The 57,671-nt window shown below is 36.4% G+C and carries 47 protein-coding genes, 1 pseudogene and 1 riboswitch; of the genes and pseudogenes, 24 read left to right on the top strand and 24 right to left on the bottom strand.

All coding sequences use genetic code 11. The annotated features are described in order from the left end of the window. Positions 1 to 23: 23 nt before the first annotated feature. The 5 genes from AC4AGG_RS00240 to AC4AGG_RS00220 form a co-directional block, all read right to left on the bottom strand. Positions 24 to 1,031, bottom strand: coding sequence for a vWA domain-containing protein (locus tag AC4AGG_RS00240; protein WP_489769953.1), 1,008 nt, complete (start codon positions 1,029 to 1,031; stop codon positions 24 to 26). 22 nt (positions 1,032 to 1,053) lie between these two features. Next, positions 1,054 to 2,058, bottom strand: coding sequence for a VWA domain-containing protein (locus AC4AGG_RS00235; RefSeq protein WP_489769952.1), 1,005 nt, complete (start codon positions 2,056 to 2,058; stop codon positions 1,054 to 1,056). 1 nt (position 2,059) lies between these two features. Continuing rightward, complete coding sequence (locus tag AC4AGG_RS00230; RefSeq protein WP_489769951.1) at positions 2,060 to 2,989, bottom strand: BatD family protein; 930 nt, start codon at positions 2,987 to 2,989, stop codon at positions 2,060 to 2,062. A 16-nt stretch (positions 2,990 to 3,005) separates the two neighbouring features. Beyond that, positions 3,006 to 3,869: a DUF58 domain-containing protein gene (locus tag AC4AGG_RS00225; RefSeq protein WP_489769950.1), complete on the bottom strand. Its 864-nt coding sequence runs from the start codon at positions 3,867 to 3,869 to the stop codon at positions 3,006 to 3,008. A 161-nt stretch (positions 3,870 to 4,030) separates the two neighbouring features. Beyond that, entirely contained in the window at positions 4,031 to 5,035 is a 1,005-nt protein-coding gene (locus AC4AGG_RS00220) for an AAA family ATPase (RefSeq protein WP_489769949.1), read from the bottom strand. Positions 5,036 to 5,268: 233 nt separating this feature from the next. On the opposite strand from AC4AGG_RS00220, the gene AC4AGG_RS00215 reads away from it, so the two are divergent. From AC4AGG_RS00215 to AC4AGG_RS00190, 6 genes are all read left to right on the top strand, one after another. Then, positions 5,269 to 5,739 carry a DinB family protein gene (locus tag AC4AGG_RS00215; RefSeq protein WP_489769948.1) on the top strand — a complete coding sequence of 157 codons (471 nt, stop codon included), beginning with the start codon at positions 5,269 to 5,271 and terminating at the stop codon, positions 5,737 to 5,739. Positions 5,740 to 5,846: 107 nt separating this feature from the next. Next, positions 5,847 to 6,593, top strand: coding sequence for a 23S rRNA (guanosine(2251)-2'-O)-methyltransferase RlmB (gene rlmB, locus AC4AGG_RS00210; protein WP_489769947.1), 747 nt, complete (start codon positions 5,847 to 5,849; stop codon positions 6,591 to 6,593). Positions 6,594 to 6,683: 90 nt separating this feature from the next. Further along, positions 6,684 to 7,736: a DUF6263 family protein gene (locus tag AC4AGG_RS00205; RefSeq protein WP_489769946.1), complete on the top strand. Its 1,053-nt coding sequence runs from the start codon at positions 6,684 to 6,686 to the stop codon at positions 7,734 to 7,736. Between the two features lie 7 nt (positions 7,737 to 7,743). Further along, positions 7,744 to 7,971, top strand: a complete 228-nt coding sequence (locus AC4AGG_RS00200; RefSeq protein WP_489769945.1) for a hypothetical protein — start codon at positions 7,744 to 7,746, stop codon at positions 7,969 to 7,971. A gap of 32 nt (positions 7,972 to 8,003) precedes the next feature. Then, positions 8,004 to 10,541: a YfhO family protein gene (locus AC4AGG_RS00195; protein WP_489769944.1), complete on the top strand. Its 2,538-nt coding sequence runs from the start codon at positions 8,004 to 8,006 to the stop codon at positions 10,539 to 10,541. A 106-nt stretch (positions 10,542 to 10,647) separates the two neighbouring features. Then, on the top strand, positions 10,648 to 11,943 hold the full coding sequence (locus AC4AGG_RS00190) for a glycosyltransferase family protein (RefSeq protein WP_489769943.1): 1,296 nt from the start codon (positions 10,648 to 10,650) through the stop codon (positions 11,941 to 11,943). On the opposite strand, the gene AC4AGG_RS00185 is transcribed toward AC4AGG_RS00190, so the two are convergent. From AC4AGG_RS00185 to AC4AGG_RS00165, 5 genes are all read right to left on the bottom strand, one after another. Beyond that, positions 11,940 to 12,197, bottom strand: coding sequence for a hypothetical protein (locus tag AC4AGG_RS00185; protein WP_489769942.1), 258 nt, complete (start codon positions 12,195 to 12,197; stop codon positions 11,940 to 11,942). The genes AC4AGG_RS00190 and AC4AGG_RS00185 overlap by 4 nt on opposite strands. Before the next feature lie 56 nt (positions 12,198 to 12,253). Then, positions 12,254 to 12,622, bottom strand: a complete 369-nt coding sequence (locus AC4AGG_RS00180; protein ID WP_489769941.1) for a hypothetical protein — start codon at positions 12,620 to 12,622, stop codon at positions 12,254 to 12,256. A gap of 88 nt (positions 12,623 to 12,710) precedes the next feature. Further along, on the bottom strand, positions 12,711 to 16,283 hold the full coding sequence (gene nifJ / locus AC4AGG_RS00175; RefSeq protein WP_489769940.1) for a pyruvate:ferredoxin (flavodoxin) oxidoreductase: 3,573 nt from the start codon (positions 16,281 to 16,283) through the stop codon (positions 12,711 to 12,713). Between the two features lie 101 nt (positions 16,284 to 16,384). Next, positions 16,385 to 18,022, bottom strand: coding sequence for an NAD(P)-binding protein (locus AC4AGG_RS00170; RefSeq protein WP_489769939.1), 1,638 nt, complete (start codon positions 18,020 to 18,022; stop codon positions 16,385 to 16,387). 546 nt (positions 18,023 to 18,568) lie between these two features. Next, the gene (locus AC4AGG_RS00165) at positions 18,569 to 19,711 is read right to left on the bottom strand and encodes an acyl-CoA dehydrogenase (protein ID WP_489769938.1); all 1,143 of its coding nucleotides are present in this window, start codon (positions 19,709 to 19,711) and stop codon (positions 18,569 to 18,571) included. A 122-nt stretch (positions 19,712 to 19,833) separates the two neighbouring features. Here AC4AGG_RS00165 and AC4AGG_RS00160 point away from each other — a divergent pair, with 122 nt between their 5' ends. Next, positions 19,834 to 21,621, top strand: a complete 1,788-nt coding sequence (locus AC4AGG_RS00160) for an AMP-dependent synthetase/ligase (RefSeq protein ID WP_489769937.1) — start codon at positions 19,834 to 19,836, stop codon at positions 21,619 to 21,621. Between the two features lie 83 nt (positions 21,622 to 21,704). Further along, positions 21,705 to 21,914: riboswitch (cobalamin riboswitch) on the top strand. A gap of 105 nt (positions 21,915 to 22,019) precedes the next feature. Continuing rightward, the gene (locus tag AC4AGG_RS00155) at positions 22,020 to 23,930 is read left to right on the top strand and encodes a TonB-dependent receptor plug domain-containing protein (protein WP_489769936.1); all 1,911 of its coding nucleotides are present in this window, start codon (positions 22,020 to 22,022) and stop codon (positions 23,928 to 23,930) included. Positions 23,931 to 24,006: 76 nt separating this feature from the next. Here AC4AGG_RS00155 and AC4AGG_RS00150 read toward each other — a convergent pair whose 3' ends face one another. From AC4AGG_RS00150 to glgB, 7 genes are all read right to left on the bottom strand, one after another. Further along, positions 24,007 to 24,354, bottom strand: a complete 348-nt coding sequence (locus AC4AGG_RS00150) for a phage holin family protein (protein WP_489769935.1) — start codon at positions 24,352 to 24,354, stop codon at positions 24,007 to 24,009. Between the two features lie 21 nt (positions 24,355 to 24,375). Next, positions 24,376 to 27,180 (bottom strand): 2-oxoglutarate dehydrogenase E1 component, encoded by a 2,805-nt coding sequence (locus AC4AGG_RS00145; RefSeq protein ID WP_489769934.1) that lies wholly within the window; start codon positions 27,178 to 27,180, stop codon positions 24,376 to 24,378. A gap of 98 nt (positions 27,181 to 27,278) precedes the next feature. Further along, the gene (locus tag AC4AGG_RS00140) at positions 27,279 to 28,316 is read right to left on the bottom strand and encodes an SRPBCC family protein (RefSeq protein ID WP_489769933.1); all 1,038 of its coding nucleotides are present in this window, start codon (positions 28,314 to 28,316) and stop codon (positions 27,279 to 27,281) included. Between the two features lie 76 nt (positions 28,317 to 28,392). Further along, positions 28,393 to 28,806, bottom strand: a complete 414-nt coding sequence (locus AC4AGG_RS00135) for a hypothetical protein (protein WP_489769932.1) — start codon at positions 28,804 to 28,806, stop codon at positions 28,393 to 28,395. 93 nt (positions 28,807 to 28,899) lie between these two features. After that, positions 28,900 to 30,168, bottom strand: a complete 1,269-nt coding sequence (locus AC4AGG_RS00130; protein WP_489769931.1) for a glucose-1-phosphate adenylyltransferase — start codon at positions 30,166 to 30,168, stop codon at positions 28,900 to 28,902. Between the two features lie 124 nt (positions 30,169 to 30,292). Next, positions 30,293 to 31,699 carry a glycogen synthase gene (locus tag AC4AGG_RS00125; RefSeq protein WP_489769930.1) on the bottom strand — a complete coding sequence of 469 codons (1,407 nt, stop codon included), beginning with the start codon at positions 31,697 to 31,699 and terminating at the stop codon, positions 30,293 to 30,295. Position 31,700: 1 nt separating this feature from the next. After that, positions 31,701 to 34,022 carry a 1,4-alpha-glucan branching protein GlgB gene (glgB, locus tag AC4AGG_RS00120; protein ID WP_489769929.1) on the bottom strand — a complete coding sequence of 774 codons (2,322 nt, stop codon included), beginning with the start codon at positions 34,020 to 34,022 and terminating at the stop codon, positions 31,701 to 31,703. Between the two features lie 300 nt (positions 34,023 to 34,322). On the opposite strand from glgB, the gene AC4AGG_RS00115 reads away from it, so the two are divergent. The 10 genes from AC4AGG_RS00115 to AC4AGG_RS00070 all read left to right on the top strand — a co-directional run bounded on the left by AC4AGG_RS00115 (position 34,323) and on the right by AC4AGG_RS00070 (position 45,637). Beyond that, the gene (locus AC4AGG_RS00115) at positions 34,323 to 35,420 is read left to right on the top strand and encodes a hypothetical protein (RefSeq protein ID WP_489769928.1); all 1,098 of its coding nucleotides are present in this window, start codon (positions 34,323 to 34,325) and stop codon (positions 35,418 to 35,420) included. A gap of 11 nt (positions 35,421 to 35,431) precedes the next feature. Continuing rightward, positions 35,432 to 37,444, top strand: coding sequence for an FG-GAP-like repeat-containing protein (locus tag AC4AGG_RS00110; RefSeq protein ID WP_489769927.1), 2,013 nt, complete (start codon positions 35,432 to 35,434; stop codon positions 37,442 to 37,444). Between the two features lie 219 nt (positions 37,445 to 37,663). Then, positions 37,664 to 38,794: an alpha/beta hydrolase gene (locus tag AC4AGG_RS00105; protein ID WP_489769926.1), complete on the top strand. Its 1,131-nt coding sequence runs from the start codon at positions 37,664 to 37,666 to the stop codon at positions 38,792 to 38,794. Positions 38,795 to 38,825: 31 nt separating this feature from the next. Continuing rightward, positions 38,826 to 40,244 (top strand): leucyl aminopeptidase family protein, encoded by a 1,419-nt coding sequence (locus AC4AGG_RS00100; RefSeq protein WP_489769925.1) that lies wholly within the window; start codon positions 38,826 to 38,828, stop codon positions 40,242 to 40,244. 144 nt (positions 40,245 to 40,388) lie between these two features. Beyond that, entirely contained in the window at positions 40,389 to 41,597 is a 1,209-nt protein-coding gene (locus AC4AGG_RS00095; RefSeq protein ID WP_489769924.1) for an ATP-grasp domain-containing protein, read from the top strand. Positions 41,598 to 41,660: 63 nt separating this feature from the next. Further along, a complete protein-coding gene (locus AC4AGG_RS00090) occupies positions 41,661 to 42,374 on the top strand; it encodes an alpha/beta hydrolase-fold protein (protein WP_489769923.1) in 714 nt (237 codons plus the stop codon). A 21-nt stretch (positions 42,375 to 42,395) separates the two neighbouring features. Next, positions 42,396 to 42,605, top strand: coding sequence for a hypothetical protein (locus tag AC4AGG_RS00085; protein ID WP_489769922.1), 210 nt, complete (start codon positions 42,396 to 42,398; stop codon positions 42,603 to 42,605). A 23-nt stretch (positions 42,606 to 42,628) separates the two neighbouring features. Continuing rightward, entirely contained in the window at positions 42,629 to 43,585 is a 957-nt protein-coding gene (locus AC4AGG_RS00080) for an ATP-grasp domain-containing protein (protein ID WP_489769921.1), read from the top strand. Positions 43,586 to 43,643: 58 nt separating this feature from the next. Further along, positions 43,644 to 44,762, top strand: coding sequence for a carboxylate-amine ligase (locus AC4AGG_RS00075; RefSeq protein WP_489769920.1), 1,119 nt, complete (start codon positions 43,644 to 43,646; stop codon positions 44,760 to 44,762). A 41-nt stretch (positions 44,763 to 44,803) separates the two neighbouring features. Then, the gene (locus AC4AGG_RS00070; RefSeq protein WP_489769919.1) at positions 44,804 to 45,637 is read left to right on the top strand and encodes a type 1 glutamine amidotransferase; all 834 of its coding nucleotides are present in this window, start codon (positions 44,804 to 44,806) and stop codon (positions 45,635 to 45,637) included. A 14-nt stretch (positions 45,638 to 45,651) separates the two neighbouring features. Here the strand turns inward: AC4AGG_RS00070 and AC4AGG_RS00065 are convergent, their stop codons facing one another. Together AC4AGG_RS00065 and AC4AGG_RS00060 are read right to left on the bottom strand one after the other, a co-directional pair. Next, positions 45,652 to 45,909 carry a hypothetical protein gene (locus AC4AGG_RS00065; RefSeq protein ID WP_489769918.1) on the bottom strand — a complete coding sequence of 86 codons (258 nt, stop codon included), beginning with the start codon at positions 45,907 to 45,909 and terminating at the stop codon, positions 45,652 to 45,654. A gap of 47 nt (positions 45,910 to 45,956) precedes the next feature. Further along, positions 45,957 to 48,413 (bottom strand): hypothetical protein, encoded by a 2,457-nt coding sequence (locus AC4AGG_RS00060; RefSeq protein WP_489769917.1) that lies wholly within the window; start codon positions 48,411 to 48,413, stop codon positions 45,957 to 45,959. 113 nt (positions 48,414 to 48,526) lie between these two features. Between AC4AGG_RS00060 and AC4AGG_RS00055 the strand changes: the two genes are divergently transcribed. Both AC4AGG_RS00055 and AC4AGG_RS00050 read left to right on the top strand, forming a co-directional pair. Further along, on the top strand, positions 48,527 to 48,949 hold the full coding sequence (locus AC4AGG_RS00055; protein WP_489769916.1) for a hypothetical protein: 423 nt from the start codon (positions 48,527 to 48,529) through the stop codon (positions 48,947 to 48,949). A gap of 166 nt (positions 48,950 to 49,115) precedes the next feature. Next, a complete protein-coding gene (locus tag AC4AGG_RS00050) occupies positions 49,116 to 50,300 on the top strand; it encodes a hypothetical protein (protein ID WP_489769915.1) in 1,185 nt (394 codons plus the stop codon). A 7-nt stretch (positions 50,301 to 50,307) separates the two neighbouring features. On the opposite strand, the gene AC4AGG_RS00045 is transcribed toward AC4AGG_RS00050, so the two are convergent. From AC4AGG_RS00045 to hemB, 4 genes and pseudogenes are all read right to left on the bottom strand, one after another. Continuing rightward, positions 50,308 to 50,880 (bottom strand): cob(I)yrinic acid a,c-diamide adenosyltransferase, encoded by a 573-nt coding sequence (locus AC4AGG_RS00045; RefSeq protein WP_489769914.1) that lies wholly within the window; start codon positions 50,878 to 50,880, stop codon positions 50,308 to 50,310. 438 nt (positions 50,881 to 51,318) lie between these two features. Continuing rightward, a pseudogene (lptB, locus tag AC4AGG_RS00040) lies at positions 51,319 to 52,044 on the bottom strand (LPS export ABC transporter ATP-binding protein); the annotation flags it as partial. Between the two features lie 237 nt (positions 52,045 to 52,281). Further along, on the bottom strand, positions 52,282 to 52,590 hold the full coding sequence (locus AC4AGG_RS00035) for a hypothetical protein (RefSeq protein WP_489769913.1): 309 nt from the start codon (positions 52,588 to 52,590) through the stop codon (positions 52,282 to 52,284). Between the two features lie 44 nt (positions 52,591 to 52,634). Beyond that, positions 52,635 to 53,627, bottom strand: a complete 993-nt coding sequence (gene hemB / locus AC4AGG_RS00030; RefSeq protein ID WP_489769912.1) for a porphobilinogen synthase — start codon at positions 53,625 to 53,627, stop codon at positions 52,635 to 52,637. A 130-nt stretch (positions 53,628 to 53,757) separates the two neighbouring features. On the opposite strand from hemB, the gene AC4AGG_RS00025 reads away from it, so the two are divergent. The 4 genes from AC4AGG_RS00025 (at position 53,758) to AC4AGG_RS00010 (ending at position 56,969) form a co-directional block, all read left to right on the top strand. Continuing rightward, on the top strand, positions 53,758 to 54,108 hold the full coding sequence (locus AC4AGG_RS00025; RefSeq protein WP_489769911.1) for a T9SS type A sorting domain-containing protein: 351 nt from the start codon (positions 53,758 to 53,760) through the stop codon (positions 54,106 to 54,108). A 70-nt stretch (positions 54,109 to 54,178) separates the two neighbouring features. After that, complete coding sequence (locus AC4AGG_RS00020) at positions 54,179 to 54,679, top strand: endonuclease V (RefSeq protein ID WP_489769910.1); 501 nt, start codon at positions 54,179 to 54,181, stop codon at positions 54,677 to 54,679. A 66-nt stretch (positions 54,680 to 54,745) separates the two neighbouring features. Further along, on the top strand, positions 54,746 to 55,669 hold the full coding sequence (locus AC4AGG_RS00015; RefSeq protein WP_489769909.1) for an ABC transporter ATP-binding protein: 924 nt from the start codon (positions 54,746 to 54,748) through the stop codon (positions 55,667 to 55,669). Further along, the gene (locus AC4AGG_RS00010; RefSeq protein ID WP_489769908.1) at positions 55,662 to 56,969 is read left to right on the top strand and encodes an ABC transporter permease; all 1,308 of its coding nucleotides are present in this window, start codon (positions 55,662 to 55,664) and stop codon (positions 56,967 to 56,969) included. The genes AC4AGG_RS00015 and AC4AGG_RS00010 overlap by 8 nt, the downstream gene beginning before the upstream one ends. 236 nt (positions 56,970 to 57,205) lie before the next feature. Here AC4AGG_RS00010 and AC4AGG_RS00005 read toward each other — a convergent pair whose 3' ends face one another. Further along, the gene (locus tag AC4AGG_RS00005) at positions 57,206 to 57,652 is read right to left on the bottom strand and encodes a VOC family protein (protein WP_489770005.1); all 447 of its coding nucleotides are present in this window, start codon (positions 57,650 to 57,652) and stop codon (positions 57,206 to 57,208) included. Between the last annotated feature and the right edge of the window lie 19 nt (positions 57,653 to 57,671).

Raw genomic sequence — 57,671 nt, 5'->3', positions numbered from 1 at the left:
AAAACCAACGTTTTTACTAAAATCTACAAATTGAAGTCACGTTTTGGATTGAACAAATAAATCACCAAAAAGAAAAATACAGAAATCGCCAGAGGAATTTGATAATAATGTTGTGCATTTTCTGATTTCACTGTTGAAACAGAAGCTCCGTTCTTCCGACTAAGCGCATCCGCAATCTGTTGTGGAGCACTATTAAGATTATTACCATCAATGTAAGTACCACCAGTATTTTGAGCGATATCAACCAAAGCACGGGCTTCTCTTTTGGAAATCACCGTTTCGCCTTCGCGATCCATTTTGTAACCCATTAATTGACCAAACATATATTCGGGAACAGGAGCTCCCTGCTCAGAACCAACTCCCACAGAAATAACCGAAATACCTTCTGCATTTGCTAGTTTGGTTGCCGCATCTTGATTCCCTTCATTATCTTCTCCATCGCTAATTAGCACCACTCGCCTTCCTCCTTTTTCTACATTACGAAACTTATATGCCGCTTCTTCCATGGCACGTAGAAAATCAGTTCCCTGCACTTTCATCATCTGAGTTTCGATTCCGTCGATATATGTTTTAGCTGCTGTATAATCGGTTGTTAAAGGCATTATTGATGTCGCTTCCCCCGCAAAAATGACAATTCCTACTCTATCATTGGTCATCTTTTCCAAACTACTAATCATCACATTTTTGGCTTCTTGTAATCTGCTCGTTGACACATCTTCCACATTCATTGAGTTAGAAATATCCAACAAAAAAATTACGTTATTCATACGCTGCTGTGCTTTGACTTCTTCTGAGCCATAAAGGAAATCAACAATCGCCAAAATCAGAAAAAAAGAAGCAATGAAATAAAAAATTGGAACCAATCGAGAAAAACTAGATTTCTTTTCGAACAGATTCGCTTGAAATTTCTCATCTGAAAACACATTTTTTCTCCCGCTCTTCCATCTCCTGTAGGAAACAATAATGATTACTAATACTGGTAAAAGTAAAAGCAATAATAAATACCATCCATTTCCAAAAGTCCAATTCATGTATTGGTTATAATCTAAAAATTTAACTTAGAAACTTAAATAACACCCATCTTAACACCGCGTCAATCAACAATGTTGCTAAAGCAATCCAAAGAAAGAATCTAAAATACTCGTCGTAATTATATAATTTGGAAGACTTAACATTGGATTTTTCCAATTGGTTAATTCCATCATAAACTCGTTGTAAACTTTCGTTAGAAGTCGCTCTAAAGTATCTTCCTCCTGTGGTCTCTGCAATATCTTTAAGGGTAGGTTCGTCAATTTTGACTTCCACCTGATTGAAAACCAAATCACCAAAAATATCAGTCTGCGTTGGCATCAATGCATAGCCGTTGGTTCCCAATCCTATCGAATAAACTTTGATGTGATTATTTTTTGCGATTTCTGCCGCTAATTGTGGAGACATTGCATTCTCAATCGTATTAACTCCATCAGTCATCAAGATAATAATCTTACTTTTTGCTTTGCTATCCTTCAAGTGATTAACAGCAACCGATAGACCTTCTCCAATAGCAGTCCCAGGTTGTAACTCAACAGGGTTAAGATTGGATAATTCGTCCAAAACAACTTGATGGTCCGACGTCACCGGGACCTTCGTAAAAGCCTCACCAGAATAGGTTACTAATCCAATACGGTCGTTAGTCCTTTGACTAACAAATTTTTTCGCAATTCCACGTAAAGCCGACAAACGGTCAGGCTCCAAATCCTTCGCCAACATACTCAAAGAAACATCCACCGACAACATAATATCTATTCCTTTGGTATCATCTCGGTTCTCTGCAATGGTAAATGTTCGTGGTCGTGCCAAAGCAATAATGAGGGAAGAAAGGATAACGTACTTGGAAATTTTCAGAAGAAACATGACAAAAAGAATGTTGCGATCTTCCGTCATCCCAGAAATTGTGGGTACTGCAATTCCTATTCTCTTTTTCTTCCTAATATCAATGATAATTAAAGGAATAAAAAGCTGAAATAACAATAAAAACCACGGACTATACCATTCGAAACTCAAAAAATCTATCCTCATACTACACTCCCGTTCTTAAGCTTTCTATCTCCAAATCTTTGGATGCCCGTTTTACAAAATCTCGAATATCTATAAAGTCTTTTTGCATGACGTCTTGAGATGGGAAAATTTTCGCAAATTTCACATTATCACCTCTCAAAAATACTTCTTCAATAATTTTTTCGTTCTGTGGAGAAATAGAATTGGTTTTCTTCATCACAGAAATCAAATCATCCGTCAAAAGTACATCGGCAGGAATGCGATATTGTTGCGTGATAAAATTTCTAGTAATATCGATTAACTCTACATAGAAAGATCGATAATTACCCGATTCCATATACTTTTTCTTTTCCAAAGCATCTAACGCTTTCAGGGTTAGGTTGGTCATTTTAACAGGACTGCTGTTTTTCCTTCTTGCATATTTGCTAAACACAATCACCAAAAAGATAATAGCAATTAATGCTAAAAATGCCAATACATACCATTTGTACAATTCCCAATAATCAATCAAATGAAGTTGAGACTTTTTGTTACCCATGATATCAGAAATCTCCTCTCCTTTTTGAGCGTTATTAACCACTTCCAATTCATAAGGAATGGTGAATAAAATTTCTCCACCTACATTAAATTCAAAAGACGGAATGGTAAATTTCCCCTCTTCAAAAACCGCAAAATTGATTTTCCTTTCGTAATCGTTTTTATCAAGACTAATGCTGTCACTTGATTCTTCAAAATGAAAAGGGAGCAATTCATTTTTAGGAGCAGCAGTTACCATCTTTCCAGACAAATTAGTAATCCTTACTGTATATGTATTGACCTCTCCAAGAGCTACCGTCTTCTTCTCTAACCTTGAGAAAATTGTTTGCGCATTGATGATTACAAAACCTAGTACAAACAAGAGCAAAACACTTCTTTGCAAAAGGTTCCAAAATAAAAATCCTGATTTCTTCATGCTCACTTCTCGCATTTTACTTTTTCTTGAAATATCGATACAAAAATTTCGAATAATCCTCTCCTGCCTTGATATCTAATAAATCTGCAGAGGCATTTTCGAAATCGTCTTTCAGTTTTTTTACTTTTAATTTTTGATTTTCAGCAAAATTATATCTCCACCTTTTGGACGAGGTATTAACCCAAATTTGCTTTCCTGTTTCTACATCTCGAAACAAGGTATATCCGATGTCTGGTATTTCGTTATCCTTTTCGTCAGTGATTCTAAGACCAAGAAACTGGTGCTTTTTGGCGACAACTTTTAGGTTTTTTTGGTCATATTCGTCTTCAAAATCAGAAAACATAAAAACCAAAGATTTTCTCTTGAAAATCCCCATCATATATTGCATCGCCACATCAATATTGGATTTAGCGGGAACATATTCTGCTGACAAAATACTACTCACTATCGCTAAAATATGCTTTCTTCCTTTCGCTGGTGGAATTACCTTATAAACCTTGTCTGCAAATAGAATCAATCCTACTTTATCGTTATTACCTGCCGCTGAAAAACCCAAACTTGCTGCAATTTCTGCAACATATTCTCGCTTTAGCTGAAGGTGGGTTCCATAATCCATAGAGGCAGAAATATCAACCAAAAGCATCATCACCAACTCACGCTCCTCCTCCATAATCTTCACGTAGGGTTCGCGGAAACGAGCGGTTTTGTTCCAATCTATTCTTCTGATTTCATCACCAAATTGATAAGGCCTAACTTCAGAAAAAGTCATCCCTTGCCCTTTGAATGCACTATGATATTGCCCCATCAAAGTAGCCTCCGAATTCTTTCTAGAACGGATCTCTATTTGTTTTACTTTTTTGACAATATCTTTGACTTGCACCTTAAATAATAATTGATAGTTGATAAATGATGATTGATGAGTAATTATTTACTTTTGATTAAAACGAAATTTTGAACTCCGCTGAATCTTTTTGAAGCCTTCAGTTTCTTTTCAAACTTTCAAATTATTCGAACCTTTTGAACCTTCAAACAATCGAATCTTTACGGAGCTTGAACTCGACCCAAAATACGCTCAACAATTTGTTCTGAAGTCACTTCTTCCGCTTCCGCTTCAAAGCTTAATCCAATACGATGTCTCAATACATCTTTTGCAATCTCTTTAACATCTTCAGGAATAACAAATGCTCTGTTCTTCAAGAACGCCATTGCTCTCGCTGCAATCGCTAGATTAATCGAAGCACGAGGCGAAGCTCCGAAATTGATATAATTTTTGAGTTCGGACAGACCATATTTAGAAGGATATCTCGTAGCAAACACCATATCCAAGATGTACTTTTCTACTTTTTCATCAAGGTAAATTTGGTTAATCAAATTTTTTCCAGCCACCACATTACTCAGATTGATGATAGGTTTGATTTCAGGGATATGAGATGTAGAAACCATTCTCATCACTTTTCTTTCGTCTTCGAACTCTGGATAATCAATTTTACACTTCAGCATAAATCGATCACTCTGAGCTTCCGGCAAAAGGTATGTCCCTTCTTGGTCAATAGGGTTCTGTGTTGCTAAAACCAAAAATGGCTTAGGCAATTCCATGGTCTCATCACCAATGGTCACTTGCTTTTCTTGCATGGCTTCTAACAGCGCCGACTGAACTTTGGATGGCGCTCTGTTAATTTCATCAGCCAAAACAAAATTGGCAAAAATAGGACCTCTCTTAATAGAAAAATCGTTGTCTTTGATATTATAAATCTGAGTCCCAATCACATCCGCAGGTAATAAATCTGGAGTAAATTGGATACGAGAATACTTCCCATCAACCGCATCCGCCAAAGTCTTAATTGCTAAAGTTTTTGCTAATCCAGGAACCCCTTCCAACAAGACGTGGCCATTACCCAGAAGACCAATTAACAAACGGTCTACCATATACTCTTGTCCGATAATGACTTTGTTGATTTCTTGTTTTAGAAGAGAAAAAAAGTAATTCTGTTCTCTTACCCTTTCATTTAGTTGTTTAATATCCTCTGCTTGATGTAATTCTGACATATTCTTTTATAATAAAAAACGAGATGTAAAATTGCGATAAATACCCGCATCAATCAACATAATTAATGCCAATATTGAGTTAAAATGTGTTAAAAATGCAAATATACTCCGTTTTTGATATTGCAACAACAACCTAAAGACAAAAACAAAATACTTTTCTAACCTTTCTCTTGCGTTTCTCTTGTTGTGATTCTCACTTAATTACCCTATTTTTGAACCTTAAAATATTGGCGATGAATTTTCATTTTACAGCCCACAAACAAGTAAGAAAAAATCTACTCACCCTATTGGAAGAAGTGCCTCTTAATGAGCTTCTTTTGATTCCTGATGGATTCAATAATAATATGTATTGGAACATTGCACACACCGTTGCTACGCAACAACTTTTGTGCTATTATCTCAGTGGAAATCCCTTCCGAATAGATAAGTATTGGATAGACACCTACAAAAAAGGGACCTTACCAAAACTTGATGTTTCGGCAACTGAGGTAGAAGATTTAGGATTTTTATTGATGGAGACTTCCAAAATTCTGATGAAAGATTTTGACGCCAATTTCTTTTCGGATTATACCTCTTATACTACAAGTTTTGGATTAGACCTCAAGAATATTCAAGATGCTATCATCTTCAATAATATGCACGAAAGCTTGCATTATGGTTATGCAATGGCACAGAAAAGAGCTATTCTCGGCGAGAAATTTTAATTAAAAATTAAAAAAAACTTCACTTTTCCAATTTCGCTCATTATTCTAAAGATTTCAATAGTGACCAATATTACGAAAGTGATGAATCATACAACTTAATCAACAAAATGACAGACAAAAAAGACGATTTTATATTCGGGTTAAGACCCGTGATCGAAGCTATAGAAGCAGGAAAAACCATAGATAAAGTATTTGTTCAAAATGCTTTACAAGGTCCTATCTATGCCGAACTCAAAACTATTTTGGCGCAAAACAAAATAAGACCTAATTATGTTCCTATTGAAAAACTGAATCGTTTTACCAGAAAAAATCACCAAGGTGTGGTGGCCTTCATCTCCGATGTGCCTTTTGAAAAAATAGAAGACGTTTTACCTCAAATATTCGAAGAAGGAAGAACTCCATTTCTTTTAATTTTAGATAGATTAACCGATGTTCGAAATTTTGGAGCTATCTGTAGAACAGCAGAATGCGTAGGTGTAGATGCAGTCATTATTCCAGAAAAAGGAGCTGCTCCTATGAATTCTGACGCGATCAAAACCTCCGCTGGAGCTATGTATAACATCAAAATCTGTAAAGAAAAAAATCTCGCTCATACCGTAGATTTTCTTCAACAAAGTGGAATCAAAGTATTTGCAGCTACAGAAAAAGCACAGAATCTTATCTATGATGTTGACTTCAAAGAGCCTTGCGCCATTGTGATGGGGAACGAAGAAACTGGGATTTCAAAAGAAGTGCTTCATCACTCTGACGAAAAAATAAAGTTACCCATTGTTGGAAAAACCCAAAGTCTTAATGTCTCTGTTGCTTGCGGAGCTATATTATACGAAGGCTTAAGACAAAGGCTTCAACCATAGTCAAAGAAAGAAAAAAAACATAAAAAAAGTTAAAAATTGAAACAATTGGGGATTACAAAATACCCATTGTTAGAATAAAATTAAATTTAAATGAAAAAAATCACAGCGATAACACTATTAAGCTTGACTTTAGTGGCTTGTAAACAAGATAAAAAAACCATCACAAAAATTGACCCAGTAACAGGAGATACCATCAAAATTGAAGCTAGTTCAGCTGAAGATTCTTTAAAAATCGTCAAAGAAATGGCCGCCAAAGCCGCCATCAAAGATTCGGCTGGAGTTTACACTCAAACTTTGAAACTCGAAAAAGGAAAAACTTATCCCTTCACCACAGTTCAGAAGGAAAGTAACACTGCCGCTATTTCGACAGGAAAAAAGCAAAGCATGAGCAGGGAATCAAGTGACGTTGTAACTTTCACTGTTAATGATTTCAAAGACGGAGTATATGATATGGCTGTCAATTTTATTTCGAAAAAAACAACATATACTGCCGAAGGAAAGACTGTTGTTATCGATACTCAGAAGCCTAGTCCAACTGTAAAAGAAGAAAAAGAACAATGGGCGATGGATAAGGCGCTTAATGGAAATAAGTTGAATATGAAAATGAAGGAAAATGGCGAAATCATTTCTATAACAGGATTTGATGCTATCTACACCAAATTTTCTAACACAGTCAATAGCTTAACAAAAGATCCTCAAGCGAGAAAATTCTTTACAGAGCAGACCAAAGCAAGCTTTAACGAAGCTGTTCTCAAAGACCAATTCACAAAAAATTTCTTTATTCTCCCAAAAGGTGGAGCAAAATTAGGTCAAACTTGGACGGTAACCGAAAAAGCATCTGAAGATGGCTCAGTAAAAATCAATACTAATTACACTTTAAAGAAAGTTGAAAATGGTGTTGCCGAAATTGCCATCAGTGGAGGAATCCCAAGAAAATCAGACAAACAGTCTCAAGGTGAGGTAACAAGAAGTATGAGTTCTGAGCTTACCCAAAATGGGACTATGAGATTTGATATTAATTCCGGATGGATTCTTGACCAAAAAATTAACGTTAAGACAGAACAAAAAGAAACTTTAAGCGATGGCAAACAAAGCCAATCGATGACTAATACTACCGTAACTTCCATTGTTGTAAACCCTTAATACAATCATGAAATTCTTATTTTTTTTACTGATTGCCACCATAGTTGTATTCTTCTCTTGGAACATCTTGAAGAGGATATTCTTTAATCAGTTTTATAAAAATTTTCCAAACCCTAATCAAAACAATCCCTCTCAGAAAAAAACCGAGAAAAATCGAGATAAGAAATTAAATTGGGATGCAGAGACCGTTGATTACGAAGAAGTGAAAGACGATAATAAAGGAAAAAACGCTTAATCGCAAAGGAGCCAAAAACAAAAAGTAGACCTATGACCAAAAACAAAAACCTCATATATATTGTTGGTAGCTTAATCTTGTTCATCATCATCGGATATCTATATGCCAGTCCTGTAATTACTGGAAAACAGTTATTCCAGCATGATATTGTTCAGTACAAAGGAGGAGCAAAAGAACTTTTGGACTATCGAGACCATAACGATAAAGAAACCTATTGGAGTGACTCGATGTTTGGAGGGATGCCGACTTATCAAATGGGGTCGCAGTTTCGAGGTGATATCATCAAAAAAATTGATGATATTATTATGTTTTTGCCCAAACCTGTTAACTATCTTTTTGTCCTTTTTGCAGGATTCTTCCTTTTGGGAATGGTCGTTGTCAAAAACTGGAAATACGCTTTGTTAGGAGCAACGTTCTTTGGCCTTTCGACTTATTTTTATATTATTATTGCAGCAGGTCATAACGGAAAAGTCCATACCATTGCCTATTTTGCCCCACTTCTTGCTGGGATTTTGATGGTCTATATCCAACGAAAATACATTCTCGGCTTCATCACTACTGCCTTATTTATGGGATTACAAATGGCGGCTAACCACCCTCAGATGACCTATTACTTGTTAATTGCCCTTGGGTTCCTTTTCCTTTCGGAATTATTAAGAGCGGTGACCAAGAAAACAGATATGAAGCATTTCCTTATTTCTACAGGAATCATCGGTTTTGCCTTTATCTTAGGTGTGGGAATGAACTCTCAAAGGATTATGGCTAACGCCGAATATGTTAAAGAAACAGTTCGTGGAAAGCAAATTTTAACCAACGAAGGCCAAAAAGGAGGTGACAACGGAATGGATAAAGAGAGTCTTTTGGCGTGGAGTTATGGAAAGATGGAAACGCTTAATCTCTTCATTCCAAGATTAATGGGAGGTGGTAGCAACGAACCAGAAGCTGAAGAAATGACTTCCACAGTACAATCGATGATACAGGAAAATGTAAATTCTCAAGAAGAAATGGACAGAATTTCGAGAGGATTCGGGAGCTTAACTTATTGGGGCGACCAACCCGGAACTTCCGGTCCTGCTTATCAAGGTGCTGTTGTCGTATTTTTGGCGATTTTAGGATTCTTCCTTGCTCGCAAAAAATATCGTTATTGGATTGTAGGTGCAACCATTCTGACTGTTGGACTTGCGTGGGGAAGTAACTTTATGCCGCTTTCTGATTTATTCATTGATTTCGTTCCTTTTTACAATAAATTCCGTGCACCAAGTTCAATTTTGGTCGTTGTCGAATTACTATTTCCTTTAATAGCCATTTTAGGATTATATAGACTTTTCCATCAAGACGAAGACCTTTCCGAAGAGAAAAAACAAAAAACTTTTCTGATTGTTTCAAGCGTTGTTTTAGGAATTACCATCATTTTATTTGCAGGAGCAAAATCGATTTTAGGTTTTGCAACCGAAAACGAAAAGGAGTATTTACCTGACTATATTTTAAGCTACTTTGTTGATGTGCGTTACGAAATGTTCAAAACAGACGCCATCAAAGCCATACTATATATCGCTATTGTTTCGGCAGCTATTTTCTTCGCTCTGAAAAAGAAACTCAATCAAAACATCGCCTTGGTTATCATCGGTTTGGTAAGTTTCTTCGACCTATGGAGTGTTAACAAAAGATACCTCAATGACGATAACTTTGTAGACAAAGTTTTTGCAGAACAACCTTTCCAAACGGAGGTTTCGGATTTGATGATTGAAAAAGCAGGAGAAAATCCCAGTCTTCAACAATTGTTGGTCAATGCTAATGTCAATAAGACTTTAGAAACGATTGCTGAAAAAGATAAAGGTCACTATCGTATTTACAATCAGGTTTTGGGAACATTTGGAGAAACCAATACATCTTATTTCAAATCTTCGATTGGAGGATATCACGCAGTGAAACTACGTCGCTACGATGACCTTATCAATACTTACTTCAGTAAAATGGATAGCGTGAAAATTCCAAAAATTTTGAATTTGTTAAATACAAAATACATGATTTTTGGAGATACCGAAAAACCGCAAGCAATTCCAAATCCTTACACCAATGGTAATGCTTGGTTTGTATCCGAAGTTATGTATGCCAAAAATCCAAACGACGAAATTGCTAAAATCGGAGAAATCGACTCCAAAAGAATCGCGGTTATTGGTGAATCCGACAAGTCTTACTTCCAAAACAAAAAAATGGAAAAAGACAGTACCGCTACTATTGAGTTAAAAAATTATGAAGCCAACGAATTAGAATATAAAACCCAGTCAAAAACACCTCAATTGGCGGTCTTTTCGGAAATCTACTATCCGTATGGTTGGAAAGTTTTGGTTGACGAACAAGAAGTCCCTTACATCAAAGCAGATTACTTGTTAAGAGCAGTACACGTTCCAGCTGGAAATCATAGGGTAAGAATGGTCTTTGATCCAGAAGTGATTCACACCGGGAAAATAATTTCGATGATTGCTTTCGGATTATTTATTTTGCTGTCAGCTGGTGGAATATGGTGGATTTTCAAAAAGGAAAAGAAAGGAGAAATAGCGAAAGCATAAACACACACAACCCTTTCATAGTTTTGAACTCCGAAAAGGATTGCATACAATATTTCTATTTTACTCAATATAGCAATTACTGTTTGTCATGACCAATAAAGAATAAATGGACAGCCAACCAAAAAAAATCCTCATCATCACTTACTATTGGCCTCCAGCTGGAGGACCAGGCGTACAGCGTTGGTTGAAGTTTGTCAAATATTTACCAGAATTTGGTTGGAAACCAACGATTTTCATACCCGAAAATCCAAGCTATCCTTTGGTTGATGCTACGTTAGAAAAAGAAGTTCCAGAAGATCTGGATATTATAAAAACCAAAATTTGGGAACCCTATCAGATTGCCGAACAACTCAGTAAGAAGAACAAAAAATTCAAAGGAGGACAGTTTGATGTTGGAAAAAATCAGTCATTAACCTCTAAAATTTCGATTTGGATTCGAGGTAATTTCTTTATTCCAGATGCAAGAGTTTTTTGGGTAAAACCATCTATTGAGTTTTTAAAAAAATATATCCAAGAGCATCACTTTGATGCGATTGTCACAACGGGGCCTCCACATTCCTTACACCTAATTGGTTTGGGAATCAAAGAAAAATTTCCAAAAATCAAATGGATTGCGGACTTCCGAGACCCTTGGACAGAAATCTCGTACTACAAACATCTGATGCTCACCAAAAGTTCGGACAAAAAGCACCGAGAATTGGAGTCAAAAGTTTTTAGAAATGCTGATATCACTTTAGCAACAAGTTATACAGATGCAGAAAATTTTGCTAAAAAAGGAGCAAATGCAGTCTGTATTACCAATGGTTTTGATGCTTCGGCTACGCTCAGCATGACGAATCCAATCAAATCAAAATTCACTTTAAGTTACGTGGGTGTTTTGGAGCAGCTAAGAAATCCAGAAAATCTGTGGAAAACATTAGCGGAAATCATTGAAGAGAATCCCGAATTCAAAAATGATTTCGAACTGAAATGGGTTGGAAAAGTGGACGAGAAAATTTTGGAGAACATCGAGAATTCTGCACTTAAGAATTCAGTTAACAATCTTGGTTATCTGGCGCATCAAGAAGCTTTTCAAGAAATGGAAAATTCTGACATGCTTCTTATCACCAATTTTCCTCAAGAAAGTTCCAAAGGCATTATCCCTGGAAAAATATTCGAATATCTGGCGACTGGGAAAACCATTCTTTCTTTTGGACCAAAGGATGCTGATGTCGAAAAAATCCTTAACAAAACTCAAGCTGGAAAGCATTTTTCATACGATGATAAGTCGACTATAAAAGCGTTTATTTTAGAACAATATCAACTTTGGAAAGAGGGAAAACAAGCTGGAAATTCAGGAAATATCCAAGAATTTTCCAGACGAAATTTAACCCAAAAACTTGCTGAAGTTTTAGAATCTTAGCCCCCTTTTAACTTCGGGATTAATCCGTTTTGCATTAATACAAAACCGGCTACCGCAACAATCATTAGAAAAACGAAAAAGTAAAAAAGAGACTTTTTTCCTTTGAAATAATAACTGGCGCACAATCCAATAATTCCAAGAAGTAGAATCCCAAACTTCAAAGCGACATTATCATACACAAAAACCGAAATCACAATTAAAATCAGTGATATCAAGTGAATAAGCTGACCTCTTTTTTCAAAAAATTCTTTCATGGTCTAAATATATAGAAAAAGCGATAAAAAAGCCGTCAAAATTTGACGGCAACTCATTATTTCATGCTGACCACTTTATCAACCACATATACGCTATTCCCTCTCCAAGGAATAGTACCGTGATATTCTTTATAGTGTAGGTCAAAATATTTTCCACTATTTTGCTCCAACTGCTTGAAAACAGCTTCATCTACAATTGAAAATTCGAACTCATAGCTCTGTAAAGCGCCCGTCTTATTGCTTCCACCAAAACCTTGCTGGATTAACTTTCCTTCATACGTCTTGAAAACATTGCCTTTATATACCACATAATTAAGGTAACCAGACTTCACCCCATCACCAAAAACAAAGAAATATTTATAAAAAACAAATAGACCTAAAACTAGGACAATAAACACCGTAAGAAAAATCCAAAACTTTTTCATGATTATATTTTTGTGCTAATTTAATTAATTCTTCCAAAACTATTTTTAAAAAAAAGAAAAAACTCCCGAATGATTCGGGAGTTTTATATTAATACGTCGGTTGGAAGTTCTCAGCTCCCAGTGAAGCCATGTCTTCGTACGTTTTCCAACGAAGGTCAACAATCTCCTGAGCCAACTTCATCAGTTGTTCTGCGTCATCTGGCTGAGTTTGTTTTAACACGCGGTATCTCAATTCGTTGTAAGCATATTCTTCAAACGGAATCCTTGGACGAATTGAGTCTAACACGAATGGATTTTCGTTTTTCTTTCTTAAAACTGGATTAAATCTTATCAACGGCCAATATCCACTTGAAACTGCCATTTTTTGTTGAGTCAAACCTTTTTCCATGTCAATTCCGTGAGCAATACAATGACTATAAGCCAAAATCAAAGATGGTCCGTCATAAGCTTCTGCTTCACGCAAAGCTAAAAGCGTTTGCTGAGGATTAGCTCCCATTGCAATGGTTGCCACATAAACATTACCATAAGAAATCGCTTGCATTGCTAAATCCTTTTTACCAACTCGTTTTCCTGCAGTTGCAAACTTGGCTGACGCCGCAGTTGGTGTCGCTTTAGAACTTTGTCCACCCGTGTTACTATAAACTTCGGTATCTAAAACCAAAACATTGATATTTCGTCCTGTTGAAAGTGCGTGGTCAAGACCACCACTACCAATATCATAAGCCCAACCATCACCACCAATCAACCAAACCGCTCTGTGAACCAAATGGTCAGCTAAAGAATACAAATGTTTTGCATCTGGATTTTCAGAGTTTTGAAGTCTGCTTTTCAAGATTTCAACTCTTTCGCGTTGTTTATTGATTTGACTTTCTAATTTTTGAGGGGCATTAATAATTTCATTGATGAAATCTTCTCCTAATTCTGGTTTTAATTTTTCAGCGTATTGATGTGCCATTTGCAATTGCTTATCAGCTGAAAGTCTCATCCCTAAACCAAATTCCGCATTGTCCTCGAATAACGAATTACTCCAAGCTGGACCTTTTCCTTTCGAGTTAGAACTCCAAGGTGTGGTTGGTAAATTTCCTCCAAAAATAGAAGAACAACCTGTTGCATTAGCCACCATCAATCTATCTCCGAAAAGCTGAGTCAACACTTTAATGTAAGGCGTTTCTCCACATCCTGAACAAGCTCCCGAAAACTCAAACATTGGCTCTAAGAACTGTACACCGTGAACGGTGGAATAATTCACCATATTTTTTTCGTGAATTGGCAACTGTTCAAAATAAGAAACAACCGCTCTTTGCTTTTTGAGGTCTGGATTTTTAGGCAAAATATTAATCGCTCTTAATTCAGAGTTTTCTTGGTCGATGACAGGACAAGATTCGTAGCATAATTTACAACCGGTGCAATCTTCCTCATAAACTTGAAGCGTGAATTTAGTTTCAGGGAAACCTCTCGCATTAATTGGTGCCGATTGGAAACCTTCAGGAACTTCTTGCAATAAATCTTTATGATAAAATTTAGAACGAATAACAGAGTGAGGACACACGAAACTACAGTTTCCACACTGGATGCAGATATCCGAATTCCAAGTAGCAACATTGTCAGAAATATTACGCTTTTCCCATTTTGTGGTTCCATTTGGATACGTTCCATCCGCAGGAATTGCACTTACAGGTAAGTCATCACCTTTACCAACCATCATTTTGTATGTGATGTTTTTCACAAAATCTGGGGCATTTTCATCAATGGTTTGTTCCTCTCCTTTTTCAGCGGTAACCGTATTCGGGATTTCGACTTCAAATAAATTCGCTAAAGTCTGGTCAACAGCCAAGAAGTTTTTATCAACTACAGCTTGACCTTTTTTGATATACGTTTTTTCAATCGCTTTTTTGATTTGCTTAATCGCTTCTTCCTCTGGTAAAACGCCAGAAAGTTCGAAGAAACAAGTCTGCATAATGGTATTAATTCTACCACGCATTCCGGTTTTTACCGCTACATCATTAGCATCGATTACAAAAAGTCGGATTTTTTTCTCAATAATTTGTTGCTGAACTCGGTAAGGCAAATGATTCCAAACCACATCTTTTGGATAGTGTGAATTCAATAAAAATTTAGCGCCATCTTTCGCAAAGCTCAACATATCTTCATTTTCTAAAAATTTGAAGAAATGACAAGCAATAAAATCAGCTTTTGAAATTAAATATGGAGCTTCAATCGGTTCGTGACCGAAACGTAAGTGAGAAACCGTTTTCGCACCCGATTTTTTAGAGTCGTAAACGAAATAACCTTGCGCCGAAAGGTCGGTATTTTCGCCAATAATTTTAATTGAATTTTTATTAGCACCAACAGTTCCATCCGCACCCAATCCAAAGAAAAGAGCCTGAGTCCAACCGCTGTCATCTAATTTGAAATCATAATCGACATCAATACTCGTAAAACTCACATCATCCACGATACCAACCGTGAAATGATTTTTAGGTTTTTCAGCTTTTAAATTATCATAAACCGCTTTCACCATTGCTGGTGTAAACTCTTTAGAAGACAATCCATAACGGCCACCAATTACTTTTGGCATTTGCTCAATACTTCCGTTGGTTAACGCTTCAGTCAAGCAAACCAAAATATCTTGATACAAAGGTTCTCCGTTACTTCCAGGTTCTTTAGTTCGGTCTAAAACCGCAATCTTCTTCACCGATTTTGGAAGAACAGAAATAAAATCTTCACTTGGGAAAGGTCTGAACAATGAAATTTTTAAAACCCCCGTCTTTTCTCCATTTTGATTTAAATATTCAGAAGTTGGGATAACCGTTTCAACACCAGAACCCATAATCACGATGATATTCTCCGCTTCTGGATGTCCAAAATAAGTGACAGGCGCATAAGTTCTTCCCGAAACTTCAGAGAATTTCTTCATTTCTTCCTTTAAAATAGTAGGAATTTTAGCATAGAACGGATTGGAAGTTTCTCTACCTTGGAAATAAACGTCAGGATTCTGCGCGGTACCTCTAACAAAAGGATTGTCTGGATTAAGACTTCTATTTCGGTGTGCAATTACCAATTCATCGTCAATCATCGCTCGGATTTGGTCATCACTCAGTAAATGAATTTTGTTCACTTCGTGAGATGTTCTAAATCCATCAAAGAAATGGATAAAAGGGATTCTTGCTCTTAACGTCGTTCCCTGTGCAATTAATGCCATATCATGCGCTTCCTGAACACTTGCAGAAGAGAGCATCGCAAAACCTGTAGTTCTTGCCGCCATTACATCTTGATGGTCACCAAAAATAGACAACGCTTGCGCTGCCAAAGAACGCGCTGCCACATGAAAAACGGCACTCGTTAATTCGCCTGCAATTTTGTACATATTAGGAAGCATCAACATCAATCCTTGAGACGCCGTGAAAGTCGTAGTCAACGCTCCCACTTGAAGCGAACCGTGAACAGTACCTGCAGCACCACCCTCACTTTGCATTTCGATGATTTCAGGGACATTTCCCCAAATATTTTTCACTTGTTTTGAAGCCCATTCATCTGCTAATTCAGCCATTGTAGAAGAAGGCGTAATTGGATAAATGGCGCAGACTTCGTTGACTCTGTACGCAATATACGCCGCAGCTTCGTTACCGTCGATTGTAGAAATTATTTTATTTTGATTCATTTTTTAATTAATTGAGAGTTGAAAATTTCTTTAATTGAAAGTTGAGAGTTGAAAATTGAAAGTGAAAAATTAATTCTCAACTCTCAATTCTCCATTTTCAATTATTTTTCGGAAACCATATCTAAAGCGTGACACGGACATTGCTCTGCGCAAACGGCACAACCCGTACACAAGTCATAGTTAATGGTATAACCTTCGCCCTTTCCATTTTTAGAAATCGCTCCTTCAGGACATGCTCCAAAGCAACCATCGCATTCGAAACAATTTCCACAAGAAAGGCATCTTTGCGCTTCGTACATCGCTTCTTCAGTCGTGTAACCTCCAACAATCTCTTCGAAAGTTTCAACTGCTTTTTCAATTTCTAAATGTTGTTGTTGTCTCGCAGCCGCATTAGTTTTGAACCAAATCTGTAACTGGTCCACTTTAACCACAGGATTGTTAGCTTGCTTTTCGTAAGTAGAATTTTTCAACCAAGCATCAATATTTCTGGCTGCTTTTTTACCATGACCAGTCGCAATCGTTACAGTTCTCTCACTTGGAACCATATCTCCTCCTGCAAAAATTCCAGGATAACCAGTCATCATTGCTCCATTGACATCCACTGTAGAACCATCTTCTTTGAAGGTAATCCCTTCAATATTTTTTAAGAAATCGGTATCCGCTTCCTGACCTAAAGCCAAAATCAACGAGTCCGCTTCCAAAGTTTCATATTCACCAGTTGGAACAGCTTTCCCATCTACTACTTTCATTTTTTCAACAGTAATAGAAGACGTTTCCATATTTTTAATAGAACTCAACCAGTGAATTTTCACGCCTTCACTTAAAGCTTCATCCGCTTCAAATTCGTGCGCAGGCATATGTTCTCTGTCTCTTCTATAAATAATCATCGCTTCATCTGCACCTAATCTTTTAGCAGTTCTTGCCGCATCCATCGCGGTATTTCCACCACCATAAATCGCAACTCTTCTACCTAAAAGTGGCTTGTTTTCACTGTTTTCATCAGCATCTTTAAGGAATGAAACCGCATCTAAAATTTTGCTAGCTTCTTGAGCAGGAATATTGACTTTCTTCGCAATATGAGCTCCAATCGCTACAAAAACAGCATCGAAACCACCATCCGCTTTTTCTTTAAGAATGTCAGTGACTTTATAGTTTAAATTAATTTTAACCCCGAAATTTTCGATTTTTTTAATCTCAGCTTGAAGAATTTCGCGTGGCATTCTGTATGCAGGAATACCGAAATTCATCATTCCACCAGCAACAGGACCAGCTTCGAAAACCGTCACTTCATGACCTAATCTTCTGAGATGATAAGCGGCCGAAAGTCCAGAAGGTCCTGCTCCAACAATCATAATTTTTTTCCCAGTAGAAAAAGTGACCGGTGAAAATTGCCAATTATTTTTTAAAGCTTCGTCTCCCAAAAATCGTTCGACGGCATGAATACTCACCGAACTATCCAAATCTTTCCTATTACAGGAGCTTTCACATGGATGATAACAAACCCTACCATGAATTGCTGGTAACGGATTTTGTTCAGTTAATTTTTTCCAAGCATCTTCTATTTTGCCATCTTGGGCAAGAGCCAACCACTCCTGAATATTCTCGCCTGCAGGACAAGCTTGATTACAAGGTGGAAAAAAATGAACGTATTCTGGCTTACTTTTCCTTACAGAACCAGTCCCTTTACTGTGTTCTTCTAAATTGGCTAATTGTGTTAAATCTGTGTTCGTAAAACTCATTTAAATTTTATTTTAAAGGAACACAACCTCGACAAAACCACTAAACATAAATGTTTCACGTGATTTTATCTCTTTTGTGTAATTTTTCACACGAATTTACCTAATTAGCAAATCTTAGTCTAAAATCAGAATAAGACCTTTATCATAATCAGACTATTTTGAATGAGTTTAAATAGGGAGATGATGGGTGATGGGTGATGGATGATGGAAGAATGTAAAATTGAATCTTCTCATTTTAGGAAAATAAAAAAGCCAGAATACTTATTGTAATTCTGGCTTTTATAATTTCGATTTCTCAAAATAAGCTTGAGCAAAAATTTAACTAACAAATAAATTCCTCTATTTGAAAATCTAATCGCAAAGCTCACAAAGATTTTGTAATCCATTCTAAGCTTTTATGTTCGCAAAGTCGTTGCACTCAACAAAAGGAATACAAATTTGGCTATACAAAGCACCTTTTCGTACAAAAGATATTCAATACAAATCGGTATAAAACCCCTTCGAACCTTGCGTTTTTTACTTCAACTTACTTTAAAAAAGTAAATTCTATTTTTTTGCGATACTCCTCGAAATCACAATTTTTTGGATTTCAGAAGTTCCCTCATAGATTTGAGTGATTTTAGCATCGCGCATCATACGTTCTACATGATATTCTCTAACATAACCGTAACCACCGTGGATTTGAACTGCTTCAATAGTAGTATCCATAGCCACTTGAGATGCATATAGTTTTGCCATCGCCCCACTTTCCGAGATATCTTTTCCTTCATCCTTTTCAACAGCGGCTTTATAGCATAACATTCTCGCTGCAGTAATTTGTGTGGCCATGTCTGCTAATTTGAAAGCAATTGCCTGATGATTGATAATTTCCGTACCAAAAGCTTTTCTTTCTTTAGCATATTTCAAAGCTAATTCATAAGCTCCACTTGCAATTCCTAAAGCTTGAGAAGCAATACCAATTCTACCACCATTCAAAACACCCATTGCAAAGTTGAATCCAAATCCATCTTCTCCAATTCGGTTTTCTTTTGGAACTTTAACATCAGTAAATAGCAAAGAATGCGTATCACTTCCTCTGATTCCTAATTTGTCTTCTTTTGGGCCGATTTCAAAACCTTCCCAACCTTTCTCTACGATAAAAGCACTGATTCCTTTATGCCTTTTCTCTGGGTTAGTTTGAGCTATCACCAAATAAGTAGATGCATTTCCACCATTGGTAATCCAGTTTTTGGTTCCATTCAAGAGATAATAATCTCCCATATCAACAGCAGTAGTCTTCTGAGAAGTTGCATCAGAACCCGCTTCTGGCTCAGATAATGCAAAAGCACCAATCACCTCTCCACTTGCTAATGGAACAAGATATTTTTGTTTTTGCTCTTCAGTACAGAATTTTTCCATTCCTGCACATACCAAAGAGTTATTTACAGACATCACTACCGCAGCAGATGCGTCAACTTTTGCAATTTCCTCCATCGCCAAAACGTAAGAGATGCTGTCCATACCTGCACCACCGTATTTTGGGTCCACCATCATACCGAGAAATCCCATTTCTCCCATCTTCTTTACTTGTTCTGCAGGAAACTTCTGATGAGTATCTCTCTCAATCACTCCTGGTAAAAGTTCAGTCTGCGCAAAATCTCGCGCAGCTTGTTGAATCATAATCTGCTCTTCTGTAAGATTAAAGTCCATATAATTTATTTGATTTTAATAGGTTCGTAAATTTACAATATTTGATATAATTAGAAAAATGATTTTGCATATCACATTTAAATTAATATTTTTACCATTATTAATAATAATTTGATATTATAATGTCGATAAAAAGAATATTTGATTTTGCACATCAAGCCCATAAAAATTTCCCCAAAGACGACATGTTTGTCACAAAATATTTTGGCAAATGGAAAAAAACGTCTACACTGGAGTTTATTAACATGGGAAACAAAGTTTCTCGAGGGTTACTGAAATTAGGCATCAAACCTGGTGACAAAATTGCCCTTATTACGACTGCAACCAGGACTGAGTGGGCGGTCATCGACTTGGGAATTTCTCAAATCGGTGCAGTTTCTGTCCCAGTCTATCCGACCATTTCGCCAGAAGATTATCTTTATATTTTCAACAATGCCGAAGTTAAATTCTGTTTTCTTTCGGATGTGGATCTTTTAGAAAAAGTTCTACAAATTAAAGATAGCGTCCCTTCATTACAAGGAATCTTCTCTTTTGACGAAATTGACGGATGCGCGAACTGGAACGAAGTAATGGACTTAGGCGAAGATGATGCTACCCAAAACGAGGTCGAAGATATTTCCAAAACGATCAATCAAGAAGATTTAGCAACGATCATTTACACCTCTGGAACGACAGGAAAACCCAAAGGAGTAATGCTTTCTCATCACAATATTGTATCGAATGTATTAGCTTCTAATCCGCGAATTCCAAGAAAAAAAGGGTTGGATTACAAAGATACCAGAGTATTGAGCTTCCTTCCGATTTGTCACATTTTTGAACGTCTGCTTTTCTATCTCTTCTCTCACAATGGATTTTCTATCTATTTTGCAGAAAGCATCGAAAAGATGGGTGATAACATCAGAGAAATCAAACCTAACTACATGAGCGTTGTTCCGCGATTGTTAGAGAAAGTATATGACAAGATCTACGACAAAGGAACTGATGCAGGTGGTCTCAAAAGTAAAATTTTCCTTTGGGCATTGTCAGTTAATGAAACTAAAAAAAAAATCAGCAAACCTTCGGGACTTAAGGAAATTATTGCCGACAAGTTGGTTTTCAAAAAGTGGAGAGAAGGACTTGGTGGGGAGATTGTAACTTTGGTTTGTGGCTCTGCTGCGCTATCGACGAGATTAAATCTTTTGTTTCAAAATGCTGGAATTCCAATTTTGGAGGGATACGGTCTTACGGAAACATCACCAGTAATTTCGGTGAACTCTTTTGAAAAAATAAAAGTAGGAAGTGTTGGACAACCTTTGAAGAATTTAGATGTTAAAATTCAAGCCGACGGCGAAATTTCTGTAAAAGGACCTTCCGTCTTTATCGGTTATTATGGCAATGAGGAATTAACCAAAGAAGCTTTTACGGCAGATGGTTACTTCAAAACAGGAGATATTGGACATCTTGATGACGAAAATTTCCTTTTCATTACCGATAGAAAGAAAGAAATGTTCAAAACTTCGGGTGGAAAGTATGTTGCACCCCAAGTCATCGAAAATTTGGCTAAAGCTTCTAAGTTTATCGAACAAATTATGGTGGTTGGTGATGGTGAAAAGATGCCTTGCGCTTTTGTACAACCTGATTTCCATTTTGCTCAAATGTGGGCCGAAAGACATCACATTAACATTGGTAAAACCCATGAGGAAATTGCAAGTAGCAAGGAATTAAAAGACAGAATCGAAAAAGAAATAGACAAACTTAATGCTACTTTGGGAAGCTGGGAACAAGTGAAAAGAATTGAACTAACTCCAGAAGTTTGGAGCGTTGAAGACGGACTTCTTACTCCAACAATGAAACTCAAAAGAAAAGCGATTAAAGAGCGATTCATCAATTTGTACAACAAAATGTATGGTCATACCCCTGAAAATTCTTAATTAAAGATTTTCAGTGTTCAACTAAAACCTTCAAAGTTCTTTTCTTTGAAGGTTTCTTTTTTTTAAATAAATAGATAATAGAAAAGATATCTAACCAAGTTTAAGTATCTTTACCGCCGAATTCGGAAAAGGGAATCGTGTGCAAATCACGGACTGTCCCCGCAACTGTAAATCACTTTGTCATGCTGAGCTTGTAGAAGCATCTCAAATAATTTTCTGCAAAAAGCCACTGAAAAACTTCGGGAAGGCGCAGAAAATGTGAAAGTCAGGAGACCTTACTGAGTTCCTAAAAATCAAACGCTTTCGGAGGAAAAGTGAAGTTTGGAAACGTGTAATTTCTTACTCGTCTCTGGAATCGCACCATTTTTCCGATAAGTAAACTTTAACAAAAAGAATTTATGAACAAAAAAATCATTTTTGTTGGAGCAATGCTTGTCGTCACTACAACCGCATTCTCTCAACATCAGGAGAAATCCATTGAAGAAGTAAGCATTTCTTCAAAAATCAAACATCCAGCGTATCAGTCTGGAAAAAACGTCACCCTTCTTACAAGTAAAGAATTAGAAGACTACAAAGGTCAATCACTTACCGATGTGCTCAACCGTGTTGCGGGATTTCAAATTACTGGTAACCTCAACAACAATCCAGAACCCAAGTCCATGAAAATACGAGGTGGTAAAAATGCCAACGTCCTCGTTCTCATTGATGGAATCCCGCTCAAAGACGTCACCGGAAACGACTACAATCTATCGGATTTGCGATTGCTATCATTAGAAAATGTAGAATCCATCGAGGTTCTTAATGGAGCTTCATCGGTGCTTTACGGAAGCAATGCAACAGTTTCCGTCATCAATATCACAACGAAAAAGAATAGCTCAAAGAAAATTGAAGGTCTAGTTGGTTTGAGAGGTGGCTCTTTTGACACCTATGCCCAAAATGCAGGAATCAGAGGAAAACTCAACCACTTTTCTTATCAAGTGAATGGCTTCAACGAAAAGTCAGAAGGATTATCTTCCGCTGAAGGCGTAGACTTCGAAAAAGATGGTTGGGAAAAACAGAATATTTCTGCTGGAATTGGCTTTAATAAAGGAAAATTTGATGCTAATATCAGTTCTACTTACAATCATCATTTCTATCACTATGACAATGGTGCATTCTCAGACGGAACTTATCGTAACTACGACCAATTATGGACACTTTCCGGAAATGCAAATTTCACCACAAAAAATGGTAAAACCACCTTTAACTCTCGCTATTCCGCAAATGAGCGAAGGACGCAAGATGCTTGGAACAATGCTTATGCTGATTTCTACAATTACAAAGGAGAGGATACATTTTTAGAATTGTATCATTATCAGAAAATTAATGATTTTCTAAATGTTATTGGTGGAATTCAATATGAAAACCAAGCGATGAGCTATGCCGAAAAACCTTGGTCAGGAAATGATTTAGAGGAAGTTTTCAGTAAAAAAGATACCCATTACAACAACTTTGATGGTTTCCTAAAAGCGAATTTGAAATACAGTATCTTTAACCTTCAATTGGGAACCAGATTTACGGACCATTCTAAATTTGGAAATCATTGGGTATATTCTGTAAACCCATTTTTATTGAAGGAAACCGACCAACATTACTACAAAATTGGCTATTCCTACGGAACTGCCTTCATTGCTCCTACTTTGTATCAAAATTTTGGTCAAACGCCTTGGGTTCTTCCTAATTTCGATTTGAAGCCTGAGACCAACGAATCTCACGAAATCGACCTTAACTTTGGTGAAAAGAATCAAAAATGGAATTTCAATGCAAACCTATTTCAGAGAACGGAGGAAAATGTCTTCACGTATCAGACTGTCGATTTCATCAATTATTATGGTCAATTCCTGAATGTCGAAAGTAACAAAGTAAAGGGTTTTGAAATTGGTGCGGATTACCAAATTATTCCTGCCATCCAATTGGGTGGAAACTTCAGCTTTGTTGAAAAAGAAAAGCCAGAAACCATGCTTCGTCAACCAAAGCAACGAATCAATTCTTTCATCAAAATCAAACCACTTCGATTTACAGATATTTTGATTTCGCATCAATGGAATTCTAAAACACAAGATTCCTATTACGATATGACGACCTATTCGGTGGCATCTGTAACCAATGATGCTTACAACCTTGTGAATCTTCATGTTAATCAAAAAATAACATCAAGACTTTCGGCTTACGGATTTGTTGCAAATATTTTCAACGAAAAATATGTGGATGTCATAGGATTCACTACAAAACCGAGAAACTTCACTTTGGGTATTGATTACAAATTTTAAAAAATCCTTCATCGAAAACCAACAAAAAACCCTTGAATGATTTCAAGGGTTTTTATTGAATATTTAATTTCTGTTTTTAATCTTCACTATCATTGAAAATTCCGTTCAACAATGAGGTGATGACCGATAAAGCAACACCAAAAATCATGGCATTCCAAAATCCATCTACTTCCACTCCATCCACAAAATAATCTGCTGATAAAATCACAAGAGCATTAATAACTAATAGAAACAATCCCAAAGTCAAAATAGTAATTGGAAATCCAAAAAACTTCAAAAGAGGTTTCAGAATTGCATTTAAGATTCCCAGAACAATTGCAAAAATAATCGAAGTCCCGAAAGAATCAATTCTAACACCAGAAAGAATATGAGTCAATCCGTAAGCAACTGCAGCCGTAATTAATAACCTAATAATTAATTTCATTACACCAGATTTTCAATATAATTAAGCTGTAACCGGTCTGCTTTCTGGGCCGTCATTAGTCCCAAAAACTCGATTAATCACTGCATTCTGATTTTTCTCAAACATCTTGTGACTTCCTGGCGCAGGTGTACCACTTGGAACTGGAGAAATTACCTGAATGTTAGTATCACGGAAATTTCTAAGGATATAACTCCAAGCACCCATATTTTCTGGTTCTTCCTGAGCCCAAATAAGGTCTTGGTGATTACTATATTTATTAAAAATTTCGTCTAATTTACTTTGTTGGAGCGGATACAATTGCTCTATTCTAACTAAAGCAACAGTCTCGTCATTGATGGATTCTTTTTTAGCCAACAATTCATAATAAAGCTTCCCTGAACAGAATACCAATTTTTTCACCTTTTGAGGATCTGCTGTTGCATCATCAATAATAGGCTGGAAACTACCGTTAGCAAAATCTTCCAAAGGCGAAACTACTTTTGGATGACGAAGCAACGATTTTGGCGACATAACTATCAATGGTTTTCTAAAATCCCACTTCATCTGACGACGAAGCAAGTGGAAGAAATTGGCAGGTGTTGTGATATTGGCAACGATAATATTCTCGTTAGCACAAAGGGTTAATAATCTTTCCAAACGTGCAGAAGAGTGTTCTGCTCCTTGTCCTTCGGAACCGTGTGGAAGAAGCATCACCAATCCATTTTGGATTTTCCATTTTTCTTCGGCAGCTACCAAATATTGGTCAATAATAATCTGAGCTCCATTCACGAAGTCTCCAAACTGAGCTTCCCAAATAGTCAAAGTCTCCGGAGATGCCATTGCATATCCGTAATCGAAACCAAGAACACCGTATTCTGAAAGGTGTGAGTTATAGACATCGAAACGGCTATTAGACACTCCTCTCAAAGGAATATACTCTTCTTCTGAATCCTCCGTCTTCAACACCGCGTGACGATGAGAGAAAGTTCCTCTTTCTACGTCTTCTCCAGAAATTCTTACATTATAACCTTCTGTCAATAGTGTAGCATAAGCCAACCATTCTCCAAGTGCCCAATCCAAACGATCTTCCTCAATCATTTGTAAACGACTCTCGAAAAGTCTTGTAATTTTCTTAATAAAATTTTTATCCGTAGGAAGGGTTGACATAGCGATTGCTAAATCCTTCAACTTCGATTTATCAAATTTTGTATTGACTGGCTTCTGAAGATCTCCTTTCAAAGAATTTTTGAATCTCTCCCAAATCTCCTTCATGAAAAGATCCAAAGTATTCTTTTCAATCCCTTTAGATTCATCAAAATCTTTGTCTAACAAAGCTTTGAAATCCTTTTCCATTTTTTCTAAAACCTCATCAGAAACCACCCCTTCTTTAATCAATTTCTCTTTATAAATTTCTCTTGGATTAGGGTGTTTTGCAATTAATTTATACAAATTAGGTTGTGTAAAACGTGGCTCGTCACCTTCGTTATGTCCATATTTTCTGTAACCTAACAAGTCGATGTACACATCTTTACCAAAACGAGCTCGGAAGTCTGCCGCAAATCTAATTGCATGTACTACTGCCTCTACATCATCATCATTAACATGCATCACTGGTGAAGAGGTTACTTTTGCAATATCTGTACAATAGACAGACGATCTTGCATCCAAATAGTTCGTTGTAAAAGAAACCTGATTGTTAACAACAATATGTACAGTACCTCCTGTTCTGTAACCTTCTAAAGTCATCATCTGAGCTACTTCATAGACAATTCCCTGTCCTGCAATAGCACCGTCTCCATGGATAACAATTGGTAATACTTTCCCGAAATCTCCTTTGAATTTGTCATCAACTTTTGCACGGCTAATTCCTTCAACTAACGCTGCAACAGTTTCCAAGTGAGATGGATTAGGTGTCAAGTTGATAGAAACCTCCTCTCCTGAAGCGGTAGTAATCTTTTTGGATGAACCAAGGTGATACTTAACATCTCCAGAAAACACATCTTCTTCGAATTCTTTTCCTTCAAATTCTGAGAAAATTTGCTTATATGATTTTCCAAAAATATTAGAAAGCACACTTAATCTCCCTCTGTGAGCCATTCCTAAAACCACTTCGTCTACTCCTAGTTGAGAAGAACGAGTAATTAATTGGTCAAGCGCTGGAATAAGGGACTCCCCTCCTTCTAAAGAAAATCTCTTTTGTCCAACAAATTTGGTATGTAGGTAATTTTCAAACGCAACGGCTTGATTTAATTTTAATAAAATTTCAGTTTTTTCTGCTGCAGAAAGCTGAGGATGATTCTCGTTTTGATGCAACCAATTTTTAATCCAATTGATTTCTTCAACGCTATTCATGTGCATATATTCTACACCGATAGAGTCACAATATACGGTCTGCAAGTGCGTAACAATATCTTGCAAAGTAGCAGCTGAAGAAAAACCAACTTCTGTTGCCGAATTGAATTTCTTACTCAAATCACTTTGAGAAAGTCCAAAATTCTCAATTGCTAAAGTCGGAGAATATTGACGACGCTCTCTTACCGGATTGGTTCTTGTAAAAAGATGTCCTCTTCTACGATATTCATCAATAAGATTAAGTACCTTGAATTCCTTCTGAATATCTTCCGAAACTTGACCATTTGCAACAGCTTCTGCCATCTTTTGAACAGGAGCTGCAACCATCACTCCGTTAGAAGCTGGTTCGTCAGCGTAATGCTCCAAAGCAAAATCAAACCCCTGAAAGAAGCTCTTCCAAGAAGGCTCAATAGAGTCTGGATATTTAAGATATTGTTGGTATAAATCTTCTATAAATTGTGAATGCGCAGCATTAAGAAATGAAAATCGATCCATTGTAGGCAACGTTTACTAATTAAAAATTTAAAACCACAAAGTTACTAAAAATTTAAGATGTAAACGACGAATTCTCAACCAAAAAAGCAAGTTTTTTATTAGAAAACCGGAACAGAAATTTTCATAAGAACATCTTTGCCGTCTTCCGGTCTTTCAAGAAATATCTGATGTACTTCGCCTGTTCTCTTTTTCTCGCTCTTCGCCTTTTGCATAAGCATTTGGATGTTTCTTATTCGGCTACCGAAATCTCCCTTGTAATAGACAGAGTACATTTGAGATGCGTTAAGAGTCCGGAAGCTAAAGTTGTTATCAGTCACCGATTGACGTTTGGAAACTGGAATTCCCAAATAATAAGAAATCTCTCTGTCCTTGAAGCTACCAGCATTAGAAATCATAACAGGAAAACCAATTTCATCGCTTTCCTTACCGAGATCGGTAGTTACAAAATTGATGACTTTACTGTAATTCATCTCCACATTTTTGAAGAGAGCATTTTTCTGATTATTGGTAGTAATAGAAGTTCCCAAAAGAATCTGTCCTTCCTCCTGCTCCACTATGATACTATCGAACTTAATATCTTTCAAGAAATCATCTTTCTCGACTTTATTGGCTAATTTTTGCTGAAGTCTTTTGACACTTTTATCAAGATTATTGAGAAACACATCTTCTGTCCAAACGTTTTTAATCCTCTCTAAAACGGGCATTTTTGGAGTCTTGACTGACCAAATTGTTTTGGTCTGAGTACCAGAAATTGGCAAAAATTTCACATCAATTGTCGTTGGATACTTTTGATTTCCCTCGTACATTTGATATTTCAACGTTTTGAAAGGGTTTTCGTATCGAATGTACATCTCACCAGATTTACTTTTCTTTTTCCCCTTGAAATCCATAGAACTTCCCATTCCTTCATAAGGTTCGTAAAAAGTAAAGACCATATTTTCGTCATCGGAAAAATAGACATTCCAGTTGGTAAGATTTTGAAAATTATTAAACTGAGGAAAAACCTTTTCCAATGGATAGTTAATGGTCTTCTCCACTTTGAAAGTCTTGTTCTCCTCCATAAAAAACCTCATGGAAAGAGCATATAACCCGAAAAGAACCGCCACTACAACGGCAAAAATCTTCAACCAACGCATTCGGCAAAATTAGGATAAAAAAAAAGAGTGCGAAAATATAACGCACTCTTTTAAAATATTTTTAAGAATCAATCAACTAGTGACTTCCATGATCACCGTGATCGTCATTAGTCTTACAAAGTCCTACAATTGTGTGAAAAGTATCATGTAATGCAAACAAATCATCTTTTAACTCAACGTCCGTAGCATTTGCTTTTACTTTTTTATCTAATTTTTTAGAATCTTTACACAATTTGTTAAGTGTCTTTTTCAACTCTTTTGGATTAGGAACATCAGAAGGAATTGTTGACTTTCTCCAAACTTCAGCAGCTGCTACCAATTCTCCACTTCTCGCTTTGATTGGCTGAAAGTTACCTTCTTCTGCAGGGTGAAAAGTCTGAGACATCACCTTATGATAAGCATCTTTCTCCTTCCAATTCATTTGAGCAGACATCACACTCGAAATCGACACAAAGATTGCACAAAGCAAAATTTTCTTTAACATTTTCATTTTTCTATAGTTTTAAAATTTTCTTCAAATATAAATATTTGATTCAAAATATCCCAAAAATCACCTTATGCTTGTCTTTTCGAAAGGATGATATTAACCAATGTGAGTTCCTGGATGGATGACAGCTCCTTTCTTAACGACAACAATTCCATCTTGTACAGAGTGCGTGTCATAGTCTCCATCTGCCAGATGTTTTCCACCAATAATACGAACATTATCACCAATGTAACAGTTCTTATCAATAATCGCTCGATCGATATGGCAATATTTACCAATTCCTAAATTAGGACTGTGCGTCCTATCATTTTCAATAATTTCAGCAGTGTCTTGATAATAATCCGCTCCCATTATATAAGAGTTGATGATAGTACTACTTCTATCGATTCTTGTTCGGTTTCCTATAATTGAATTTTCAATTTTATCTGCCATGATGATACATCCGTCAGCAAAAACCGCTTTATTAACATAAGATCCCATCACTTTGGAAGGAGGTAACATTCTTGCTCTTGTGTAAACTGGTGATTTGCTAAACAAATTGAATTTTGGAAAATCTTGACAAAGATCTAAATTAGCTTCGTAGAAACTTTCAATTGTACCTATATCTGTCCAATAACCGTCATATTGAAAACTTAAAGTCTTATACTTACCAATTCCGTTAGGAATAAAGTCCTTTCCAAAGTCATCACCCGCATCTTCTTCGAACATTTTTTTCAACACTTTTTTGTTGAAAACATAGATTCCCATAGAAGCTAAATATTCTTTGCCTTGACTTCTGCTTTTTTCAGAAACTTCGGATTTCCAATCGTGCAACAAGTCAGTCGATGGTTTTTCGATAAAAGAAGTGATATTACCATCTTCTTCGGCCTTCAAAATACCAAAACCTGTAGCATCCTTTGCATTAACAGGAATCGTTGCAATAGTTACGTCTCCCTGATTAGCTTCGTGGAAATCAATCATCTCTCTGAAATCCATCTGATACAATTGATCTCCAGATAAAATCAAAACATAATCATAATCATACTTGTCCATGTGTTTCATGGACTGTCTTACTGCATCTGCAGTTCCTTGATACCATTGATCGTTTTCAACGTTTTGCTCTGCTGCCAAAATATCAACAAATCCCTTACTAAAGATATCAAAATGGTAAGAGTTCTTGATATGAGAGTTAAGCGAGGCTGAGTTGAATTGTGTTAAAACCAAAATTCGGTTAAATCCAGAATTCAAACAATTAGAAATTGGAATATCAACCAAACGGTACTTTCCTGCAATAGGAACAGCAGGCTTCGAACGTGAGTAAGTTAATGGAAACAAACGTGTGCCTCGACCTCCTCCTAAAACAACGGAAATAACATTGTGCTTCATACTAGATAGTTTTTCTATAATTTTTTTTGATTGAATTTGACAAATAAAATCACCTCATTTGACAACGAATTTTACGCATGTACCAATGATAACAACGAAAAAACATCATCAAGCAGGACTCATCTTAAAGTCTGTATAAATTTACATAATTTTCTGCAGATTTCTCCCAAGAAAAATCAAATTTCATGTTATTTTTTACCAAATCATGCATGATTTTTTCCTGACGATAGATGCTTAAGGCTCTGTGCATTGCATGAACAGCATCATCTGCTGTTGCGTTGGCAAAATTAAGACCCGCTCCTCCAGTCGAAATATCGGACACTGTATCTTTAAGCCCCCCAATATATCTTACCACAGGCACTGTCCCGTATCTCATCGCATACATCTGATTAAGTCCACAAGGCTCTACTCGTGATGGCATCAGCAAAAAGTCCGAAGAGGCATAAATCCTGTGCGACAAAGCTTCTTTGTAACCTAAGTCCAATGCAAAATTTACATAATGATAGTCCAAATCCTTTAATTGATCTTCGATATCCCTTTGACCAGAACCCAAAATCATAATATTAATTCGTCCCTCGGTCTGCTGGATGGATTTCCAAACAATCTCAGGTAACAAGTCCGCCCCTTTTTCTCCAGCAAATCTTCCGATAAATGAAAATAGCGGCAAATCAGGATTAAGTCCATATTCCTTGCAAAGCAATTCTTTATTGGCTTTTTTGGCTTTAATGGCATCATCTATTCCAAAATTAATCTCCACATAAGGGTCCGTTTCTGGATTCCAAACTTCGGTATCAATGCCATTAACAATTCCATGAGCTTTTCTATGTTCTTGCTGAACCAGACTCTCTAAACCTCTTAGCGAATGATACAATTCGTCCATATACCCCTTCGAAACAGCATTGAAGGCGTGACAACACTTCAACATCGTCGCCAATGGATTAATATATCCTGCCCAATCTAGAAGTCCCCACTTCCAACCGTCAAACCATGGAAAATACTTCGCCATTTCCCAATTCATCTGTCCTTGATACTCTCCGTTATGGATAGTCCCAATCGTTTTTACTCCTTTTAGAAATCTAAAATCGGGACAGTTCTCAATCATGAACGGAACCAAACCAGTATGATAATCATGGCAATGCAATACATCGGGTCTAATCTCCATTGCTGACAACCAATGTAAAACTCCATGTTGAAAAGCTAAAAACTGTTGACTCTCATCCCAATAACCGTAAGGGTTATCCCTATCCAAAAGCCCTGGTATCCTCACCAAAAAAAGATCAAAACCTAAAGTTCTGCCAACTTCTTTCATTACCTGAACTTGGTACATACTGTGATTTTGATGGATAAAACCATCAAAAACTACTTCGAAATCTTGTTCCCAAACAAAGGGTTTATTATACCACGGCATCACCACCTTTGCATCGATGCCCTCAATTTTGTTTAAATACTTTGGTAATGCTCCTACAACGTCTGCAAGTCCTCCGACTTTAGCAACAGGATAACACTCCATGCTAAGATGATAGATCGTCATACTATTTCTTATTAGTGATTTTTTTCGCTTCTTCAAGTACTTTCTTAGTACGAGAAGTTCTCGATTTGGATTCTATTTTTTCTTCTGATTCAGTAGCCTCTTTAATTGTTGAAGATTTGGTTCTTGACGCTCTTCTATTAAGAATCGCTGAATCATCTTTTTCTTTAATTTTTCTTGAAGACATTTTGGCTTCAGTTCCTGCTTTTGAAACCGTACTTGCTGAAACAATACTTTCCGAAACGTCTGATTTCTTAGGTTTAGAAACTTTTTTCTTCGCAGAGGTCACTGTTATTTTCGGTTGATTTCCTTCTCTTTTAACAGTACGTTTTTCTAAAACCTTTTGTGCAGTTATTTTTTCTTCCTTTTCAGGAGTGGTAACAGTCTTTGCAGAAATTTTCTTTACAGACTTATTTTTTTTTACCTTTTTCCGCTTCAACACTAGCCCAGAAAGTGCAGGTAATTTGAGGATTATCGCATTAGGACGGAACATCCATTCATCATCTTCCTCATCTACAATTTCAGCAACAACACCGCTTCCACCATAGATTTCATCATCAGAATTAAGGATTACCTCCCAATTAGTCCCTTCATCAACACCAATTTTGTAATCAAATACTCTCGGAGTCAAATTAAGTACTGTCATAGTCACTTCCTCCTCATCAATGCTCTTTCTCAAAAAGACGTAGATAGAATTATCATTATCATTAGCTTCAACCCACTCAAAACCATAAGGACTGAATTGGTTTTCGTACAACGATTTTTCGGTTTTATAAAGAGTATTAAGTTCTTGCACAAATCTTTGCAAACCTTTGTGAACAGGATATTCTAAAAGATGCCAATCTAGTGATGCGGCGAAATTCCATTCGTTGGTTTGTCCAAATTCATTACCCATAAATAGCAACTTCGCTCCTGGATGCATGTACATATAAGTATAAAGCGCCCGAAGATTTGCAAATTTTTGCCATTCGTCACCCATCATTTTATAAATCATACTTGCTTTTCCATGTACCACCTCATCATGCGAAAGTGGCATCATATAATTTTCATTATACATATACATCGACGCAAATGTCAACTTGTGATGATGGTATTTTCTATGAATTGGGTCTTCTTTAAAGTACTTCAAAGTATCATGCATCCAACCCATCATCCATTTCATCCCAAATCCAATACCTCCATCATGGACAGGTCTTGTCAACATCGGAAAATCTGAACTTTCCTCTGCAATCGTCATGGTGTCAGGATATTCTTTGTAAACGGTAATATTGAATTCTTGTAAAAAATCTTTAGCTTCGAGGTTAACATTTCCTCCAAATATGTTAGGCTCCCATTGTCCTTCATCTCTTGCATAATCAAGATACAACATAGATGTCACTGCATCTACTCGGAGTCCGTCTGCATGATATCGGTCTAGCCAAAACAATGCATTAGAAATCAAAAATGATTTCACTTCTGGTCTTCCATAATTAAATAAGTGTGAATTCCATTGTGGATGAAATCCCTTTCTTGGGTCTTCGTGTTCATATAGATAAGTCCCATCAAAGTAATGCAATCCGTTAGCATCTCCTGGAAAATGCGAAGGAACCCAGTCAAGAATTACTCCAATATCATTTTTGTGCAATTCGTCGATCAGAAACATTAAATCTTGTGGACTCCCAAACCTTGAATTAGCTGCAAAAAAACCAGTTACCTGATAACCCCAGCTTGGTTCGTAAGGATGCTCCATAACAGGCATAAATTCTACGTGAGTAAAATTCATTTCCTTAAGATAAGGTATCAGTCTTTCCGCAATCTCTCTATAATTAAAAAACCTTGTTGGATCATCAATTCCGCGCATCCAAGAGCCGAGATGCATTTCGTAAACTGATATTGGCGCATCTAGAGTATTCTTCTTATAACGGTTTTTCATCCAATCTCCATCTGTCCAATCATACCAATTGGTAGAAACTAATGAAGCAGCTTGCACATTTTGCTCCCAGCTTAATGCATAAGGGTCACTTTTTTCCAACAAAACCCCCTTGTTGCTTCTAATGGCGTATTTATATAACGTTCCCCAAGAAAGACCGGGTATAAAGCCTTCCCAAATCCCAGAACTATCCCAACGTGGATACAGTTTATGAGTTTCGGAATGCCAATTATTAAAGTTTCCAATTACAGAAACTTCTTTTGCATGCGGTGCCCATACAGCGAAATAAACACCTTGATTACCGTCATGCTCAACGGAGTGAGAACCCATCTTTTCATAAAGTCGAAAATGTCTTCCTTCTTTAAATAAATAGATGTCATGTTCTGTGAATAGAGAAAAGGACTGAACGGAGTTCATATCATTTGAAGTTTTATTCGTTATTAATTTTAGAAAAAGAAGAATGCTTCCTTTTCATTCCTTACTATAAGGTAATATTAAGTTTCTTTCAAATCTATTAAAAATAAATGACTCAGCGAAAATGTTTGTCATGAAAGATTTCATGAATTGAGAACAAAAAAAGTACATCTCTTTGATGTTAAACCCCAAAATACAATCAACCTCCAACTACTAAAATCACTCAATAATTTCAAATAATTCTTCATATTTATCAAAAAAGCAGAAAATTATTATATTTGTTGAATTCAATCCATCAATTATATGAAAAAAATCTATTTTATTAACCTATTTCTTCTTTTGTTTGCTTTTTCTTGTCACAACGATGAAACAGTATCACCTATAGAAGCCCCCGAGATTTCCACTGTGAACTTTGATATTAGTCAAGTTCCCTATGCAAAACTATCGACCTACTCATTCTTCAAAGGAGATCTAAAAGATCAAAATCCTTCCTACAAGGTAATTCCATATGAACCTGCAAGCACCCTATTTACCGATTACGCATTAAAAAAACGCTTTATTTGGATGCCATCCGGGACAACCGCTACTTATGACGGAGATGATAAAACCTTGAACTTTCCTGTGGGAACCGTTTTGATTAAAAATTTCTACTACGAAACAATGCAACCCAACAATACAACCAAAATTATCGAAACTCGACTGATGATTAGGAAGTCAACTGGTTGGATTTTCGCAGAATACCTTTGGAATAATGAGCAAACTGAAGCATTCCTGGTTTCAGGAGCTGATTTCGCAAGTGGAAGTTCACAAAATATCACTTTTAAAAAACCAGATAACTCGATTGTCAATACCGATTACCGAATTCCTTCTGAAAACGAATGCTTTGCCTGTCACAAATTGGATAATCAACCGATACCTATTGCTACGAAACCTCAAAACATGAACGTGAATTTCGCATACAAGGAAGGAATGAAAAACCAGCTACAAAAACTAGTCAATGAAGGGTACCTCGCAAGCTATCCATCCAATATTGTATCTACTGTTAATTATAAAGACGCAACAAAACCTCTTGACCTTCGATTAAGATCTTATCTTGATATTAATTGCGCTCATTGCCACCAAGACAATGCAAGATGTGATTATCGAGCTATCCGATTAAGTTTTAATAAAACTGCTGATTTGCAAAACCTTGGAGTATGCATTAGTGCAGATGAGCCGGTTGATCCAAGCATTGAAAAAATTATAAAAGCTGGAGATTATAGCAAATCCGTTATGAACTACAGATTAGCCTCTGACGACGAAAGCATCAGAATGCCTTTGTTGGGCCGAACTATTGTTCATGATGAAGGACTATTGCTTTTACAACAGTACATTAATTCACTGACACCTCCATGCAACTAATATTTAACAAAATGAAAAGAAAACTATCCTTGATATTAGCGTTATTCTGCTTCGGATACGCAATTGCTCAAAATACTTGTTCGTCAGCAACAAGCATTGGCCTAGGTACACATACTGTTCCTGGAATTGCAGGAAGCATATTAAGTGGAACCTCTTGTGGTGTAGCATCAGGACCTAACGCAATTTGGTATAAACATACCGCTACAGCCAACGGAATGATTACTGTTTCAACCGTCATTCCTGGTCAAAATGTTAATACGCAAGTAAGAGTCTACAATGGCTATTGTTACAGTAATTATTGTATTGCAGCCAATGACGATTATAATGGTAGCACGTCTTCGCAAGTAAGTTTCATGGCCTATACCGATTCAACATACTACATTGCATTTGATAATTTGTATTCAAGTTCTGGATTTAATTTTACCATAAGCCAACAACTAAGAACAACTAATCTCACTTTCACTTCTCAAGCAGCACCAGTAACAGGAAGTCTCAACAATTGTATCGTGGATATGAATGGTGATTACCTAGATGATTACGTTTCTGTTATTAACAATACACAGCTATCAATTAGCTATCAACAGACCAATGGAACCTTTAACACGGTAGCTTACACACATCCTACAACGACAGTAACTCCAACTTGGAGTATCGCTGCTGGCGACTATGATAATAACGGCTACAATGATTTGATGTATGGTTCAGGAAGCGGAATTGCATTTTTGAAAGCCAATCCTCTCGGTACCGGATATCTTGCAGACAGAAAAAACGAATCTTTCTTGACCCAAAGAAACAACTTTGTAGACATTAATAAAGATGGTAAACTAGACGCATTTGCTTGCGACGACAACGCACCCAACAGATACTATATCAATGACGGAACTAATCTCAATCATAACCAAGGAGGAATGGGAGATTTCCCTTCAGGAGGAAATTACGGTTCCAATTTTATCGATTTTGACAATGATGGCGATATGGACTTGTATATTGCAAAATGTAGTGGCGGTGGTTCTGGACCTGGAGGAAACATAGACGAATTACATCGCAATAATGGAAACGGAACATTCACCAATATAAGCGCTAGCGCCAACATGGCCAATGCAACACAGACTTGGTCTGCAGCTTGGGGAGACTTCAATAACGACGGATGGATGGATGCTTTAGTTGGGATTAATTCCACCTCTAACGGACTAAGCAAAGTCATGAAAAATAATGGAAACGGAACATTTACTGATTTATCTATTGGTTCCGGATACGATGTCGCAACCAACTTAAGTCGCGAATATGTTACTTATGACTTCGACAACGATGGCTATTTGGATATTTTAGGAGCAGGAAATACCATCATGTTTGGAAATGGAAATTTCCAATTCTATCCTAATCCTAGCTCTTACGCTCTTAATTATTATGACCGTCCCATTGGCGATATGAACAACGATGGTTTTCTAGATATCCAAAGCGGAAATCAAATTTTGTTAAACAATGGCAACTCCAACAAATGGTTAAAAGTTACTCTGCAAGGTAACCAGAGTAACAGAAATGGAATTGGAGCGAGAGTCGAAATCTACGGAAGCTGGGGAAAACAAATCAGAGATGTACAAAGTGGTGTTGGTTTCCAAAATATGAATACCTTAAACACCCACTTTGGAATTGGGACCGCAACAACCATTACCAGCGTAGTTATCAAATGGCCTTCTGGAGCAGTTGATACCATTAATAATGTAACACCTAATACCAGGCTGCATGTTGTTGAAGGCTCTACATTAGCGGTTGACGAGATATCAAATAATTCCAAGTCATTAATCGTCTATCCTAATCCGACAGACGGAATCCTATATTTAGAATCCGACAAAGATTTTGAACCTACCACTGCAACCGTTTTGGATACAAGTGGAAGAATTGTTCTGAAGGAAAATGTAGAAAGAAATTCCATCGATATTTCAAACCTAAAATCAGGAAATTACATCCTCACTTTACGAGATAAAAATGGAAATTCGGTATCTAAAAAAGTAATTAAAAAGTAAGAAATACGAAATAAAATTCATTGATTCCTGCAAAAATACTTTTGCAGGAATTTTCTTTTTAAACTTCCTATTAAATTAGGAGTACTACTAGAATTAGCAGAACTTGGTTGTGAAAATCATTAGATTACAAAAGGCATTACAACAATTCACTTCACTACTGCACTTCTTCCAAAAATAATTTCTATTTTTAAACCTTTAAAAAAATTTGAGCGAGAAAGAATGAGATTCAATGTAAAGACCGACGATAGGGATGACCGACCAATATATATCACTGGAAATTTCAACAAATGGAATTCAAAAGATATTGATTTTCAACTAAAAAAAGGAGAAGAAGACCTCTTTTACATCGATATTGATGATGCCATTTTACCTGAAAAACTAGAATATAAATTCACTAAAGGTGGTTGGGAAAATGTAGAATTAGATAAATTTGGAAATATCTCACCTAACCGAAAAGCAGATAAATCGAAAGAAGTTAACGATATTGTAGAAAAATGGAGATTTAACTGGGGACCATTCAAGCAAGAGTTTTTCCCAATTGTAGAAGTCGTTTCAGAAGAATTTTATATTCCCCAACTTGACCGTTACCGAAAAGTATGGGCTCTTCTCCCCTTCGATTACCATGAAACAGATAAATCTTACCCTGTTCTTTATCTACAAGACGCTCAAAATCTCTTCAATGAAGGAAGCGAGTATGGAAACTGGGAGATTGATAAAAAGCTTTCTATTTTAGCAGAATATGGAAGAGGTGACCTTATCGTTATTGCCGTAGACCATGGAAATGATGATAGAATCAAAGAATTTATCTTCGATAACGACAATGTCTCTAATGGCTCAGAAGGGAAAAGATATATCCGTTTCATCACCGATACTTTAAAACCATACATCGACCAAAACTATAGAACTAAAAAAGACCGAGAACACACAGGAATCGGAGGAAGTTCTTTGGGCGGACTCATCAGTATTTACAGTGGATTTTTGTATCCTGAAGTTTATTCAAAATTGATGATTTTCTCTCCTTCTCTTTGGGTCGAACCTAATAACAATTTCCCAATGGTGCGTTTTAGAAGTCCTTACAAAACGCAAGTTTATCTTTACGGAGGTGAGCAAGAAGGCTCCAAAATGGTAAAAAGAATTAAAACATTCGAGCAAAGTTTGCACCAGTGGGAACTTCAAAATTTATTTGATTTCGAAATCAAAATATCCATCAATGATGAGGGAACTCACAGCGAATTCTTCTGGTCACAGGAATTTCCGCGAGCAATAGAATGGCTATTCTACGATAACATAGAAAACCCCGCAGAAGTAGCACCACATCAAAAAATGGAAAATTACGAAGCCAACGACTAATAACTTTATACAATCAAAAACATTAAAAAAAATGATTAAAATTCTCAATAAAGCTCAAAAAACTTATACTCAGCATATTTCCTTATTCACCGAAGAATTATGGACCAAAGAGAAAAAGAAATTCCCAAAAAGCATGGATTCTTTCTTCTCTGGAAAACGCGATCAGTTCTTTGTTGTCAACGAAGACAAAACAGTTCATTATTTGATTGGACTGGGGACTGAGAATTTTAAAGATTTTGAAATCCAAAAAACCGCAAATCAGTTCTCCCAAAATTACAAAAAACAGTTGCAATCAACCCCGACAAAAATTGATGCTGACTTCCTCAATGAGGTTCAATTTGAGAATTTGACCAAAGGTTTATTTTTGGGAACCTACAGTTACTTGAAGTCGAAGGAACACCCTTTTTGGAACGAAAAATTCGAAATTCATTTTGTGAATTTAGCCCCAAAAAACCTTGATAAAATTGCAGAAAAAACAGCAGCACTTTGCAGCGGTCAGTTTTCTTGCATGGATTGGCTCAACAAACCTGCTAACTTCAAAACAGCCGAAATATTCAGTGAGTACCTTAAGAATTTAGCCAAAGAAAAAAAACTAAAATATACCAGCTTTAACCGGAAAAAATGCGAAGAACTAGGACTTGGAGCTTACCTTTCCGTTAATCAAGGAAGTGCTAAAGATGCCGCTTTCACTATTCTCGAATACAAATCTTCAGAAAAAACCGCAAAAACCATTGGACTTGTTGGGAAAGCGGTATTATTCGACACTGGTGGAATCTCCATCAAAGACTCGCAGAATATGCACTATATGAAGTCCGATATGGGTGGCGCTACAGCCGTTTTAGGAGCCTTGATTACTGCCGCTGATACAAAGCTTCCTGTCAACATTATTGCCATCCTACCCATTACTGACAATGCTGTGTCAGAAACTGCGTATCTACCAAGTGACGTTATTACCGCTTATAATGGAAAAACCATAGAAGTTCTCAACACCGATGCAGAAGGAAGAATGACACTTGCAGACGGACTTTCTTATTTAGCAAAAAATTTCAAAACCGACGCCCTCATTGACCTTGCAACCCTTACAGGAAGCGCTGTAAGAATGTTTGGAGATACTTGTGGTGCGTTATTCTCTAATAATGACACGTTAAAAAACCAACTCATCCTATCAGGAGACAACACCAATCAAAGACTTTGGAACCTTCCATTGTGGGACATTTGGACCAATGACTTCCAATCCGACGTTGCGGACTTCAAAAATATTTCCATGAAACCTATTGGAGACTGCATTGTCGCAGCCAAATTCCTAGAGCAATTTATCGAGAATCATCCCAACTGGGCACACCTTGATATCGCTGGAGTAGCCTTTGGAAATGTCAATTATGCCAAGGAAAAAGCTGCAACGGGGTATGGTGTGCAATTATTGATGCATTTTCTCGAAAATTTTCGCTAAAAAATTAGGCAATTAAAAAAATTCGCTGTATTATTGAATTTAGAATTCCATTATTGGAAACATTCTTAAAAAAACATTGTTGATTTTTTAACAAAAATTTCAATTCTTTTTTGAAAATTCAACAATATCTAAAAAAACAAAACTATGGCGAAAAAGACGATTGTCTGTATCTCTTGTTATTATAAAGGGTACGACTTCATGGACGAGATGCATCGTCTCGGTAACAAAGTAATCCTCATTACTTCTGAAAACATCAAAGAAAAAAACTGGCCGTGGCATGCCATCGACGAGGTTTTTTACATGCAGGAAGTTTCTCCTTCTGTCTGGAATCTAGACCATCTTATCCAGGGTTTCTCATTCTTAATGAAAACCCGAAAAGTGGACGTAGTCGTTGCACTTGATGACTATGATGTAGAGAAAGCAGCATTGGTACGAGAAACTTTCAGAATTCCTGGAATGGGACAGACCACGCATCGGTATTTCCGTGATAAGCTGGCAATGCGACAACAGGCAAAAACAACAGGAATTAGCGTCCCAGAGTTCACTGCTATATTTAATGATGACGAAATAAGAGATTTCACGCAAAAAGTCCCAGGTCCGTGGGTACTGAAACCTCGTTCTGAAGCTTCTGCAAGCGGTATCAAAAAAATCCAATCAGAAGCCGAACTTTGGCCAGTGATCGAAGGTCTTGGCTCGGAAAGGCATCTTTTTTTATTAGAAAGCTTCAAGCCAGGAGATGTTTTCCACGTTGACAGTTTGGTGTACAATAAGGAAATTGTCTTCACTTGTTGCTCGAAATATTTGGCTCCACCAATGAAAGTTTCTCACGAAGGAGGAGTCTTCCGCTCGAAAACACTTGATAGAAAGTCACAACAATTTGCAGACCTTCATAAAATCAACACGCAGGTTTTAGGAAACTTTGGAATGGTTCATGGAGCAACACATAGCGAATATATCAGAGGCGAAGATGGCAAATATTATTTCCTAGAAACATCCTCAAGAGTTGGTGGGGCGCACATCCCTGACTTGGTTGAAGCAGCAACTGGAATCAATATCTGGAAAGAATGGGCAAGGCTGGAAACCGCGTTGATGGCTGACCAAAAATACACGGTTGCTGAACCTACAGAATTCTATGCGGGATTAATCATTGCTTTAGCCAAAGAGCTTCACCCTGACACTACTGAATTTGAGTGTGCAGAAATTGACAAATTTCTTCCAATTGAAAATCATATCGGGATTGTTTACAAATCTGCAGAAGAGCAGAAGATCCAACAACGATTGGATGAAGCAGCACTCATTATTACAGAAAAAATTCTGAACATCTTACCTCCTAAAGACAAACCAACGTCTTAACGAAGGTTTTACTTTTTTAGAAAAATAACTTTAATCAAAAATTATATAACAAAAACTCTACATATGCCAAGAATAGAACACACGGATTATTATTCTCACATTTTGGGATTCAGTTTGAAAGTAGAAGTTACCGGACACTATGGCTACCCAGTAATCATGTTCCCAACTTCACAAGGACAATACACCCAGAATCATGATTTTAAACTCAATGACAGCGTAAATTGGTTTGTTGAACAAGGAAAAATCAAACTTTATAATATTCAGACCATTGATGCTATCAGCTTCTATGATAAAGGAATCCATCCAGCGGACAGAATCCGAAATTATGAATTATGGGTTCAGTTTCTGCGCCAAGAATTTATTCCATACATCCAGAGATTACATCAAACCCACCGAGTAGCGGTAGCTGGAGCCAGTTTTGGAGGCTATCATGCTGCCAATATTGCATTCCGTTTTCCTGATTTGGTATCTCATTTATTTTGTCTTTCCGGTGCTTTTTCTATAAGAAATTTCATGGATGGATATTCGGATGACTTGGTATATTTCAACTGCCCTCGCGAATTTGTCAAAAACGATGAAGCTTGGAAATACAAACATATGCATATCGTACTTTCGACCTCTGACCAAGATATCTGTCTAGCACAGACCAAAGAAATGGCAGGAATTCTTGCATCAAAAGGAATCAATCATTGGTACGACGAGCAAAAGTGGATTTCTCACGATTGGCCTTTGTGGAACATGGTGTTCCCTATGTTCATAGGTAGATTTTTTGGATAAAATTTTTAAACCAAATAATAAATGGGATTATACAAGCAACCCACAAAAACTGCAGTAATCATCTTTATTAGTCTTTGGCTACTTGCAAGTACCATTTTGATTTGGGCAGCATCTTCTGGATTTACAAAAAGTCCATTTCAAGGAATGAACATCTTGTATTTCCTTTTAATCATAGGGTCATCGGGAAGTGTTATTAGACTAGTAAAAAATTATAGAAAACAAAAAGAATAAATAAACTAAAAAATAAAAAAATTATGGCAAAGAAAGTAGGAATCTTATTCGGAATGGAAGACACATTCCCATGGGCTTTTATAGACAAGGTTAATGAGTTAGGAAAAGGCGAAATTGTTGCTGAACCTGTACAAATTGACAAATTAGAACAAGGTGCAGACTACGGTTATGCAGTTATTATAGACAGAATTTCTCAAGACGTACCATTCTACCGAGCGTATCTTAAAAACGCAGCTCTTAATGGAACTTACGTTATCAATAACCCGTTTTGGTGGAGTGCAGATGAGAAATTTTTCAACAATGCTTTGATGAGCAAATTAGGTATTCCTTTACCAAACACCGTGCTTTTACCTTCAGCTGATAGACCAGCAAACACTCAGGAAACATCATTCAGAAACTTGAAATTCCCTCACGATTGGGATTATATTTTTGACTATGTTGGTTTCCCTGCTTACATGAAACCACATGATGGTGGAGGTTGGAGAAACGTTTACCGAGTAGAAAGTCCAGAAGACCTTTGGGAAAAATTGGGTGAAACTGGAGAATTGGTAATGATGGTTCAGGAAGAAATTGTATTCGAAGATTATTATCGTGTGTATTGTTTAGGTAAGAAGTACGTACATATCATGCCTTACGAACCGAGAAACCCGCATCATCTTCGTTATGCTACAACTCACAAAACAGAAGGCGAAGCGAGAGAAAAATTATTAAAAACGATCCACGACTACACCATCAAAATGAATGAAGCACTTGGATATGATTTCAATACAGTAGAATTTGCAGTAAGAGACGGTATTCCATACGCCATCGACTTCTGTAATCCAGCTCCAGATGCAGACAGAAACTCTGTTGGTGAAGAAAATTTTGCTTGGATTGTAGAACACGCAGCCAAATTTGCAGTAGAAAAAGCAAAAGAATACGAGCCAGGAAAAGCGAATATCTCTTGGGGAACATTCGTTAAGGACTCGGTAAAAAAGTAATTCGGAGGCCAATGGATTATTGGCTCAAAAACACAAACTAATTTAAAACTATTTCACTATGGAACCACATAAGTTTACCATAGGTGTTGAAGAGGAATACCAAATCATTAATAAAGATACCAGAGACTTAGTTTCTCACGTTTCCAAAATTATTGAAGGAGGAAAAGCCCATCTAAGCGAACACTTAAAACACGAAATGCACGAATCCATGATTGAGATGGAGACGGGGATTTGCGATAATATCAAAGAAGCAAAAGCGGAATTAACCAAACTCCGCTCCCACCTCATCAGTATAGCACACGAGCAAGACCTTCGTGTTGCAGGGGGAGGAACGCATCCTTTTTCCAATTGGGAAACCAATACTATAACTCAAGGAGAAAGATATATCAAAATTGTGGATGACATGGGGGATGTTGCAAGAGGAAATTTAATTTTCGGCTTGCACGTACACATCGGAATTCCTAATCGTGAAGAAGGAGTAAGAATCCAAAACGTAATGCGTTACTTTCTTCCTCACATCTACGCGCTTTCGACCAATTCACCTTTTTGGATTGGAAGAAACACTGGTTTCAAATCCTATAGACAGGAAGTTTTTGTTAAATTCCCAAGAACTGGGATACCAAGCTACTTTAGTAGTTTAGCAGAATTCGATAGCTATGTCGACCTCATGGTAAAAACCGGAACTATCGATAATGCTAAGAAAATATGGTGGGATTTACGAGTTCACCCATTCTATCCAACGATAGAATTTAGGATTTGTGACATGCCATTACGTTTGGATGAGACGGTTTGTCTAGCTGCTATTATGCAAAGTTTGGTAGCAAAAATCTACAAACTACACCAGCAAAACCTAAGCTTCCGAAGTTACAGAAGATTGCTCCTTAACGAAAACAAGTGGAGAGCTTCGAAAGATGGAATCCACGCGCATCTAATTGACTTTGGAAAAGAAGAAAGTGTGCCTTACAAAGATTTGCTTGGCGAATTATTAGGCTTTATCGACGATGTAGTTGATGAACTCGATTGTCGAGAAGAGGTCGAATACGCTTGGAAAATCATGGAAAGAGGAACAGGTGCGGACAGACAATTGAAGGTATTTGAAGAAACTGGAGACCTTAACAGTGTTGTGGATTATATGATTGCTGAAACCGAGTACGGAATCACCCATCACAACGATTAATTGTTTTTTATTAATTTTGCACAGAAAATAATAGAAAGTATATGAAGAAGATTCGTTTGGCCTTATTGGATATGAACAATAACCATGTCAATCAAGGATTCAAGAACATCAAAGAAATATCACAAATGTTCAAGGAGAATTCCGATGAAGAAGTGGTGATTTCTACCTTTGATGTGAGATACAAAAACGAAATACCCAATATTGAAGATTTTGATATTTTCATTTCTTCGGGTGGCCCTGGAAATCCGCACAGAGAAGGATACGCTTGGGAAAAATTGTATGCTGATTTTTTGGATAATATTTTTGATTACAACCAAGTTCATGCAACCAAAAAGTTCTTGTTTTTGATATGTCATTCGTTTCAGATGGCTTCTATCCATTTTGGTTTGGGGAATATCTGTAAAAGAAAATCCTATTCCTTTGGGGTAATGCCCATTCATAAAACCGATGAAGGTGAAGAAGATTACCTATTAAAGAATCTTCCAGAACCTTTCTATGCTGTTGACTCAAGAGCTTACCAGTTTATTGAGCCTAATTATGCTAGACTTGAAGAATTAGGAATGAAGATTGTCGCTTTAGAAAAAGAAAGACCTCATATCCATTTGGAAAGAGCAGTGATGGCGGTACGTTTTTCTGACGAAATATTCGGAACTCAATTCCATCCAGAAGCTAATCCAGAAGGGATGTTGAAGAATCTTGAGGATGAAAAAAATCGCGAAGCAATGATTGAAAACTTCGGTCTCGAAAAATACTTGGAAACCATAGACAGATTGGATGATCCTGACAAAATTGTATTGACTCAGAAAGAAATCCTTCCAAGATTTCTCGACTATGCAACCGAAAAAATTTTAAAAAAAAGTTTCGTTGAAGCCTAACTAGAAATAAAAAATCAGAATCCTCGGATTCTGATTTTTTTTAACATTGCAATCTTTTCAGCAAATTCCTTGGTGAAAACCTTGCGATCCTCTTCCAATTTCTCCAAAGTCTTTGGTAGAATATAATTAAACATTACTTTTTTCTCGGAATCTAGAAACAAAATCTCTTTCTCCTCTCCGTCAATCATTTGAGAAAAAATTTCCCACATCGATGCATCGCTCATTTTCAGCATTTCAAAAAACTTCTGAGCATCAATTTCTATACTTTTCATAATTCTTGATTTATCGCTTTTACTATTTTCAAAATTTAAAACTTCTTTTAGAACTCCAATGCAATATACTTGAGCTGTACTGCAAAGTTTTCTCCAAATCGACCCGTTCTATAATGCCCAATCCTATAAAAGAAACCTAAATCAAATCTAGTAGACAGGAAGTTATTATTTTCGAATCCAATCTCTTGATAAAGGCGATTCAACCTTTCGAAGTCGAAGGCATGATATTGCGTATTCTTCATATTTCCGATTGCAGCTCTATATACGAAGTCGAAGCTGGAAACATTCTTCCCAAGACTTTTGAAATACCAAGGAATTCTATGTCCTAGATACATCCCAACAAACCGGTCATTATAGTATTTCCCTGCTTCCATTGTCGCAAATCCAAGAAAAGAAGTAAAGTTAAAGTTAAAGTCTTTTTCTACGCTGGAGAGTCCATTCATCGTATAATGATGCCAAATTGGGGTATCTCCAATAGTAAGACCTCCGTAAGTACGGAAAGCAGTATTCCCATACTTCCACTTGAAGCGATGCACAAATAAAAAATCTAATCTTGCATAATCCAAATCTCCATCCAACGCCCTTATTCCTTGTTCATAATTAAAATACAATTCCGGAACCTGATTATCAAAAGTATATTTCCCAGAAGGCGTCATCACGTTTTGAGATTTTGGACTGTACTTCAAAGAAAGCAATGTAGAGATATTTGTAAAACGATTTCCAAGATTTTTGAAATCATATCCAAATTTTGCTCCTTCTCTTTCTCTTCTCACGTCCAACTTCAGAGACAAGCTGTTCGCAATGTCCGTTTCATAGCCAACCTTGAATCCTTCGTAGTGAATAAAATTACCATTATTGAGATCGATACCTGTGTTAGCAATCGTCATTTTAAAATTCCAAAGATTTTGGCTAAAATTACCAGCTGCTCTCACCTTATCAAAATATTCTACACGTATTACAGAGTGCTTTTCGAGGGTCGTTCTGACGTCCAAACCGACACCATACTTCCACCTTCCGTCCTTGAAGCCGTAGGCAAAATATAAATCTGGAGAAAGGTATTTATTAAATCTTTCATTAAGCTTAAGACCCGCTCCTAATCTTACATTTTCATATTTATTAAGAATCAGAATTTTCCCCAAATCAATATCTAGAATACCAAACCTCAACTTTCCTCTTACCAAAGCCGTTAATGCATTAACTCTTTGATCTAACTTATATTTCTGCCCAAGACTGTCGATATTGGTGTAAGTATTCTTCTCTCGATCTGTCAAAGGTTCGGTTCTGTATTTCTCCAAAAGAGAACCATCCGAGTTATCAATGGAAAGAGAATATCCTTTAAAATCTTTCGGGTCTTCAGGAATAGGTGTTTTGAAATCAAAATATTCCGAGGTAAAGAAGGCGTAATTTCCAAAAGTCTTCTTCTTTTTCTTTTCCTTTACAGAAACTTTTGAAGCATCCTTCTTGCCTTTTTCTTCATTTTCACTAAACTCCATAATCCCCATCTTCATCCTAATTTTCTCCTTCTGCAAAAACCACTTATCTTCGAATGGAATCCAAACACTGACAATACTACCTTCACTCTCGATTTTACTACGACTTTCCAGCTTCTTGATGGCATAAGATTGCATATCTACATAAATGTACCCATTGAATTTGTTTTGATTAAGTCTCCTTTTCTTATCAATCTCCCGAAAACGGATGACAAAATTTTGCCTTCCATCAATTTCAATAGTATCAGTTAGAAAATAGCGATATAGAGTTCTGTTCTCCTCTTTCACTTCATTCGGGATACGATTTCTATTGGTTCGGAAAGCTAAAAGTTCGTACACTGGATTCTGAAAACCCGAAACACGATTATCCAAAACATTGATTTTTTCACCGTATTTTTTGGAATATTTAAACTCCGACGCCCTTTCCCACAAGAAAAACTTACTGCTCTCCATCAACTTCATAAAGCCGACTCCTAGCAAAGAATCTTTCTCTTCCTTTTTACTTTGCTTAACATTGCTTTGAACGTTTTTTAACGAATCAATTCGATTATTGATAAAGGCGCTGTACTGGTCAATAGAATCATTATCTAGATCCAGAGTAATCTTATCATATGACTTACAAGAGTAAGATTCAAAACTTTGAGGCGAGTTGCGCTCGAAATTTTCGTTCACTTTTCGTAAGATTTCAAGAGCACGTGGATCGCTTTTATCTTCAATAATAATCTGATTGATGCGCTTCACATTGGTTTCTGCCTTCACAAGAAATATCTCCATCTCATCTTGCAGCAAAACCGTCTGCTCATAATATCCCAGTTTAGAAATATCAAGGTTTGTACATTTGGTTTTGAAATCCAGTTGACCCTGAGAATTGGTTTTCCCAATAACCTTATCACGACATTTTATAATTACCCCTGAAACTGGAGTATGACTCCCCTCCTCATAAACGCTCAACTTATTCTGCGCGAAATAATTAACGCACAAAAATAGTAGAAAAGCGAAGGTGATTTGCTTCATGGTCATTACAAAACTTCATCAAAAATACGATTGTAAATCTAGTTTCGGAAATTATTTGGCATAATTTTTACATACCAGAGAAATATCTAAAAAATTAAACTCTCGCCGTAAAAATGAAAAATCTAATTTCCAAATCTCTAATTATTGCAGGTCTACTTTTCCTTGGAGGTAATGCTTTTGCTCAAGACAATGCTACTGAATTGAAGGAAAAAATAGAAGTCTTAAAACTCAACACTGACCTCCTCAACAAAAGAGTTGAATTAATCAAGGAGAAAGAAAAAAATGAGAAGCTTGCAAAAGAAGCTGATAAAAACAATGTGAAATCTGATAGAAGTACGGACGACTTTAGTTCTTCTCACCCAGAAAAAACAATGAAGGATGCAAAAGAAACTTCAAAAATCTTGAAAAAGACAGAGCAAGCCAACAAAGAATATTACAAAAGCAGCGACAGATTAATGGATATCGAAGCTGACATCAAAAAAATTGAAGCTAAATTGGATCGGCTTAAATATGTACTAGAATTCAAGAAAGACTAAATTCTCACTTATATATTACACAAAAACATATTTTGATATAAAAATTTTCAAAAAAAGACACACAATCCTCAGGCCTGATGAAACTTTTCATCAGGTTTTTTTTGATAAAAAAATTGATTTTGTCACAGTTTTTAATATATTTATCATCATAAACAAAAAAAACAGCATGATTACAAAGTACAGAGAACAATTCAATACAGAGTTTTCAAAAGAAAAATATCAACAAGTTATTGATTCTTTAACAGAGAAAGGTGGTATCGCTCCTCTTTTTCGAGTCTCGGAAAGTCCAATTTTTTTGACTTCACAATTCAAAAACCAACTCAAAGATGCTTGCGATAGCATCATCACACAAATTAAAGCAATGTCACCAGAAGAACTCTCCAAAGGAGTTCCTGCACATTGTAATGTTCCTAATGACACTTTGCAACCCCATTTTTTCACGATAGATTTTGGAATTTGTCAAAACGAAAACGGGACTGTAGAGCCACAGCTTATCGAGTTGCAGGCCTTTCCTACTCTTTACGCTTTCCAAAGAGAATTGGAGAACACACTTTCGGAGGTGTATCCATTTCTTCAAGAGCTTAAAACTCCAATGACAGATGAAGAGTACTATCAAGAACTGAAAGAACTTTTGGTTGGAAACGAAAATCCAGAAAACGTCATTCTTCTAGAAATCTATCCTGAAAAACAAAAAACCAATATTGACTTCTATCTAACGGAGAAAAAATTGGGAATTACACCAGTTTGCCTTTCAGAAATCAAAAAAGAAGGTAGAAAATTGTACTACGAAAAGGATGGAAAAAAGATTGAAGTCAAAAGAATATACAACCGTGTAATTTTTGACGAATTACATCGTGTCCCCGACTTGAAAACAGAATTTGACTTTCTTGATGAAATTGATGCAGAATGGGTAACGCACCCTAATTGGTTTTTCAAGATTTCTAAATTTTTGTTGCCAAAACTTCAGCACCAATACGTTCCAAAAAGTTACTTCTTGCATGAGTTTCCAGAAAACGAAAACTTAAGCGATTTTGTATTAAAACCATTGTTCTCCTTCGCTGGAAGTGGGGTTAACCTTAATCCAACCAAAGAGATTACAGACAAAATAGAAGATCCGGAGAATTATATCCTTCAAAGAAAAGTGAGTTACGCTCCTCTTTTTGAAGATATTAACGGAGAGTTTTCAAAAGCAGAAATCCGATTGCTTTACATTTGGAAACCGGAAGACGACCGACCAAAACTCATGGAACATTTAGTAAGAATGACCAAAGTTGCCATGGTTAATGTAGATTTCAACAAAAAAGACGCCATCTGGATTGGTGGATCTACCGCTTTTTTTGATAAAGACTAAGCCTCAATTAACTACGATCATTTGGATTCCAATATTCTTCGGTTTCACCATAGATTTTGGAAACAAAACGAGACAAAACAAAAAGATAATCCGAAAGTCTGTTCAGATATTTAATCAATTCTGGACGGACTTCTTCGTTTTCATTAAGAAAAACCAAACCACGTTCTGCCCTTCTACAAACAGTACGCGCAACATGGAGATGGGTCGCTGCCTTTCCTCCTCCTGGAAGAATAAAAAACTGCAAGGGCTCCAATTGTTCTTCCATTTCGTCCATCCAAGTTTCGAGTTCGGAGATTTCGTTTTCAGAAATCATCAAAGGCAATCTGGATTTCCCATTGGCCAAAAGCAATTGATCGATAGGAGTCGCAGACTCTGACCCCACTGTAAATAAATCAAACTGAATCTTTCTAAGCTGACTAATAACATTTTCATCCTCTATAAAACTCTTCGCAACACCGATAAAAGCATTAAGCTCGTCGATATTACCATAACTTTCTACTCTTGCACTCGCTTTAGAAACTCGTCTTCCTCCAAACAAAGAAGTATCACCTTTATCTCCAGTTTTTGTATATATTTTCATAGCTTTAAAATTAAAAAAAAAGACCGAATTATCGGTCTTTGGTTTCTTTATTCCTATTCATCCCTAAAAATTGAAAATTCAATCCTGGGTAAAAATTAAACTTTATTCTAAAAATGGACTAGAAATTAAATATTCTAACTTTCCAGTTGATTTTGATTTAGACTCTTCACTTGCAACTGTCAAGCTATATTCCGAAGACATAAGCTTCTTCTGAAACACAAAGGAATTGTACAAGTTTTTATCCACCAGATTCCCGAAAACAAATTCAACTTGAGAATTGGATAATGAAGCAAATCCAATATCTTCATACCCATACATCACTTTCAAATTATCTGACGAATCAAAATGCTCATCAACATAATTCTGCAACTCGAATTTCGAGTCAAAATTGCCACCAAAAATATTGTAAACATACTCCTTTTTAGCATCCTTATTGAGAATATCCTGATAAACGAAATTCTCTCCCAAATAAGCTTCTCTTACTTGCTTGTCATTCGCTAAATCCCTTGGAAGACCTTCTTTAAGGATTCTTCCCTCGAACATAATATACGTTTTATGTGTAATTGCTAAAGTCTGTTGTACATTGTGGTCAGTAATTAGGATTCCAATATTTTTATCTACCAAGCTTCTTACAATCTTCTGTATATCTTCTACTGCAATTGGGTCTACCCCAGCAAAAGGCTCATCAAGTAGAATAAAATTAGGACTTGTAGCCAAACAACGGGCAATTTCTGTACGTCGTCGCTCTCCACCAGAAAGTAAGTCTCCTCTGTTATTTCTTACGTGTTCCAAAGAAAACTCTTCGATCAACTCATTACATTTTCGCTGTTGTTCTCTTACCGAAAGATTGGTCAATTGTAAAACTCCTAAGATATTTTGTTCCACAGTAAGTTTTCTAAAAACAGAAGCTTCTTGTGCCAGATAACCTATCCCCATCTGCGCCCGTTTGTACATCGCCTGATTGGTAATATTCTTTTGATCCAGAAAAATATTTCCCTGAGTTGGCTTGATAAGACCTACAATCATATAAAAAGAAGTCGTTTTTCCAGCTCCGTTAGGACCAAGAAGCCCAACAATTTCTCCTTGAGAAACTTCTACGGAAACACCTTTCACAACTTTCTTTTTCCCGTATTCTTTTATTAAATTTTCGCCACGTAAAATCATAGGAGCAAATTTACTATTTTTAATGAGTTACTAAAAATAAATTACAACAGCAATAATCCAACCATTATAAATCTTTACTTTCAGTCAAATATCGTAATCTTATATTTTCGATTACAGACAAAAAATTGAGCAAAACACATGAAATGTTTTGCTCAATATATTATAAATCCAATTCTAGACTCTCTCAATATCGAATGCGAATGTTATTTAAAATCAACTTCATTTTTTCAATGATAATTACCTAAATATCATTATCCCAACTAATAATCCCAAAATCAAGCCACAAATAACCGTTATCGAATTAAAAAGGGCGCCCCACTTCAAAAATTTATTCAACATCATTGCGATAATCACCTGTACCACAAAAAATATAAGGGAATAAATCACAAAAACAACCCAACTTCCCCAATTTTTCATCCAATTGAAGTTGTAATATCCTTCATCGATGAAAAACAAAAAAGTGGTAAAACTTAAAGCCGACAACAAAAAAATAAAGGGATTGTATCGGTTTCTTTTCTCTAGCAGCTTTTGTGTATGAGTTTGCATATCAAAGCATTTTTTACTTTTTAACGAAAAACTCAATACTTTTATTATTGCTGAAGCAAAATTGCTGCTTCTTTTGCTGCGTAAGTAAAAATCATATCCGCTCCTGCTCGTTTGATACACGTCAAACTTTCAATAATTGCCTTGTCATTGTCTAACCAGCCGTTTTGTGCTGCAGCTTTTAACATAGCATATTCTCCACTTACATTGTACACTGCGATTGGCAAATCAATAGCTTGTCTTACTTTTGCAACAATATCCAAATAAGGAAGACCTGGTTTTATCATGATGATATCTGCTCCTTCTTCGATGTCTTTGTACACTTCATTTAAGGCTTCGTGAGAATTATGAAAATCCATTTGATATGTTTTTTTATCTTTCGGAATTTCTTGAAAATCCTTAGGAGCCGAATCCAGAGCGCTTCTAAAAGGCCCATAAAACGAACTTGCGTATTTAGCCGCGTAACTTAGGATTCCGACGTTTGGAAAACCATTTTCTTCCAATGCTTCTCTAATCGCGGCTACTCTTCCATCCATCATATCACTTGGAGCCATTACATCTGCACCAGCTTCAGCTAGGGAAACAGACATTCTTGCTAAAGATTCGTTGGTTGCGTCATTATCAATCTTTCCATCTGTAATAATTCCGTCATGACCATAGATCGAATAAGGATCTAGCGCGACATCTGGCATCACAATAAGTTCTGGGACTGCATCTTTGATAGCTCTAATTGTTCTTTGCATCAACCCATCTTTATTCCAAGCTTCATTACCATAATTATCCTTCAAATGATCAGGAACTTTCATGTACAGATTAACCGCTTTGATTCCTAAATCAAAAATCTCTTTACATTCTTTGACTGTCAAATCGATACTTCTACGGAAAATTCCGGGCATCGATGGTATTGGTTCTGCCAAATTTTCACCTTCCATGACAAAAAGCGGAAGTACGAAATCTTGAGTGGTTAAAGTGGTTTCTCTCACCAAACTACGGATGGATTCGTTGGTTCTAAGTCTTCTGTTTCTTGAAAAAATTATCATTTCTAATTTTTGGTATTCTGTTTGCAGTTGCAAAGTTACTTATACTTATTTTAAAAAACTATTGCGTAGCATCACAAAAACTTCTATATTCGCATATAGTTTTGGTTAAGTGTACTAAAACGTCAGAAATATGAAAAAATTTTTATTAACTATATTATTTGTCATTTTTGGTTTGGGGACTGCGGGTTCTTTCCAAGCACAGAGTATGCGTGACGCAGCTCCAGTGCAGGACAAGGACAATGTAGAAGTTCAGGCTTTTCCTAATCCTACCAAAAATGTATTGGTGTTAAAATCCAAAGATTCTTCTTTGAAGATTAAATCTGTAGCTTTTTATAATATTCTCGGAACTCAAGTTGCAACTTATAGCATTAACGCTGGTTCTTCAGAAATCAACATTGAAAAATTGCGTCCAGGAAAATATTTGATGAAGTACACCTTGAGTAACCAATCTCAGAAAGTGATCCAAATCATTAAACAATAAATTTTAAAAGACTTTCTTTTAGGTGCAAATTCAGACTCTGAGTTTGCATTTTTTATTTTAGAACCATAGAATGATTTTAGCAATTGACGTCCATTATAAGGAAAATCATGCGAAAGCAGTAGGAATATTATTTAATTGGAAAGACGAAACTCCTTCCACAATTATCACCGAGTACCTCACTGACGTGGATGACTACATCTCTGGTGAATTTTATAAAAGAGAATTACCTTGCCTACTTAAAATCATTGAGCAAGTTAACCTTACCAATTTGGAAGCTATTCTTGTAGATGGCAATGTCTATATCAACAACCAAATGGAATATGGTCTTGGCGGAAAACTATATGAGACGCTACTTGAAAAAATTCCAGTGATTGGAGTTGCCAAAACATTCTTTGCGAAGAACGAAAATACGGTGATTGAAGTATTGCGTGGAGATAGCAAAAATCCTTTGTATGTATCATCTATTGGGCTGGACTCTAACAAAGTAGCTCAGTTGGTAAAAGACATGTTTGGAGATTATAGGTTTCCAAATTTACTCAAGAAACTAGATCAATTAACCAAAGAAGATTAGCACTCCTTTTTCTTAAGGTTGAATTTCATAAATTTGCAACTTTCAAAACAGCCACCCCATAAAATTATGCTTAAAGCAGAACACGTTACCAAATCTTATAACCTCGGAAAAAAAATCGCACTTAGTGATTTTAATATTGATGTTCCAACGGGAAGTATCTATGGTCTTCTTGGCCCCAATGGAGCCGGAAAAACATCATTTATCCGAATTATTAATCAAATCACTCAAGCGGATTCTGGGAAGATATTCATCAATAATGAAATTCTTCAACCCAAACATATCCGAAATATTGGTTATATGCCAGAAGAGCGTGGATTGTACAAAAATATGACCGTGGGAGATCAATTGTTGTACTTTGGAGAATTGAAAGGAATGTCCAAAAACGAAGCGCTAACGGAAGCCAAACTTTGGTTCGATCGACTTCAAATTGATCAATGGTGGAAGAAAAAACTTTCTGAACTTTCAAAAGGAATGGCTCAGAAAATACAGTTTGTGGTAACGGTTCTTCATCGCCCTCAATTGTTGATTTTGGATGAACCTTTTTCTGGATTTGACCCAGTGAATGCTAATCTCATCAAGGATCAAATACTTAAACTAAAAGAAGATGGCACCACCATCATCTTATCCACTCACCGAATGGAAAGCGTTGAAGAAATGTGTGATTATGTAGCACTTATCAACAACTCAGTGAAGATATTGGACGGAAAAGTTCGACAAGTAAGAGAAGACTTCAAACAGAACATCTACAATGTTTGTCTTACGGATTTTAGCCATGAAAAACTAAGTGTTTTCGAGGAGCAATTTCCTATCTCTAACTATTCTGAGCAAGACGGAATTGTGAGCTTTCAGATTCAAAACACCCATTCCAGCAACCAACTTATTTCGGAACTATCTCAACTAGGGAGTATCCGATCTTTTGAAGAAAAAATACCGAGTATGAATGAAGTTTTCATTAATGCAGTAAGCGAAAAAAACACCACTCATGAATAATATTGCACTCATTACCAAACGTGAATATCTTACTCAAGTAAAGAAAAAATCGTTTATCATCCTTACGATTTTGGCACCAATATTAATGATTGGCTTGGGGGCTTTTGTCGTTTTTATGATGAAGGCTAATGAAACTCAACATACGATCAATATTGTCGATCACAGTGGTCTTTTTGAAGGTAAATTAAAATCTGACGAGAAAGTAAAATATATCTTTGCGCCTGATGCGGCACAAAAAGTCCTTATTGACAATCTTGAGAATTCAGAATCATCTGATGGAGTATTGGTTATCGCTGAATTCAAGAATAATGATTTCAAAAGCTTGGAGAAAAATTCGAAATTATATGCTAACTCCAACCTCGGATTCGAAACCAAACAGCGTATTGTTTCTGACCTTTCGGACATTCTGAAAAGTGAAAAAATAAAAACTTTAAACATCAACGAAAAGCAAATCAAAGATTTAAATAAAAACTTCAATCTCCAAAGTCAAAATATTGGTCAAGATGCTTCCGTTGACACGGACATGGATTTTGGAGTTAAGTATGCTTTGGGAATGTTACTTATGTACACGGTTTTCATGTTTATCATCATCTATGGAGTTCGCGTGATGAGAAGTGTTTTGGAAGAAAAAAACAATCGTGTTGTCGAAATTATCATTTCCTCTGTCAAGCCTTTTGACCTGATGATGGGAAAAATACTTGGTGTTACTTTAGTTGCCTTGACTCAGTTTGCAGTCTGGATTACCATGTCGGTTATTGGAGCAATATTCTTCAATACTGGATTTGGAGCTATGCAAAAAACTGTTCCTCAAGGTCAAGAAATGACGGATAAAATGGACTTTCCACAAATGATGACGGAAGCATCTCATATTCTGTTGAATATGAATTTTCCATTGATTATATTCGTTTTTATTTTCTTCTTCCTTTTGGGATATGTGTTTTACAGCTCTATGTACGCTGCTATTGGTTCCTCTGTTGATAACGAGACGGAGACTCAGCAATTCACTCTTTTTGCAGTAATTCCGCTAATGATTGGGATGTACGGAAGTTTCAGTATCATCAATAATCCTGACGGACCTATGGGATTCTGGTTATCGATTATTCCTTTTACTTCCCCAGTTGCAATGGTGGCAAGAATCCCTTTTGGAGTTCCACTTTGGCAAATTCTTTTATCAATGTTTTTGCTGATTATTTCGACCTTATTAATGGTAAAAGTAGCTGCGAAAATCTATAGAGTAGGAATCTTGATGTATGGCAACAAGGCTTCGATGAAGGAAATCTGGAAGTGGATACGAAGCTAGGAAAGTATAGTCAAATCTATTTAAAATGTCATGCTGACAAAGGAAGCATCTATATAGATTCTTCGACTCCACTTCGGAACTTCGTTCGCAGACCTTCAGTCTGTGTTCAGAATGACAAAAATATATCATGACAAATTATTAAGATTTAACTATATTAACCCATCTCTTCAACCAAATAAAAATACCGGAAAAAAAATTCCGGTATTCCACTCATTCAAAAAAATAGTTCTTAAGAACTAAAAGTTCTGCTTTGCAGGATCATCATAATTGACCATCCAATTGATCCCGAATTTGTCTGTCCACATTCCAAAATAAGCTCCCCAAAAAGTATCAGCTAAAGGCATTGTTACTACACCTCCTTCAGAAAGTGCACTAGCAAGACAATCTGCTTCTTCGCGAGAATCTACATTAAGGGAAAGCGAAAAATTATTACCCGCTTGAAAATGCGACGCCCATTCTCCACCTGTATCACTTCCCATCAACATCGTCTCATTAGAAATTGGTAAAGAAACGTGCATAATTTTGTTAGCATCTTCTGGTGCAACTCCCTTTCCTTCTTCCATTGGTGGCATATCCCCAAATCTTCCAATATAAGGAAACTCTCCTCCGAATACGGATTTGTAAAAATTAAATGTTTCTTCGCAATTTCCATTAAAAGTTAAATAGACGTTAACTGTTGCCATGTTTTTTATAGTTTTAAAA

It is taken from the genome of Chryseobacterium sp. CG10_8 (assembly GCF_058117085.1).
Note: the sequence above shows the minus strand (reverse complement) of the source record. Positions and strands in the feature narration are given on the sequence as shown.

Excerpts from the sequence above, each read along its gene's own strand:
- AC4AGG_RS00220 (WP_489769949.1), bottom strand. The coding sequence starts at position 5,035 with ATGTCAGAATTACATCAAGCAGAGGATATTAAACAACTAAATGAAAGG.
- AC4AGG_RS00005 (WP_489770005.1), bottom strand. The coding sequence starts at position 57,652 with ATGGCAACAGTTAACGTCTATTTAACTTTTAATGGAAATTGCGAAGAA.
- glgB (WP_489769929.1), bottom strand. The coding sequence starts at position 34,022 with ATGAACTCCGTTCAGTCCTTTTCTCTATTCACAGAACATGACATCTAT.
- AC4AGG_RS00060 (WP_489769917.1), bottom strand. The coding sequence starts at position 48,413 with ATGAAGCAAATCACCTTCGCTTTTCTACTATTTTTGTGCGTTAATTAT.
- AC4AGG_RS00165 (WP_489769938.1), bottom strand. The coding sequence starts at position 19,711 with ATGGACTTTAATCTTACAGAAGAGCAGATTATGATTCAACAAGCTGCG.
- AC4AGG_RS00100 (WP_489769925.1), top strand. The coding sequence starts at position 38,826 with ATGATTAAAATTCTCAATAAAGCTCAAAAAACTTATACTCAGCATATT.
- AC4AGG_RS00145 (WP_489769934.1), bottom strand. The coding sequence starts at position 27,180 with ATGGATCGATTTTCATTTCTTAATGCTGCGCATTCACAATTTATAGAA.
- AC4AGG_RS00240 (WP_489769953.1), bottom strand. The coding sequence starts at position 1,031 with ATGAATTGGACTTTTGGAAATGGATGGTATTTATTATTGCTTTTACTT.
- AC4AGG_RS00045 (WP_489769914.1), bottom strand. The coding sequence starts at position 50,880 with ATGAAAATATATACAAAAACTGGAGATAAAGGTGATACTTCTTTGTTT.
- AC4AGG_RS00085 (WP_489769922.1), top strand. The coding sequence starts at position 42,396 with ATGGGATTATACAAGCAACCCACAAAAACTGCAGTAATCATCTTTATT.
- AC4AGG_RS00055 (WP_489769916.1), top strand. The coding sequence starts at position 48,527 with ATGAAAAATCTAATTTCCAAATCTCTAATTATTGCAGGTCTACTTTTC.
- AC4AGG_RS00065 (WP_489769918.1), bottom strand. The coding sequence starts at position 45,909 with ATGAAAAGTATAGAAATTGATGCTCAGAAGTTTTTTGAAATGCTGAAA.
- AC4AGG_RS00185 (WP_489769942.1), bottom strand. The coding sequence starts at position 12,197 with ATGAAAGAATTTTTTGAAAAAAGAGGTCAGCTTATTCACTTGATATCA.
- AC4AGG_RS00170 (WP_489769939.1), bottom strand. The coding sequence starts at position 18,022 with ATGAGTTTTACGAACACAGATTTAACACAATTAGCCAATTTAGAAGAA.
- nifJ (WP_489769940.1), bottom strand. The coding sequence starts at position 16,283 with ATGAATCAAAATAAAATAATTTCTACAATCGACGGTAACGAAGCTGCG.
- AC4AGG_RS00125 (WP_489769930.1), bottom strand. The coding sequence starts at position 31,699 with ATGACGATCTATCATCTTAGCATGGAGTGTTATCCTGTTGCTAAAGTC.
- AC4AGG_RS00150 (WP_489769935.1), bottom strand. The coding sequence starts at position 24,354 with ATGAAATTAATTATTAGGTTATTAATTACGGCTGCAGTTGCTTACGGA.
- AC4AGG_RS00215 (WP_489769948.1), top strand. The coding sequence starts at position 5,269 with ATGAATTTTCATTTTACAGCCCACAAACAAGTAAGAAAAAATCTACTC.
- AC4AGG_RS00155 (WP_489769936.1), top strand. The coding sequence starts at position 22,020 with ATGAACAAAAAAATCATTTTTGTTGGAGCAATGCTTGTCGTCACTACA.
- AC4AGG_RS00035 (WP_489769913.1), bottom strand. The coding sequence starts at position 52,590 with ATGCAAACTCATACACAAAAGCTGCTAGAGAAAAGAAACCGATACAAT.
- AC4AGG_RS00195 (WP_489769944.1), top strand. The coding sequence starts at position 8,004 with ATGACCAAAAACAAAAACCTCATATATATTGTTGGTAGCTTAATCTTG.
- hemB (WP_489769912.1), bottom strand. The coding sequence starts at position 53,627 with ATGATAATTTTTTCAAGAAACAGAAGACTTAGAACCAACGAATCCATC.
- AC4AGG_RS00105 (WP_489769926.1), top strand. The coding sequence starts at position 37,664 with ATGAGATTCAATGTAAAGACCGACGATAGGGATGACCGACCAATATAT.
- AC4AGG_RS00135 (WP_489769932.1), bottom strand. The coding sequence starts at position 28,806 with ATGAAAATGTTAAAGAAAATTTTGCTTTGTGCAATCTTTGTGTCGATT.
- AC4AGG_RS00090 (WP_489769923.1), top strand. The coding sequence starts at position 41,661 with ATGCCAAGAATAGAACACACGGATTATTATTCTCACATTTTGGGATTC.
- AC4AGG_RS00205 (WP_489769946.1), top strand. The coding sequence starts at position 6,684 with ATGAAAAAAATCACAGCGATAACACTATTAAGCTTGACTTTAGTGGCT.
- AC4AGG_RS00080 (WP_489769921.1), top strand. The coding sequence starts at position 42,629 with ATGGCAAAGAAAGTAGGAATCTTATTCGGAATGGAAGACACATTCCCA.
- AC4AGG_RS00190 (WP_489769943.1), top strand. The coding sequence starts at position 10,648 with ATGGACAGCCAACCAAAAAAAATCCTCATCATCACTTACTATTGGCCT.
- AC4AGG_RS00010 (WP_489769908.1), top strand. The coding sequence starts at position 55,662 with ATGAATAATATTGCACTCATTACCAAACGTGAATATCTTACTCAAGTA.
- AC4AGG_RS00095 (WP_489769924.1), top strand. The coding sequence starts at position 40,389 with ATGGCGAAAAAGACGATTGTCTGTATCTCTTGTTATTATAAAGGGTAC.
- AC4AGG_RS00130 (WP_489769931.1), bottom strand. The coding sequence starts at position 30,168 with ATGAAGCACAATGTTATTTCCGTTGTTTTAGGAGGAGGTCGAGGCACA.
- AC4AGG_RS00200 (WP_489769945.1), top strand. The coding sequence starts at position 7,744 with ATGAAATTCTTATTTTTTTTACTGATTGCCACCATAGTTGTATTCTTC.
- AC4AGG_RS00015 (WP_489769909.1), top strand. The coding sequence starts at position 54,746 with ATGCTTAAAGCAGAACACGTTACCAAATCTTATAACCTCGGAAAAAAA.
- AC4AGG_RS00070 (WP_489769919.1), top strand. The coding sequence starts at position 44,804 with ATGAAGAAGATTCGTTTGGCCTTATTGGATATGAACAATAACCATGTC.
- AC4AGG_RS00050 (WP_489769915.1), top strand. The coding sequence starts at position 49,116 with ATGATTACAAAGTACAGAGAACAATTCAATACAGAGTTTTCAAAAGAA.
- AC4AGG_RS00160 (WP_489769937.1), top strand. The coding sequence starts at position 19,834 with ATGTCGATAAAAAGAATATTTGATTTTGCACATCAAGCCCATAAAAAT.
- AC4AGG_RS00235 (WP_489769952.1), bottom strand. The coding sequence starts at position 2,058 with ATGAGGATAGATTTTTTGAGTTTCGAATGGTATAGTCCGTGGTTTTTA.
- rlmB (WP_489769947.1), top strand. The coding sequence starts at position 5,847 with ATGACAGACAAAAAAGACGATTTTATATTCGGGTTAAGACCCGTGATC.
- AC4AGG_RS00075 (WP_489769920.1), top strand. The coding sequence starts at position 43,644 with ATGGAACCACATAAGTTTACCATAGGTGTTGAAGAGGAATACCAAATC.
- AC4AGG_RS00115 (WP_489769928.1), top strand. The coding sequence starts at position 34,323 with ATGAAAAAAATCTATTTTATTAACCTATTTCTTCTTTTGTTTGCTTTT.
- AC4AGG_RS00110 (WP_489769927.1), top strand. The coding sequence starts at position 35,432 with ATGAAAAGAAAACTATCCTTGATATTAGCGTTATTCTGCTTCGGATAC.
- AC4AGG_RS00020 (WP_489769910.1), top strand. The coding sequence starts at position 54,179 with ATGATTTTAGCAATTGACGTCCATTATAAGGAAAATCATGCGAAAGCA.
- AC4AGG_RS00025 (WP_489769911.1), top strand. The coding sequence starts at position 53,758 with ATGAAAAAATTTTTATTAACTATATTATTTGTCATTTTTGGTTTGGGG.
- AC4AGG_RS00180 (WP_489769941.1), bottom strand. The coding sequence starts at position 12,622 with ATGAAAAAGTTTTGGATTTTTCTTACGGTGTTTATTGTCCTAGTTTTA.
- AC4AGG_RS00230 (WP_489769951.1), bottom strand. The coding sequence starts at position 2,989 with ATGAAGAAATCAGGATTTTTATTTTGGAACCTTTTGCAAAGAAGTGTT.
- AC4AGG_RS00140 (WP_489769933.1), bottom strand. The coding sequence starts at position 28,316 with ATGCGTTGGTTGAAGATTTTTGCCGTTGTAGTGGCGGTTCTTTTCGGG.